Origin of the sequence: Winogradskyella marina (assembly GCF_015645385.1) — a bacterium.
GTDB classification, from domain to species: domain Bacteria; phylum Bacteroidota; class Bacteroidia; order Flavobacteriales; family Flavobacteriaceae; genus Winogradskyella; species Winogradskyella marina.
The window spans coordinates 173,015-230,685 of sequence record NZ_JADOET010000006.1 but is presented as its reverse complement, the minus strand read 5'-3'; the positions used below and the strand labels follow the sequence as shown (position 1 = coordinate 230,685).

Annotated in this window: 51 protein-coding genes (2 of these 51 running past the window's edge); 25 read left to right on the top strand and 26 right to left on the bottom strand. The window is 32.5% G+C overall.

All coding sequences use genetic code 11. The annotated features are described in order from the left end of the window. On the bottom strand, positions 1 to 367 hold part of the coding region annotated (locus ITJ86_RS09350; protein ID WP_195871371.1) for an ATP-binding cassette domain-containing protein (this coding region is incomplete at its 3' end). Its footprint begins 650 nt before the window's first position; 367 of 1,017 annotated nt are visible. 402 nt (positions 368 to 769) lie between these two features. On the opposite strand from ITJ86_RS09350, the gene ITJ86_RS09345 reads away from it, so the two are divergent. Then, the gene (locus tag ITJ86_RS09345; RefSeq protein ID WP_195871370.1) at positions 770 to 1,456 is read left to right on the top strand and encodes a hypothetical protein; all 687 of its coding nucleotides are present in this window, start codon (positions 770 to 772) and stop codon (positions 1,454 to 1,456) included. A gap of 368 nt (positions 1,457 to 1,824) precedes the next feature. Here ITJ86_RS09345 and ITJ86_RS09340 read toward each other — a convergent pair whose 3' ends face one another. From ITJ86_RS09340 to ITJ86_RS09315, 6 genes are all read right to left on the bottom strand, one after another. Further along, a complete protein-coding gene (locus ITJ86_RS09340) occupies positions 1,825 to 2,613 on the bottom strand; it encodes an HNH endonuclease (protein ID WP_195871369.1) in 789 nt (262 codons plus the stop codon). A gap of 6 nt (positions 2,614 to 2,619) precedes the next feature. Beyond that, the gene (locus ITJ86_RS09335) at positions 2,620 to 3,330 is read right to left on the bottom strand and encodes a hypothetical protein (protein WP_195871368.1); all 711 of its coding nucleotides are present in this window, start codon (positions 3,328 to 3,330) and stop codon (positions 2,620 to 2,622) included. A gap of 1,302 nt (positions 3,331 to 4,632) precedes the next feature. Beyond that, entirely contained in the window at positions 4,633 to 5,319 is a 687-nt protein-coding gene (locus tag ITJ86_RS09330; RefSeq protein WP_195871367.1) for an SLATT domain-containing protein, read from the bottom strand. 456 nt (positions 5,320 to 5,775) lie between these two features. Beyond that, positions 5,776 to 7,086, bottom strand: coding sequence for a hypothetical protein (locus ITJ86_RS09325; RefSeq protein WP_195871366.1), 1,311 nt, complete (start codon positions 7,084 to 7,086; stop codon positions 5,776 to 5,778). Positions 7,087 to 7,543: 457 nt separating this feature from the next. Beyond that, the gene (locus tag ITJ86_RS09320; protein WP_195871365.1) at positions 7,544 to 8,188 is read right to left on the bottom strand and encodes a hypothetical protein; all 645 of its coding nucleotides are present in this window, start codon (positions 8,186 to 8,188) and stop codon (positions 7,544 to 7,546) included. 453 nt (positions 8,189 to 8,641) lie between these two features. Continuing rightward, complete coding sequence (locus ITJ86_RS09315; RefSeq protein ID WP_195871364.1) at positions 8,642 to 9,412, bottom strand: hypothetical protein; 771 nt, start codon at positions 9,410 to 9,412, stop codon at positions 8,642 to 8,644. 557 nt (positions 9,413 to 9,969) lie between these two features. Between ITJ86_RS09315 and ITJ86_RS09310 the strand changes: the two genes are divergently transcribed. From ITJ86_RS09310 to ITJ86_RS09300, 3 genes are all read left to right on the top strand, one after another. Beyond that, positions 9,970 to 10,446, top strand: coding sequence for an Hsp20/alpha crystallin family protein (locus ITJ86_RS09310; RefSeq protein WP_195871363.1), 477 nt, complete (start codon positions 9,970 to 9,972; stop codon positions 10,444 to 10,446). Positions 10,447 to 10,545: 99 nt separating this feature from the next. Beyond that, entirely contained in the window at positions 10,546 to 10,806 is a 261-nt protein-coding gene (locus ITJ86_RS09305; protein ID WP_195871362.1) for a hypothetical protein, read from the top strand. 11 nt (positions 10,807 to 10,817) lie between these two features. After that, entirely contained in the window at positions 10,818 to 11,306 is a 489-nt protein-coding gene (locus ITJ86_RS09300) for a hypothetical protein (protein ID WP_195871361.1), read from the top strand. Between the two features lie 188 nt (positions 11,307 to 11,494). On the opposite strand, the gene ITJ86_RS09295 is transcribed toward ITJ86_RS09300, so the two are convergent. After that, positions 11,495 to 12,361, bottom strand: a complete 867-nt coding sequence (locus ITJ86_RS09295) for a LysR family transcriptional regulator (RefSeq protein WP_195871360.1) — start codon at positions 12,359 to 12,361, stop codon at positions 11,495 to 11,497. A 108-nt stretch (positions 12,362 to 12,469) separates the two neighbouring features. Here ITJ86_RS09295 and ITJ86_RS09290 point away from each other — a divergent pair, with 108 nt between their 5' ends. Beyond that, a complete protein-coding gene (locus tag ITJ86_RS09290) occupies positions 12,470 to 13,096 on the top strand; it encodes a LysE family translocator (protein ID WP_195871359.1) in 627 nt (208 codons plus the stop codon). Between the two features lie 521 nt (positions 13,097 to 13,617). Here ITJ86_RS09290 and ITJ86_RS09285 read toward each other — a convergent pair. Next, positions 13,618 to 14,448 (bottom strand): DUF5694 domain-containing protein, encoded by an 831-nt coding sequence (locus tag ITJ86_RS09285; protein ID WP_195871358.1) that lies wholly within the window; start codon positions 14,446 to 14,448, stop codon positions 13,618 to 13,620. Positions 14,449 to 14,615: 167 nt separating this feature from the next. Beyond that, entirely contained in the window at positions 14,616 to 15,494 is an 879-nt protein-coding gene (locus tag ITJ86_RS09280; protein ID WP_195871357.1) for an AraC family transcriptional regulator, read from the bottom strand. 198 nt (positions 15,495 to 15,692) lie between these two features. Between ITJ86_RS09280 and ITJ86_RS09275 the strand changes: the two genes are divergently transcribed. Beyond that, positions 15,693 to 15,941 carry a DUF983 domain-containing protein gene (locus ITJ86_RS09275; RefSeq protein ID WP_230080262.1) on the top strand — a complete coding sequence of 83 codons (249 nt, stop codon included), beginning with the start codon at positions 15,693 to 15,695 and terminating at the stop codon, positions 15,939 to 15,941. 208 nt (positions 15,942 to 16,149) lie between these two features. Here the strand turns inward: ITJ86_RS09275 and ITJ86_RS09270 are convergent, their stop codons facing one another. The 4 genes from ITJ86_RS09270 to ITJ86_RS09255 form a co-directional block, all read right to left on the bottom strand. Beyond that, positions 16,150 to 16,524, bottom strand: coding sequence for a nuclear transport factor 2 family protein (locus ITJ86_RS09270; RefSeq protein WP_195871355.1), 375 nt, complete (start codon positions 16,522 to 16,524; stop codon positions 16,150 to 16,152). A gap of 161 nt (positions 16,525 to 16,685) precedes the next feature. Continuing rightward, the gene (locus ITJ86_RS09265) at positions 16,686 to 17,120 is read right to left on the bottom strand and encodes a hypothetical protein (protein WP_195871354.1); all 435 of its coding nucleotides are present in this window, start codon (positions 17,118 to 17,120) and stop codon (positions 16,686 to 16,688) included. Beyond that, positions 17,117 to 18,802 carry a hypothetical protein gene (locus ITJ86_RS09260; RefSeq protein ID WP_195871353.1) on the bottom strand — a complete coding sequence of 562 codons (1,686 nt, stop codon included), beginning with the start codon at positions 18,800 to 18,802 and terminating at the stop codon, positions 17,117 to 17,119. Before ITJ86_RS09260 ends, ITJ86_RS09265 begins: the two co-directional genes overlap by 4 nt. 153 nt (positions 18,803 to 18,955) lie before the next feature. Next, entirely contained in the window at positions 18,956 to 19,510 is a 555-nt protein-coding gene (locus ITJ86_RS09255) for a thioredoxin family protein (RefSeq protein WP_195871352.1), read from the bottom strand. A 76-nt stretch (positions 19,511 to 19,586) separates the two neighbouring features. Between ITJ86_RS09255 and ITJ86_RS09250 the strand changes: the two genes are divergently transcribed. Further along, entirely contained in the window at positions 19,587 to 19,922 is a 336-nt protein-coding gene (locus tag ITJ86_RS09250) for a tRNA-binding protein (protein ID WP_195871351.1), read from the top strand. Between the two features lie 77 nt (positions 19,923 to 19,999). Here ITJ86_RS09250 and ITJ86_RS09245 read toward each other — a convergent pair whose 3' ends face one another. The 3 genes from ITJ86_RS09245 to ITJ86_RS09235 all read right to left on the bottom strand — a co-directional run bounded on the left by ITJ86_RS09245 (position 20,000) and on the right by ITJ86_RS09235 (position 24,807). Next, complete coding sequence (locus tag ITJ86_RS09245; RefSeq protein WP_195871350.1) at positions 20,000 to 22,507, bottom strand: M14 family zinc carboxypeptidase; 2,508 nt, start codon at positions 22,505 to 22,507, stop codon at positions 20,000 to 20,002. An 89-nt stretch (positions 22,508 to 22,596) separates the two neighbouring features. Beyond that, positions 22,597 to 22,986, bottom strand: coding sequence for a PUR family DNA/RNA-binding protein (locus ITJ86_RS09240; protein ID WP_195871349.1), 390 nt, complete (start codon positions 22,984 to 22,986; stop codon positions 22,597 to 22,599). A gap of 66 nt (positions 22,987 to 23,052) precedes the next feature. Then, entirely contained in the window at positions 23,053 to 24,807 is a 1,755-nt protein-coding gene (locus ITJ86_RS09235) for an ABC transporter ATP-binding protein (protein WP_195871348.1), read from the bottom strand. 132 nt (positions 24,808 to 24,939) lie between these two features. Between ITJ86_RS09235 and ITJ86_RS09230 the strand changes: the two genes are divergently transcribed. The 4 genes from ITJ86_RS09230 to yajC all read left to right on the top strand — a co-directional run bounded on the left by ITJ86_RS09230 (position 24,940) and on the right by yajC (position 28,203). Then, positions 24,940 to 26,043 carry a Glu/Leu/Phe/Val family dehydrogenase gene (locus ITJ86_RS09230; RefSeq protein WP_195871347.1) on the top strand — a complete coding sequence of 368 codons (1,104 nt, stop codon included), beginning with the start codon at positions 24,940 to 24,942 and terminating at the stop codon, positions 26,041 to 26,043. A gap of 109 nt (positions 26,044 to 26,152) precedes the next feature. Then, positions 26,153 to 27,097 carry a transcription antitermination factor NusB gene (gene nusB / locus ITJ86_RS09225; protein WP_230080261.1) on the top strand — a complete coding sequence of 315 codons (945 nt, stop codon included), beginning with the start codon at positions 26,153 to 26,155 and terminating at the stop codon, positions 27,095 to 27,097. Positions 27,098 to 27,327: 230 nt separating this feature from the next. Further along, positions 27,328 to 27,891 (top strand): DUF1573 domain-containing protein, encoded by a 564-nt coding sequence (locus ITJ86_RS09220; protein ID WP_195871346.1) that lies wholly within the window; start codon positions 27,328 to 27,330, stop codon positions 27,889 to 27,891. 21 nt (positions 27,892 to 27,912) lie between these two features. After that, positions 27,913 to 28,203, top strand: coding sequence for a preprotein translocase subunit YajC (yajC, locus tag ITJ86_RS09215; protein ID WP_195871345.1), 291 nt, complete (start codon positions 27,913 to 27,915; stop codon positions 28,201 to 28,203). Positions 28,204 to 28,284: 81 nt separating this feature from the next. Here yajC and ITJ86_RS09210 read toward each other — a convergent pair whose 3' ends face one another. From ITJ86_RS09210 to ITJ86_RS09200, 3 genes are all read right to left on the bottom strand, one after another. Then, a complete protein-coding gene (locus tag ITJ86_RS09210) occupies positions 28,285 to 28,653 on the bottom strand; it encodes a DUF2200 domain-containing protein (protein WP_195871344.1) in 369 nt (122 codons plus the stop codon). Between the two features lie 112 nt (positions 28,654 to 28,765). Further along, positions 28,766 to 29,995, bottom strand: coding sequence for a peptidase T (pepT, locus tag ITJ86_RS09205; RefSeq protein WP_195871343.1), 1,230 nt, complete (start codon positions 29,993 to 29,995; stop codon positions 28,766 to 28,768). A gap of 21 nt (positions 29,996 to 30,016) precedes the next feature. Beyond that, a complete protein-coding gene (locus ITJ86_RS09200; protein WP_195871342.1) occupies positions 30,017 to 30,847 on the bottom strand; it encodes a universal stress protein in 831 nt (276 codons plus the stop codon). 136 nt (positions 30,848 to 30,983) lie between these two features. On the opposite strand from ITJ86_RS09200, the gene ITJ86_RS09195 reads away from it, so the two are divergent. From ITJ86_RS09195 to ITJ86_RS09180, 4 genes are all read left to right on the top strand, one after another. Beyond that, the gene (locus ITJ86_RS09195; protein ID WP_195871341.1) at positions 30,984 to 32,012 is read left to right on the top strand and encodes a quinone-dependent dihydroorotate dehydrogenase; all 1,029 of its coding nucleotides are present in this window, start codon (positions 30,984 to 30,986) and stop codon (positions 32,010 to 32,012) included. Positions 32,013 to 32,316: 304 nt separating this feature from the next. Next, positions 32,317 to 32,934 carry a LysE family translocator gene (locus tag ITJ86_RS09190; RefSeq protein WP_195871340.1) on the top strand — a complete coding sequence of 206 codons (618 nt, stop codon included), beginning with the start codon at positions 32,317 to 32,319 and terminating at the stop codon, positions 32,932 to 32,934. Between the two features lie 4 nt (positions 32,935 to 32,938). Further along, entirely contained in the window at positions 32,939 to 33,703 is a 765-nt protein-coding gene (locus tag ITJ86_RS09185) for a hypothetical protein (RefSeq protein ID WP_195871339.1), read from the top strand. A gap of 264 nt (positions 33,704 to 33,967) precedes the next feature. Beyond that, positions 33,968 to 34,831: a hydroxymethylglutaryl-CoA lyase gene (locus tag ITJ86_RS09180; protein WP_195871338.1), complete on the top strand. Its 864-nt coding sequence runs from the start codon at positions 33,968 to 33,970 to the stop codon at positions 34,829 to 34,831. 4 nt (positions 34,832 to 34,835) lie between these two features. On the opposite strand, the gene ITJ86_RS09175 is transcribed toward ITJ86_RS09180, so the two are convergent. Next, positions 34,836 to 36,017 carry an HmuY family protein gene (locus tag ITJ86_RS09175; RefSeq protein ID WP_195871337.1) on the bottom strand — a complete coding sequence of 394 codons (1,182 nt, stop codon included), beginning with the start codon at positions 36,015 to 36,017 and terminating at the stop codon, positions 34,836 to 34,838. Positions 36,018 to 36,022: 5 nt separating this feature from the next. After that, positions 36,023 to 38,173: a TonB-dependent receptor plug domain-containing protein gene (locus tag ITJ86_RS09170; RefSeq protein WP_195871336.1), complete on the bottom strand. Its 2,151-nt coding sequence runs from the start codon at positions 38,171 to 38,173 to the stop codon at positions 36,023 to 36,025. A gap of 89 nt (positions 38,174 to 38,262) precedes the next feature. Between ITJ86_RS09170 and ITJ86_RS09165 the strand changes: the two genes are divergently transcribed. The 9 genes from ITJ86_RS09165 to guaB all read left to right on the top strand — a co-directional run bounded on the left by ITJ86_RS09165 (position 38,263) and on the right by guaB (position 51,321). Beyond that, positions 38,263 to 39,165 (top strand): DUF6607 family protein, encoded by a 903-nt coding sequence (locus ITJ86_RS09165; protein WP_195871335.1) that lies wholly within the window; start codon positions 38,263 to 38,265, stop codon positions 39,163 to 39,165. 5 nt (positions 39,166 to 39,170) lie between these two features. Further along, positions 39,171 to 40,649, top strand: a complete 1,479-nt coding sequence (locus tag ITJ86_RS09160) for an ankyrin repeat domain-containing protein (RefSeq protein WP_195871334.1) — start codon at positions 39,171 to 39,173, stop codon at positions 40,647 to 40,649. A gap of 12 nt (positions 40,650 to 40,661) precedes the next feature. Next, positions 40,662 to 41,150 carry a DUF2271 domain-containing protein gene (locus ITJ86_RS09155; RefSeq protein ID WP_195871333.1) on the top strand — a complete coding sequence of 163 codons (489 nt, stop codon included), beginning with the start codon at positions 40,662 to 40,664 and terminating at the stop codon, positions 41,148 to 41,150. 9 nt (positions 41,151 to 41,159) lie between these two features. Then, a complete protein-coding gene (locus tag ITJ86_RS09150; protein ID WP_195871332.1) occupies positions 41,160 to 43,358 on the top strand; it encodes a PepSY domain-containing protein in 2,199 nt (732 codons plus the stop codon). Positions 43,359 to 43,559: 201 nt separating this feature from the next. After that, the gene (locus tag ITJ86_RS09145) at positions 43,560 to 44,762 is read left to right on the top strand and encodes a DUF4856 domain-containing protein (protein WP_195871331.1); all 1,203 of its coding nucleotides are present in this window, start codon (positions 43,560 to 43,562) and stop codon (positions 44,760 to 44,762) included. A gap of 87 nt (positions 44,763 to 44,849) precedes the next feature. After that, complete coding sequence (locus ITJ86_RS09140; protein WP_195871330.1) at positions 44,850 to 45,962, top strand: imelysin family protein; 1,113 nt, start codon at positions 44,850 to 44,852, stop codon at positions 45,960 to 45,962. A gap of 58 nt (positions 45,963 to 46,020) precedes the next feature. Continuing rightward, positions 46,021 to 47,385 (top strand): HTTM domain-containing protein, encoded by a 1,365-nt coding sequence (locus ITJ86_RS09135; protein WP_195871329.1) that lies wholly within the window; start codon positions 46,021 to 46,023, stop codon positions 47,383 to 47,385. After that, a complete protein-coding gene (locus ITJ86_RS09130; protein WP_195871377.1) occupies positions 47,366 to 49,792 on the top strand; it encodes a TonB-dependent receptor domain-containing protein in 2,427 nt (808 codons plus the stop codon). Before ITJ86_RS09135 ends, ITJ86_RS09130 begins: the two co-directional genes overlap by 20 nt. A 56-nt stretch (positions 49,793 to 49,848) precedes the next feature. Further along, positions 49,849 to 51,321: an IMP dehydrogenase gene (gene guaB / locus ITJ86_RS09125; RefSeq protein ID WP_195871328.1), complete on the top strand. Its 1,473-nt coding sequence runs from the start codon at positions 49,849 to 49,851 to the stop codon at positions 51,319 to 51,321. 113 nt (positions 51,322 to 51,434) lie between these two features. Here guaB and ITJ86_RS09120 read toward each other — a convergent pair whose 3' ends face one another. From ITJ86_RS09120 to thrA, 4 genes are all read right to left on the bottom strand, one after another. Beyond that, positions 51,435 to 51,785, bottom strand: a complete 351-nt coding sequence (locus ITJ86_RS09120; protein WP_195871327.1) for a ribose-5-phosphate isomerase — start codon at positions 51,783 to 51,785, stop codon at positions 51,435 to 51,437. A 34-nt stretch (positions 51,786 to 51,819) separates the two neighbouring features. After that, entirely contained in the window at positions 51,820 to 53,109 is a 1,290-nt protein-coding gene (gene thrC / locus ITJ86_RS09115; protein ID WP_195871326.1) for a threonine synthase, read from the bottom strand. A 111-nt stretch (positions 53,110 to 53,220) separates the two neighbouring features. After that, positions 53,221 to 54,141 (bottom strand): homoserine kinase, encoded by a 921-nt coding sequence (locus ITJ86_RS09110; protein WP_195871325.1) that lies wholly within the window; start codon positions 54,139 to 54,141, stop codon positions 53,221 to 53,223. 73 nt (positions 54,142 to 54,214) lie between these two features. Continuing rightward, positions 54,215 to 56,689 carry a bifunctional aspartate kinase/homoserine dehydrogenase I gene (gene thrA / locus ITJ86_RS09105; RefSeq protein ID WP_195871324.1) on the bottom strand — a complete coding sequence of 825 codons (2,475 nt, stop codon included), beginning with the start codon at positions 56,687 to 56,689 and terminating at the stop codon, positions 54,215 to 54,217. A gap of 385 nt (positions 56,690 to 57,074) precedes the next feature. On the opposite strand from thrA, the gene ITJ86_RS09100 reads away from it, so the two are divergent. Then, positions 57,075 to 57,671, top strand: partial view of an NAD(P)H-hydrate dehydratase gene (locus ITJ86_RS09100; protein ID WP_195871323.1) — the 5' portion only. It continues 972 nt past the right edge of the window; the window shows 597 of its 1,569 coding nt (coding positions 1-597); it begins with the start codon at positions 57,075 to 57,077; its stop codon lies off the right edge, out of view.

The following is a 57,671-nucleotide window of genomic DNA, read 5'->3' as shown; positions in this document are numbered from 1 at the left end:
TGGCATTAGACAACTCTAATAACTGCTTTTTTAGTGCAGAAACAGCCGCTTTGTCTAAGGTTTCATACGGATTATTTAAGACGATGAAATCAGGCTTTTGTTGTAGTAGATACGCCAACAATGCTTTTTTTTGCTCACCCGTGGATAAGGTTCTAAGACTTCTGTTGCGTCCTGCGGTGAGCTCAAAATTATCGTGTTTGTCTTCCTCTTTAATGTATTGATTTAAAACGGAATTTGAAAATAAGACTCCTGTTTTGCCTTCTAATCCCGGTAATTTATAGGCACCACTTAGTAAGGGTGTTAACCAATGTCGTTGCGGTGAATGCGACGTTTCTTCAATGGCATAATGGTGTGGTGCGCGTGTCATGTGGTTTCGGGTTGGAGACGTATGGCCGTTTTATTATTTGAGGTTAACGTATGTTTTATTTCATGTTTAGAGCACTAATTTAGTAAATAGAAGTCAGAAAAGACACCTGCTTAGGGGTTTTGTAAGTAGGCAAGAACGACCCCTTTGATTATACCATTCTTATGCTTCTAAGCTAGCGTCACCAACCTTATTATTAGTGATACTGCTTACTTACTTTGGTTTATAATGCTATAAACTTGTTTTAAGCTACTTATAAGTATGGTATAACCACGCTATAACCTGTATTGATAAATTTTGTATATTGCTGTATTGTAGGTGTTTAACTTAAATTATGGTGTTATGGCAAAACAGACGGGAATTATCCCTTTAGTAGGGACGTTGAATGGTATTAATTTTTATTATTTGAATGGTCAGCCAATTGCACGAAAAGCGGGTGGTGGCTTTACGAGAAAAGCGATAAAAACGAAGGCTAGCATGAAACGTGTACGTGAAAATGCCAGTGAGTTTGGGCATTGTTCTGCGGTGAATAAGGCGTTTAGATCTGCGTTGGCGCCGTTTTATAAAGGGTATAGGTTTACGCATTTTCATAGTCGATTGATGAGCTTGTTTACACGTATAAAAGCCTTAGATACGACCCATAAACGTGGGGAACGCACTGTTGCTGATGGGATAGGGCAGGCGGAAGGTCTCCAATTATTAGAACAATTTAGTTATACACCAGCCTGTGCTGTACGGCAGGTTTTGCCTTTTGAGTTTGGTGTGTCTGACATTGATTTTACGTTGACCATTAGTGATTTTAATATTGAGCAGGTGGGTTTTGCGGAAGGTGCTACCCATATGGCACTGACTTATGGTGTTTTGGATTTTGATTTTGAGCACTTGAATTATGCCTTGCATTTGGCTCCTTCTATGGTTTTAGATCGTGATCATGCTAGTTCTACTTTAGTTTTAGAACCTGCTACGTTGCCTGGTGGTCTTGGTACTGCGCTTTGTGTGCTTGGTGTGCGGTTTTACCAAGAAGTGGATGGGGCTTTGTTTGTTTTGAATGCTAAAGGTAGTGTTGGTATTACGGTTTTGAAATGTTTGTAAAGGGATTGGGGTAGTGGAGGTGGTTTAGTTTGTTGTGACGCTCAGTGTTTTGTTGTAGTAGGTTTTTATTCCTTGTAATTGATAAGGGCTTTTCCGATACATTAAACCTCTTTTTCCGTTTTAGTTATTTGTTTCTATAATCTTCACGAATTGATTTTAAATTAGCTAAAGTTGGAAGTCTCGACTCTATTAATTAGTTTATTTCTTAAATGTACTAGATCGTGATTGTGTATGATTAGTTGCGTGGTTAAGCACTAAAACGAGGCCATAAAATTAACTGTAAAACCTGATAGGAATTTTGTAAGTAGGCTCTAACTAGCCATTAATTATTCACGGTGTTGTGAACTGGTGTTATGCGCAATGATATTCTACAACGTTCCCCATTTAGAATAACCACCTGCGTGGTCATTAAATTTATGAACTACTTCATCTACGAGATTCATAACTCCTTTTTTTTCATTATGATGCCAAGTAAAACCAAAAACTTTTGACTTTCTATTTAGTTTAGGGTTGGTTATATCTGCTAATTGTCGTTTAAGAATTTGATTTTCGTCTAAAAATTGAATTGGCTTACCTTTAGGTGTTAACTTAAAAGTGATTTTATTAGCAATATTTCTTAGTTCTGATAAAAGTTCTTTCTCTTTTATCAAATTATTATTTTTCGAAGCTGTAATCATTTTTTGTTCAATTGCTCTTATCTGCTTTTTGTTGGCTTCAAAAAATTCTTTATCTCTTTTCATTATTATTGCATTTCGTTTTTTTAAGACCTCAATAAATTCATCTTTATTCTTAGAAAAGCTTTTTTGTAAACCTTTAAGAGCATTTTCATAATGTAATTCACGAGTTGCAACTAATAAATCTTTAGAAAGGGTCGTACTAAAAATTGAGTGTTGACTAAAATCAGCCACCTTAATTGTTTTTTTAATTCCGTTTTTAATATACGTATGCGTTGAGTTTTTTACTTTAAGTGATTTTTCCACTAATTCTTTAACAGAGGTAGCAACCACAGAAACAGCCTTATCAGCTTTTTTCGATTGTTTTATAACTTGTGTTAGAACTTCATCACTTTGCTTTATTACTTTAGTGTCTATACTTTTCCACACAGGATATGCGCCAAGTGCTACAATAACACCTAATATTCCTAATATTTTTTTCATTCTTATTTACGAATTTATTTTATTGTCAATTTGTGTAACTATATCATTTTTAATGTCTTGTTTTATTTTATCCTTAAGTGCGTTATCTGAAAAATCTCCAGTCGCAAAGCCAACAATTAAAAATATTACAAATACTATTGGAGGAATTATTTTAGCAATTTTAAGCCATAAAATATCTAACATTTCATCTCTTTTTTTGCTCATCCTAATCCATATTCCAAATGAGAACTTATAGAATACATAAATCCAAATTACTAAAGCTGGAATCCAAAAGCCTAAAAATAGAACAAGTAGCCACTCAAAAAAACCTTCCCCTATTAGAACTAAGGTAGAAATCCCAACTTTATGAACATATTGTTCTATATGATTATCTGTACTCTTTAAATTAATCAAAATTGGTTTTTTACTTTCTAAGTCTTTATTAATCAATTCTTCCAATTCATCTTCGCTGTAAATACTATTCCAAGTAGAAATAGTTCTTTGTTCAAAATCCTTTCTACCTAAACTGAAATAATCTCTTATATTTTTGTAACCTAAAAATCCTTTTTTACTGTCCATTGAATCTTGGAAGGTATTTAGTTTAGAATCTAAATAATTATCAATGACAATTTCGATTTCTTCTTTATTGTAATTTGAAGCAACCACTTCTTCTTTTGGTTCAGAACAGCTTAGGATTGTTAACGTCGCTCCTAAAATCAAGAATAATTTTTTAATCAATTTAGTTATTTTTTTGGTTAGTTAATTTTGCGCAATATTGTTTTTACACTTGTTCACAACTAGTTTTATCATAACTTTCATTACGCATATCCCGTAAATTGAATAGGTGATCACAAAAGTTTCATAACCTAAAGTCGTGCACCACGAAGTTAATTCTATTTCTGTTAAAATCAATACGTAAAGTTACGTATAGGTCTTGTTGTCAACAGCTAAGTTAAAGGCTTCTTGTTAAAAGTACTTACGGTAAACCGTAATGCTTAAAATTCAAATACCAAAAAACCACAAAACCACCAAGCTTTCGCTAAGTGGTTTTTAATTTTATATTTAGATAATGTTATAAAAAAAGAGCTTTTATTTTTGCAATGACATTAGTATATGCAAACCGCATAAATAAACCAAAGGAACTTTTGTAAGTAGGCTAAGACTAGTAATAAATTATATACGGTGTAGGCAATTGACTTTTTATAATTTTATTCGGATAGTGATATAGTCCATATTAAAATAATATTTCCAATGATAGTGAATGAAACTCCAAAAAAAAATTAAAAAATAATGAAAATTGCAATTATTTCTTTAACATTTTTTTGACCATGTCTCTAACAATTAATAATGCTAACAAGATAAAACAACTACAAATAAAATATATTTCCGTTATAGTATTTTGATAGTTAATGTATAAATAAACTAAACCCGATATTGGCAGAATATATAATAAACTTGTTATAGGTTTTTTTTTGGTTGGAAGTTCTGGCTCTATATACTTTAGCCAACTACTTTTAATAAAAAGTGTAACTAAAATTAATAGCAGACTTTGAGGGAAATCATCCATTTCTTTATTATTTAGATTAATAAACTAACATCTAATCCAAATATAATGAGCGATTTATATTTGTACGTTTAAAAGTCTAGTTATTCGATGAAACAAAATTTTACGTAAGAAAAAACTTGTTTTTTATGATTAGTCATAGCATTTTAGTATAAAAACCACCATGAGCGTCAACTTTTATTAAAAAATCAGCAAACAATTAAAATCAGTAATAAAAACTTATAAATTATTACTCATAATCGATAATGTATGTAAATTCCTGAAATTTAGTATCTTAATTATTAACTGAATTAAAGCTTTCTTATCAATCAAAATAGACAATTAGTTCTGAGTGGTTTTTTAGCTTGTTGCCTGACGGTTTCGTATAACCGTCAGTTACGAGTTAATATGCGTTAATTTTCGGTTTGACACAGACGTTAGCAATTCCGAGTGGATTCGGACGTAGTCGAATCCGTCGTCATTGCGGTTATACATTGTTAAGGCACGATATTTATGTATTTTGCAATTAAAACAATTCCAGTAATTAAAATTGGAGGTGCAATTATCATAATTGAATACCATCCATAAACTTCCCAATTATATCTACGTTTAACTTTCTTTATATTGTCAGGTGTAACTTTTTTCGGTGCTACTTTTTCAAAATAGTCTATATTATTAATTTGGAACATATCATAGTCGATTGGCGAGTGATTTTGATAATTTCTCAATACATTTTGATATTTTTCAGATAGATTTTTCCCAAATAGATATATTTCATATTCCGATGGCTTTTTCTTTAAGGTTTTAAATACTCGTAAGTCATTATAAAGAATTGATAATTCAAGTCCACAATCGTGAAATATTCTTGCATTCAATTTATAATCTTGAGCATTCTCAAATTGGCTAACAACCAAAACTAAAATAGATAAAGCTGTAATTACGTAATTAATTATGTCTTCATTATTTCCAGTATTTATATTATAGACAGATATTAAACTTGCAATTATTAAATATGCAGAAAGAAATGCCAAACTAATATTCGATAATTTGGCTTTAACTTTTAGTCTTTTATCAGCATTAAATCGTGATGCTTTAGTCGACCAAATTTTGTAGTTCAATTCTTCCAGAAAACTTTTTTCTAAATATTTTTTCGGTCCGGTGAATTGGTTTGTCTTTTCTGTCATTCAATTTGTTTTGTCTAATGTGCCCGAACTAGTTATATAATAACCTTCATCACTCATATCCCTCAAATTTATCAGGTGATCACAAAAGTTTCATATCCTAAAGTCGTGCACCACGAAGTTAATTCTATTTCTTTTAAAATCTATACGTAACGTTACGTATAGGTCTTGTTAGCAACTGGCAAGTTAAAGGCTTCTTGTTAAAAGTACTTAGGGTAAACCGTAATGCTTAAAATTCAAAGCTCAAAAATCTAATATCCAATATCCATAAAACGCAAAAACCACTAAGCTTTCGTTAAGTGGTTTTTAAATTTATATTTAGAAAATGTTATAAAAGACGAGAACTTTTTTTGCTATTACATTGGTACATGCAAACCGAATAGAAAATCCGCGAGGATTTTCGTAAGTAGGCAAGAAGCCAGCAATAAATTATATACGGTGTTATGTGCAGGTATTTTTTTATCGTTTAAATAAGTTGTTATTAAATTCATTATATATTTCATTCACTAAAGAAATCAAATTGGTCAAATCTGATTGATTTTGGTCTAATTCTTTGAGTTTTTGGAAAGGGATTTCAATGTAAACTTCATAACCAAATGACATATCAAATTGATTCTTTCCAGATTTGAGCATTGAGTTTTTCCAGTCACATTTTTCTTTCCAGTTAAAGTTCAGACTTTTATCAAGAAGTTGTTCTATATCTGTCCAATCTTTTCCTCGTTTTTTTCTTCCAGTATATTTATGAAAATTCTCTTTGGTATAAAGAGTCTTTGTTAATTGGCTTTCCTTAAACCATAGACCTTGAAAAAACTTTTGAAAACTTGTAAATTTAATATGATAACTATAATTAATAGGGTATTCATCTCCTAAAATACTTAAACTATCATTAAATTCAGGGTCATTTGCGAACAAGCTATAGCCTTGACCTTTTGTATTTCCTGGATATATGCTAACACCAAGATTACCATTATCCTTAATCCAAAATATAATTTCTTTTGCCCAATCTTTATAAACTTCAAATCCTAATCTATCATTATAATTCAGTTTGTTAATCCTTGTACCTTTTGTAACTTCTTCAATTGTTGACTCTAACCTTCTTGTAATTGAACGTGTGTTTGTAGCTTGTAAAGCTGAAATTGATGGTTCGGGAAGCCATCTGAAATTATGTTGTTTTACTAATGCAATAAAATCGGATAGAAATCGATTTTGACTGTTCATAGTTTTTTCGAAACTTGATACTTTTACAGCAATCGCCATAAGTCTGGACCAATTAAAATCGAAAGCAGTTATATTTTCTCCGTAATTTTCTTGTGTAAATTCCTGTGGTTGATTTTGCTTATTTGTTATGTTAAGTATTTGATTGTAAAGTTGAGCAGTACAATTTACATTATCTCTTTTGGCTTCAAATACAAGTACAATGTTATTTATTTGAATTATTAAATCACAAATTGGGTCGTAATTCCTTTGGTGATTTTGTTCCCAAAAATCGGATATTTCCGCTTCGCTTAGTGATATTGCAAAGATATGCTCAAAATCAGTAATCTGACTTGCTTTTTTTTGAATATCAATATTTACGTTGCTTTCGCTTTCTAAGGACTCAAATAATTGATTGTAAAAGTTGGTACCTTTTAGAATCTCTTTGAATACTTCGTGAAAAAAAAGAGCATCTTCTTGTAATGAGATAGCCAAAGCTCTGGTCAAATCGTTTTCTAATTGATACGTTCTATTTTTATTGGTATAAGACTTAAAAATGTTTAAATGGCTGTTCATTGGTCTGTTTTATAGCTTGTTATATGTGAATATTTATCATTCATATCCCATAAATAAAACCTATTATAATAGTTTATTTATCTTTCTGAGGTAACATTAACAAATCTAATTCTTTAACCTCTAAATATGAATACGTAACGTTACTTATAGGTTTCGTTACCAACAGCCAAGTTAAACGCTTTTAGTCAAAAGTACTTACGGTAAACCGTAATGCTTAAAAATCTAATACACAATAACCAATAACCAATAACCAATAGCCAATAACCAAATTTCAAAAAACCACAAAACCACCAAGCTTTCGCTAAGTGGTTTTTAATTTTATATTTAGATAATGTTATAAAAAAAGAGCTTTTATTTTTGCTGTTACATTAGTATATACAAGCTGCAGGCATAATTCGTGAGGATTTTTGTAAGTAGGCTATAACTAGCGATAAATTATATATGGTGTTGTGTGTAGTTATTTTTTATCGGCTGAAATTATATGTTGTCTAAAAAATTGTTCCGGTTTTTCCACTTTACGAGATACATTAGGAATAATATCTGTATAATATTCTGTTCCTTGAATTCTTATTGTTTCCCAATCAAACTGTTTTAGTATTTCCAAATTATCTGCTAGTAAATCTTTGAAATTTGGGTCTTTAGTTTGTTTTTTATTAATGGGAATAAATCTTGCAGTCGGATAATCACCACAATCAGTATCACTTATTTGAGAAAATTCAATTATTTCTCCGTTAGTAAGTTTTACTTTTATTGTTGAATTATATTCTGATAGACAACCTAAATCTCCAGTATATGAGATTGTAAATACAGTTAAGTCGTCAACTCTTATTAGATTTCCACTAATTGTTCTACCAAGTTTGTTTTTTCCAAATTTCGACCAACTTTCAGTTCTGGTTTTTTTAGACTTACTAAATTCATCAATTTCTACAGTTGCTTCTACAGTACTTTCAATTTCTGTTATTGTTTTTACTTTATTTATTTTTTCCCAAGTACCGTTTTCGTAAACATTAATAGTGTCTCCTTTCATCGTGACTGCTTTTTCTTGTGCAGATATTGTCATTGAAAGTAATAAAATCGTAAAAATTGTAATTGTGTTTTTCATATTGTTTTTCTTTTTGTGTGCTTATACACAGCTATTATTATTATTATTATTATAATCACCTTCATCACTCATATTCCGTAAATTGAACAGGTGATCACAAAAGTTTCATATCTTAATTCTATTTCTGTTAAAATCTATACGTAAAGTTAGGTATAGGTTTCGTTATCAACAGCCAAGTTAATGGCTTCTTGTTAAAAGTACTTACGGTAAACCGTAAAACTCAAAATCAAAAGCTCAAAAAACCAAATTCCAATATCCAATCTCCAAAACCCTGTAAAACGCAAAAACCACCAAGCTTTCGCTAAGTGGTTCTCAACTTTATATTTAGAAAAAATTAGCTCTTATCGTTGCAATTAATTTAGCACAGCCAAACCGAGTGCGAGCATGTTCTGAAAGACTATACCAGATTAGCTACTGCCTTGCGATACATTGTAAACGGTGTTGTAATTTTTTTTAATCTGCGTATTGATATATTGCAGAATAGGTACTTTGTTCTGAATCTTGAATCGATACAGCAGTTACAGTAGCTGATGTTGGATAATTTTCATTGTCATAAGAATAATTAATATTGATTGTATGCATTAATTCTCCTTCTTCATTTTTGTAAATAAGTTGAGATGGATTATTTACAGGGAAAAGTAATCTTGCTTGAACAATTTCGGGAATTTGAGGATTCATACTGAAGTTTAATTGAACACCATCTAATACTTCAATAATACCACCTGCTTCTAAAGTATAAAAATAGGGGTTGTGTGTGTTATCATATGAAATTTCTGCTGTATAGATTTTTGTAAAATATGAGTTTGTGTTGTAGTCATATTCTTCTTCATAAAACTCTATTTTTTTTGGGTTTCCATTATCATCATATTGAATAACTTCGCCAGTTTCAAATGCATCATAAGGTGATTCATATAAGTCTTCAATATTTAGATTGTCGTTTCCTGCACCAGTAATGTTAGATAGGTTGTCATTATTATCATAAACAAAAATGCTGGTTTCTATATCATTTGATATAGTATTTAATAATCCATCCGATGTATACGATATCGAAATATTTTTATTTTCTTGAGAATCTTGGGCTGAAATAATAGAAATAGATTCTATTAATTTTTCTTGAACATTTCCATTTGCATTATCAAATTCATCTGAAACAGAATCTTCACTACAACTCAATGTAAAAAAGGATAAACTTAAAAGAATGATTAATGATTTTTGATTTTTCATAATTATGTTGGTTTAAATTGTTTACTTCGTACTATATAACAATGTTTATTACTGGTATCCTGTAAATAAAATAGATTGTCCTAGGTTACATAGCTATCAGCCACGAAGTAAATTTTATTTATATATATCTATACGTAACGTTACGTATAGGTTTCGTTATCAACTGGCAAGTTAAAGGCTTCTTGTTAAAAGTACTTACGGTAAACCGTAATGCTCAAAAATTCAATAACGAAATTCCAAATTCCAAATTCCAATATTCAAACTCTAAAACATGTAAAACGCAAAAATCACTAAGCTTTCGCCAAGTGGTTTTCAACTTTATATTTAGAAAGTGTTATAAAAAAAGAGCTTTTATTTTTGTTTAAAATAGGTTCAAAATGTAGATATGTCATTTTATTGTGAATAAAACTGACAATTTTTCAGGGTTTTGGTAAGTTTATATATGATAATTGTTGTAAACAGCATTAAAATCGATTTTGGTATTTAATTTGTTTAAAGATTAGTGAAGTCGTAAAGATTTCAAATTTGAAATAATGTTTAATTTAAATTTTTTAATTATGAGCAATTTAGCAACTGTTCCTAAAAATGGAAGTTTAGCGAACAACAATTCAAATCACAACTTTCCAACTTTGTCAGATTGGTTAGATGACATCTTTAATAGAGACTTACCATCGGTATTTACTTCAAATTTTAATACAGGGATTACTTTGCCTAAAGTAAATATTAAAGAAACTGCCGATGCTTTTATGGTTGAAATGGCAGTGCCAGGTTTAAAGAAATCAGATTTCCAAATTGACCTTGATAATGAAGTATTATCTATTTCTGCGGAATCTAAGGAAGAAAGTGAACATAAGGACGGAAATTATACGCGTAGGGAGTTTGGTTATTCCTCGTTTAAAAGAACCTTTAATTTACCGGAAAGTGTAAACGATGAAAAAATTAAGGCAAATTATGATAATGGTATTTTAAATATTCTTTTACCAAAAAAAGAAGAGGCTAAACAAAAGCCTGCCAGAAGCATTAAGATTTCATAATTAGTTCAGAAAATTTTAGAATAAAGATTAAAAAGGGTGCTGATTTTTTTTTCAGCATCCTTATTAATAATAAGTTTAATTCTTTAAAATTATATTGTTATGCCAAGAAAGTTTAAATCTGGGGAATGGGTAACAGTTAAAGGACAACTTATCTCCCCAACAATGCAAGTTATCAAATATGTTCCAAAAAAAGATTCAATATTTGGTTTTGTTGATAATGACAGTTATTTGGAATGTGTATGGTATAAAAATGGTGAAAGAAATTTAAAAGTATTCCACCAAAACAGATTGATTAAAAAGATAGGCACTGGTCGTTTGTTCAAACCATTTAAAACAAACCCCAAATTAAGTTTAACATAACATCTAAAGTGATGAAAACGTATATTTTATTATTTTTCGTTAGCTTGTTTAGTGTTAGTTGTAGTTCACAAGGCAATGAAACTAAAAAAGTTGAAAAAGAAGATACTAAAACTGACATCGTTGATGCTCCTAAAGGGTCTTGGACAGTTGATAAAGAATTTGATGAAAACGGCAACTTAATTAGATATGACAGTATTTATTCTTGGTCTTCTAACGATAAGTACGATCATCTCTCATTGTCTGATAAAGATAGTTTGATAGCATCTTTTAAGTCGAGATTTTTTACAAATTATTCAGGATTTGAGAACCAAGGCTTTTCTGATGTTTTTTCTCAAGATTCACTTTTTAGTAAACAATTCTTTAATGATGATTTTTTTGGAAGTGATTTTGGTAATGACTTTATGGACATTGATAAGCTAAGGCAACAAATGATTGCAAGGCAGAAGCGGTTTTTAGAAAAGTATCAATCTAAATTTATTGCACCTGAAGACGAAAACTAAATAGTTTTCGTCTTTTTTTTGTCTTGAGAGTTTGGATTTTTATCGCGTTGCAAACAAGGTGGTTGTGTGTGGTTAGTTGTGTGTTTAAGCACTAAAGTTAGCAAATAAATTACAGATAGAGAGTCCGCTAAGTCCTTAGTAAGTAGGCTAGAACTAGCAATAAATTATATATGGTGTTAGCACCAATTTTATTTTTTCGCAACATTTTTCGCAAGTTCAATCACTTTTTTAATTGTGTTGTTCAGTTCCTTTTTTCGCCAGTTTATGTATAAATCTATTTTTTCTTCTAACTCTATAAACTCAACATTTTCTGCTTGAGCCGATTTAAACGACAATGGCAAAATAGAGATTCCAAGTCCTTTGGAAACGAGATTCATTATCATTCCTCCAAAATCCGATTCAATTATGGTTTTGGGTTCAATTCCATTTTTTGAAAACCACGACCTTAATAACGAAGCAAAAAAAGTGGTTTGGTGCAAACCCGAAATAATAAACTTTTCGTTCTCTAATCTAGTCAAATTCTTTTTGTTTAACCTATGGTTTTTAGGGACAACCAAACAAATTGGTTCAGAATAAAGTTTTTGAGAGTCGATATTTGCATTTTTAATTTTATCTCTGCTAAATGCTATGTCGGTTTGAAAGTTTAATAAAAGCTTTTCGTGATTTTCGTCTATCGGTTCAGTTAATTCTATTTTTAAATCAGGTAGATTATTGCTTAAAACCTCCAAGAATTTTGGTAAAAATTCATAAGCGATAGAACCCGGATACGTTATAGAAATAGTTCCCGTTTTTCCTTCGTCAATTTTTTTTGCCTGTCTTATTATTTGGTCAAACTCTTTAATTTCCTCTCTCCATTGTTCTTGAAGAAATTTACCCGCATTTGTAAGCTTGACATTTCTCTTGTCTCGTTCAAAAAGTTGTATTTGTAGTTCATCTTCCAAAGCTTGGATTTGTCTGCTTAATGAAGACTGTGATATAAAAACTTTCTCTGCCGTATTCCAGAAATGAAGTTCTTTGGCAAGAACTAAAAAATATTTTATTTGTTGAATTGTCATAATTAATGCTGTTTTTGCATTAGTTGGTCAAAAATATGTATTTTTTGAAGTATATTAAAACTGTTTCTTTGTTGAAAATATTTTATTAATTTTAAAAGATAGAACACAATGGGAATTGAAAATTTAATGACATTTATAGTGACGGCTTTGTTTTTTATTATGACGCCAGGAATTGACACAGTTTTCGTTTTAAATAAATCTATAGGTCAAGGAAGAAAGTCAGGTATTTATGCAACATTTGGCGTAAATACAGGTGTTTTGGTGCATACATTTTTTGCTGCATTAGGTTTGTCTGTTCTTATTGCAAAATCTACTATTGGATTTAGTTTAATCAAATTTCTCGGTGCAGGATATCTGCTTTATTTGGGTTTTTTAAAGTTGAAGAACAAAGAGGGATTTTTTCCAGCGGATAATAAAAAGTTTAGCAGAAATTCAAAAAATGATTTCTGGTCTGGATTTTTAACTAATACTTTAAATCCGAAAGTTGCATTATTCTTTCTGGCGTTTTTTCCTCAATTTATTAATGTAAATCAAATGGATAATCCTATTCCGTTTCTATTATTGGGAATAACTTATGCCTTAATTGGGATTGTATGGTTTTTGATTTTGACATTATTCGCTAGTGTTTTCAGTCAAAAGTTAAAAAGTAATCCTAAATCAGGACGTTGGTTAAATAAATTGAGTGGTTTGGTTTTTATAGTTATGGGAATAAAAATAGCATTAGCTAAAATTTAAGTTTTCGCCCGATTTCGTTATTCATCGGGCGTTTTTTTTTCAAATTGGTGCTAACTCGTTTTATCATAACTGTTATCACTCATATCCCGTAAATTAAACAGGTTATCTTAAAAGTTCATATCCTAAAGGCATACGCCATAAAGTTAATTTTATTTCTTTTAAAATCAATACGTAACGTTAGGTATAGGTTTCGTTATGAACTGCCAAGTTAAATGCTTCTCGTTAAAAGTACTTAGGGTATACTGTAATACTTAAAAACCAAAAACCAAAAACCAAAAAACCACTTTTATTATTGATACTTCGTTACATTTTTCCTTTTTTAATTTTTTTTGTCCTCTTTAGTTCTAGGAAATAATCGGATTCTGTTAAGAGGAATTACTACTAAGGTCTGTTAAAAGCATAAATATAAACACGAGCTACACTTGGATTACTATTTGATAACCATTTAAAAGTACTTTATTGAAAAATTAACGGGTTTTTACTTGCTCTTTTTTCGCAGTACTTGTTGTGCTTAGTACTTTTTAGTACTCAGTGTATGTATTGGGATTTTCTAATTGAAATTTTGGGTTATTTTCCAGAAAAATATCGAAATAGGCGGTGTGAGTTGCTCCTAAAAGGATAAAAACCCTGTCATTTTCGGTCATTTCTATGTCGTTAAAATTACTATACATTTTTAAATTCCGTTGGTAGAACTTAGTAATTTCATCAACTCCTTCTTGATTCCCTGTGGTATGCTGTGTCGCCAAAACATTGTATAGGTTAAATGTTTCCATTTTATAATCTCTGGTGTTAATTGTCTTAAATTGTTCTTTAAACTTCAAAGCGTTCACCTTTTGGTAATTATCCATAACTTTTGAAATATAAAGACTGTCTGCGACGTTCTTATTGGCTATCTCTATTAAACTAGGGTAATTAAACCCTGTTTGGCTGTCTATTCCATAAATTCGATTTGTACCACTCAACCGCGCCACTTCGAGTCCGATTGAATTTAATTCGTCCGAGTAATTTAACCTTTTCGTTTGGTCTTTTACATATTCTGAAAAGGTCGAAGCTATATAGTCATTGTTTTTAGGTTCTAGCTCAAGACAAATAATAGTTGGTTTAAATTCAACGATTTTTTCAACTAGTTTTTTTAAATCAGCTTTTTCATTAGGGTCATTCAAGTTGATTTGAGAAGAATTTGCGTCTGACGTTTGGCTTAAATGAGCCGTTCCAAAGTTTAAAACCTTAATTTTTCCGTTTACTTCTGTTTTAAGGTTTGGTTGGTTCTTACTGTTTTCGTTGTCATTTTTGATTTCGGTATTGCAACTAAATAAGATTAAAGTTGCTAGTCCAATTAGTAGTTTGTTCATTGGTTTAATTGAGATTTTGTATTATGCACAGCCGTTTTGTGTTTGGTTTGTGGCGTGTTTTTAAGCAACTAATTTAGTAAATAATTACCGACCAAGAAAGTCTGCGAGAACTTTGGTCAGTAGGCAAGAATCTGGCAATTAATTTTATAGGTTGTTGTGCATTGTATTTAGTTCTCCCTATATTTTTTTCTGAAATTCATAGGTGTTGATCCAGTTTTCATTTTAAAAAACTTGGAAAAGTATGAATACTCGGAAAATTCTAAATTGTAAGAAATAGATGTTAAACTTTCATTAGAATGCACAATTAATCTTTTTGCTTCTAGAACTATTCTTTCTGAGATCAATTCAGAAGTGGTTTTATTTATAGTTTCTTTAATAACTCGATTAAGGTGTTTTGTAGTTATGTTCAATCGATTTGCATAGAATTTTGGTAATTTCTCATTTTTAAAATTTTCATTTATTAGAATAACAAGCTTCTCAAGGATATTTAAATAACTTGGAGAAAACAGTTTTGTAAGTTCAGTTTTATGCGTGTAATTTCTCGAAAATTCTATATAGATCAAATTTATTAAACTAACAATCTTTAATTTTTTTGAAGCTTTTAATCCTAAATATTCAGTGTATATTTCATCAAAAAGTTGGCTTATACTATCGGTGTTTTTTGCAGATAACTTTAATAATGGGGGATTTTGAAAGGAATAATAAAACGGAAATTCATTAAGCTTATGCTCTAAAAATTGTAGCTCATAAAATTCTTGGGAATGAAAAAAAATAAAGCCTTCTGGTTGGGTATCAAAATTCCAAAAATGTGTTTGACCAGGACTTAAAAAGAATGCACTACCAGGTTCTATTTTATAAGAATTAAAATCAATCTCGTGTATTCCTGTACCTTTTGTAAATAAAACACATAAATAGAAATTATGTTTATGAGGTCTTGAAATCAATTTTTTATTTAGATCCAAATGGTTCGAAAATGAATTGACATAGAAATCACTTAAGGGTATTGTTTCTACAAATTGATTGATATTTAATATTGGAGTTTTCATAGCTTATGTCCTAATATTACAAAAATACGCGATAATATTATAAAGTCACATCTTGCTTAAACTAATAGTTTTGTCGTCATGAAATTTAGTAGTGTTATGGGTAAAATCTTTAGTATTTTAAAATGTAAATGTCCGAATTGTGATACGGGAGACATGTTTAATCATAAGGGGAATATATTTCTATTCAAAATACCAGAAATGAATAAACGCTGTGAGCAATGTGATTTTAAATTTGAAAAAGAAACGGGGTTCTTTTTTGGTGCTATGTTTGTGAGTTACGCACTGGGAGCGGCAGAAATGATTGCAAGTCTTGTTTTATTTTGGAACATAGTAGATTTATCTCCGCTTATGGTATTTTCAATTATTGTGGTAATTGCGGTTTTGTTGAGTACATTTAATTTTAGGCTTTCAAGATCTATTTGGACGCATATATTTTACAAGAATTAATATGGATTTGGTGTGAGGTATTAGGTATTAGGTGTGAGGGATTAGGAATTAGGTATTAGGTGTGAGGTATTAGGTATTAGGTGTGAGGTATTAGGTATTAGGTGTGAGGGATTAGGTATTAGGTATTAGGTATTAGTTATGAGTTATATACTTTGTTGTGAGTAGGCTTTTCTGTTCTGCTTTTTAGCTTTTTTCTTGTTTTTCTAATCTAATACATTTTGTTCCTGTTGGCAGATTCTTTAGGTATTTGCTGAATAGCGTCCCAATGCTCAACAATTTTTTCATTATTATCAAATCTAAAAAAATCCATTGTAACATATTCATCATTATCAGGCCAAACTTGATGCGTATGCAAAGCCACTAAGTCATTTTCCGAAATCACGCGTACAAATTCTATTGATTTATTTGGATATTCAGTTTGCATTCGCTCAAAATATTCTATAAAACCTTCGATTCCGTTTTCCACGTCAGGATTGTGTTGAATATATTCGGCTCCAACATATAATTCCGTTGCTTTTCTCGGATTTCCTTCGTACGCCATTTTATAAAATTCAACAGCATATTTTTTCAGATTTTCTTTCATTCTGATTGGTTTATTAACTTGCTTATGACGGTCTTGTATATGAAAAGTAGCAGGTAAGATTGTTGTTAATTTTCAGATTATAATAAATATAGCAGAAAAGAACGAAACCTTTTGTTTAGCTCTTAACTGCTATTTTTTATATACATTGTTGTAGGCAGTATTTAATCATCTATCATAATAATTTCATCAATCCAAGTAACTTCATATTTGATTATTTTATCTTTCGATATTTTTTCGATGAGATAGACTTTATCAAAAACATGATGTTTAAATTCATTAGATGAATTATACTTATTAAGTAGATATTCAGAATTAACAATTTTTAGATTGTCCAATATTTTTATAGAAGAAGTATCTTTGAAACTTTTAGTTTTATGTGCTGTAAAAATTTCATTACAGATTTTAAAATATATGTATTTTCCTTGAAATTCTTTTCTGAATTTTTTTAGGTTTAGGGAATTACCTGAACCATCTTCAATGATACATTTTTCTTTACTTTGTCTATTAAACAATAGATAAACAGTTTCTTTTTCCTCTGTCTGTGAAAAAGAACAAATGGTTGAAAATATTAAAAATAGGGTTACTATATTTTTCATTCTGAACAATTTTCGTTTAAATTATCTTCTATATAAGTGGAAATAACACCTTCGATTCTTTCCTTCTCGTCTTCAGGTAAACTTGTCCAAGTATAAATAGCATTGTCTCCATTTTCATATATTAGTCCTTCCCATGATAAATCCATATATAATTGAGCTGGTTGTTGATTATCTGGCACAGCTAAACCTGTATCATACTCTTGCAATATTCTTGCCAAAGCTTCTCTATAATGAGTTGCCATTTGTTGATGTTGCCAATTCTTGTGACGCATAAAATAATCATACATGCCAGGAAAATTACCATCTAAGGCATCTAGTACATCTTGCCTAGTAACACCTGTTATATTACCACCATTATCCAATACAGATAATAACTTTCTAAACATTTCTGCATGTATGACTTCATGTGCTATGGTTTTCACTACCAGTAAATTCGGTCTTTTGGTTACGCCACTACTAGTATCATTATTATTTAATCTAACCGTGATAACAAAATCAGGTGAATTTGGTGTTGTTGGATTGCTATTAGGCGCAATGGTTCTGCCTTTTGATGCTCCAATATCTCCCATGTCAAATTTCAAATGAGCTACAGGAAACTCAGGTTCAAACTTTTTGATTGCATTTTTAAAACCAGTACTTGAAGACTTTAATTTGTTGTAAACACAAAGAGCTTTACCCTCTAAACCATTTATTATCTTCTCTTCAAAATCTACTTCGCCATCATCTATCATAACATTTACGGCTTCTTTTGCAAATTCAGAATTCTCTGCACTACAACCATAAGTATTAATAAAATTAGCTATATCAGTACGTTGTACATCATCCAATAGCTGCGCTCTAGTGTAGGCAAGGCTTCCATAACCAAAACATTCCCAAAGTATGCCATCTACATTCAAAGGTTCTAAATCAATGCTACCATCATCAGAGAGACCAGTTCCTTTTGGTTTTGTTGCTACACCGTCACAGCCTGTACAGCCACCTGTTCCATCATCAACTGAGCCATCGCCATCATCGCCACCAATACTTCCACCATTTCCATCATCTGTACAAACCTTTACCCAAGTGTTTACGTATTCAATGGTCGTATATTGTGGGTCCCAACAGCCATCAATCTCACAAGCGTGTTCGACTTCTATTATTGCCATTTCAAATCTGCAAGTAGTTCTAGCGTACATATTGACTTGGCTGTTGTCAATTTCCTGCATTGAGGAATTTTCCATTGAAGTATTGATTTCTATGCCATTGTTTAAGTCGTCCAATTCTTGTTGGGTCAGGTTGTAAGTTGTGAGATAAGCCTTGTAGCTTCCGTCATCCTGAAGTGATAAGACAATATTTTCAAGTGAAGCAGAGCCATTTGTGTTAGTGACTGTAAAAGTATAGGTGTGTTTGCCATTACCGTACTCTATATAGATGGCGTGATTGGTGTTTATATCATAGGTTGTTTCTGCTGAGTTATTTTTGTTGGCAACATTAGTTTGGTTTCCAATTGGATTTTTCAAAGTTGATATTTTGTCGACAAGTTTACTATTGGTCTGGAATTGAGAAAAAGCTACTTCCTTGATTGAGAAATTCTGGTTTGATTCTTGTTGGATTGATTCGTCTTTCTGACAGCCAAGAAAGAAGAGTGAGACGCAGATAATCAGCATTCCGATTACAGATGATTGATTTAGTTTTTTCTTCATAATTTCCGTTGTTTAAATTTAACGATTAATTTTCAAAGTGGTGGGCGAATATTGCCTACAACGTCTATTATCAACCTAAATATAAACATTATCCCCAATTTTTAATGGGATAAGATAAGTTCTTGAGGTATCATATTTAGCTACTATAGCAGCCTAAATCCATTTAATATTACAACCCATACTTGGTTTTTGGTTTGGATTTACAGGTTCTTTATTAATTAGAGCGTTCATAGCCTCTCTGATATCTTTCCCTGTTACAGGTATGTCGTTTCCTGGTCTAGAATCATCTAACTGACCTGTATACACTAATTTTAAATCGGTGTCAAACAAGAAGAAATCTGGTGTGCAAGCTGCATCGTAAGCTTTGGCTACATCTTGAGTTTGGTCGTACAAATACGGAAATATATAATCGTTTTCTATAGCATTTTTTGCCATAAATTCTGGACCATCTTGTGGATAGTTTTCAGCATCGTTACTAGATATTGCAATACAATTAATGCCTTTAGAAATATAGTCTTTAGCTAATTGCGATAATTCTGAACTCACATGAATTACAAAAGGGCAGTGGTTACATATAAACATCACTAATGTACCTGTTGTTCCTTTGAGTTCGCTGAGTGATTTTTGAGTCTGATCTACGGTATCTATGAGATTAAATTGAGGTGCTGTAGTGCCAAGAGGTAACATATTTGATTCTGTTTGCGCCATATTTTATATATCTTTACGGTTAAAATGTGATTCTTACGTTAGTGAGTCATAGATACTGAATCAAATTCAGCATAAAATGGAAAAGATAATAACATTTGAAGACTTTACAAAGGTAGATTTACGAATTGGAACTATTACAGCAGTAAATGATTTTCCAAATGCACACCGACCTGCTTATCAATTAGTCATAGATTTTGGTGACTTGGGAATAAAAAAGTCGTCAGCACAAATTACAACGCAATATAAAAAAGAGGAATTAGTGAACCGACAGATTGTAGCTGTGGTTAACTTCCCTAAAAAACAGATAGCCAATTTTATGAGTGCATGTTTAGTGGTAGGTGCAGTAAAAGCAAATGATGTGTTTTTACTGCACCCTGAGACTAAGGTTAAAAATGGTTCTCAGGTCTCTTAAAGTATAAAAGCTTTAAGGTTGCCAAGTTACAGAGCTCTAAGGTTTTAATTTTATTACTAACAACCAACAACTGTAACCTACATTTCTTCTCTAAAGAAAATAGCATTCATTAATAACTTATTGGTACCATACCAAAACGCTCTAAAATTGGTGTTGTCGGTAAATCCAATAATGTTTCCTCTACCAACTTTCCCGATTTTAAATGGGACAGTTTTACTAATGCTGTCTAAGTTTCTATCTGAAATGTACCCACTCAATAATGGGTTTTTAGTGTATTGAATTGGGTTGTTATAACTGTTTTTATCTTCGTTTATAAATAATGTTGAATTTCTAAAAAGTGCTAATTTATCATTCTTATAACCAAAATTAATAGGATGCGAACGGTCTAAGTCGGCTTCAAAAATAGCACCTCCAATGCCTTGTGCTCCTCTAAAATCTCTTCGCTCTTCGAAGCTTACATTTTTGGCTATAAGTTTACTTTTCTTAAAATCAATTTCCATTATTTTTTTGGAATTCAACCATTTTAAAGCATTTTTATAAGCAACCAATGTTCCACCATCTGCAAGCCATGATTTTAATTTTTTGGTATTACTCTCATTTAATCCACCGTATGAATTCACCATTATAATAGTATTGTAACGACTTAAATCTGCTCTTCTAAAGCTTTTTGTATCTAGTTTGGTTGCCACAATATCGTAACGTGTGTCAAATAAATGCCAAATTTCACCAGCATCGTAGGAGGTCATTCCGTCACCAACTAATAGTGCAACTTTTGGTAATTCTAGATTGCTGAAATTACGACTACCTAAATCCATACCTTCGTTTAATCCCGTTGAAACGGATGTGATTGTGATATGGCTTTCTTGAGCTAACTTATTAAGGAAGGTATACATCTCAGACGTATTTAAATCCTGGTTTTTTGCAGGAATCATAATCGTACCATAATCGTAAGAGGTGCCATTTGCTTTAAAACGTTTCATAGCAACTTTTGCTCTTATGCCTTTCTTTAAAATAGCGTTCAATAATTTTGGTGAATAGTACTCGTGCCATTCAAATAAATAAGCGTATTCACTTTGAGATGTTACTCCACCTTTATGTTGTGTTAAATTAGTGACCTCATTTCCGGCATTAGCTGTTGTCGTTTCTGTATAATCTAAATTGAAAGCTAATGGGAACGTCCAAGCCGAAATGTCATAAAATAAACTGTCTTGAAATGTTGTTCGTTTCTCGAACATAGCATCTATTAATCGTGTGTTCTTTTGATTTTTTGGTACCACATAACTATAGCCTTTTTTATACGTTTTTCCGTCTTTAGAAAAATCAGATTTTAAGTCGTGAAAGGTAATTTGATGACGTTTCAATATTTCGGCTAAATGATAGGTTTTAGCAGCATCTTTTTCATCACCGAATACAATGGCATTTTTTCCTTGTTTAGAGGCTTCTTTTCGTGCATTTTTAAAGAAATTATGTTGGTACTCTAAAATGTCTTTTCGCATCGCATTTGCAGCTTCGAGCGTAGAAAAAGCCGCAGTGTATTGATTTTTTATGGTAAACGGAAAAGTTAATAATCCATTTTCACTTTCTTGAACATGGCCTCGAGAACTCGCTTGTTCAAATAAAATACCAATACCACCATTAATATCTGGGAAGGTAGATCCTTTTCCGTAGTAGAAGTCATCAAAACTTTCTTCAGAATAATACAACGAACCAATTTTATCTAATGCTTTGGCGTGATAGGTTGCAATACCTTTAGTTAAATCTTGATTTAATTGCGGTGTTAAAGGATGTGTACGTGATGGAATTCCTGGTTGAAAAAAGAAACTCGCATTGGTTCCCATTTCATGATGATCTGTTAAGATATTTGGTAACCATTTGTGGTACGTTTCTATACGTGCTCTAGATTCTGGTAATTGCACAGGCAGCCAATCTCTATTCATATCAAACCAATAGTGGTTGGTACGTGCACCAGGCCAAACCTCACTATATTCTCTATCGTTAGGATCTGGATTTAGATTGATGTTTTTATTTGTATTTGCCCAATAGGCGAAGCGTTGTAAGCCATCTGGATTTAATGCAGGATCGAACAAAATCACTGTGTTTTTTAATAGATCTTTAATTTCAGCACCTTCTGCAGCCGCTAAATAATAAGCAGCTAAAAGAGCTGCATTAGAGCCACTTGGCTCATTACCGTGGATAGAGAACCCTTGGTAAACTACAATTGGACGGTTTTCTACATTTACAGAATTTGATTCGGTCGCCTTAATATGAGCAGCTTGAATGGCATCTAAATCGCTATGATTTTCAGGAGATGTAATAGTTAATAAAAGCAGTGGTCTGCCTTCAAAAGTTTGACCTCTATCTTCTAAAGTAATTCTATCTGAAGCATTTGCTAAGGCTTTCATGTATTCCACTAACTTATCGTGTGTAATATGCCATTCACCAACGTTGTGTCCAATAACACTGCTAGGTGTTGGTATGCTTGGATTTAGCTGTGCATTTTGTGGCAAATAATACGATAATTCTGTTTGTGACTGTGAGTAAAGCGTTGTGGTTGCTAGAATAAGCAATAGAAGGATACGTTGCATAGAATTAAGTTAGTTGGTTAAAATTTAAAAATAAAAAAACCCTGACAATAAATTGCCAAGGTTTGATATAATTTAACAGAAATTAAGTTTTAAATATCGTCGAAACTGATATCTGTAAAACTATCTGCTTTTTTAGTGTCTTCAGGTGTTTTTGCTTCTTGAGTTACAAAATCAGCTTCACGTTTAAAGTCTTTTTGGTGACGTTCGCTAATAACTTCCTGACCTTTTTCGTTTATAATATAATCGGTCATTTCTACTAAAATTTCTCTAAACTCAGAAAAATCTTCTTTATAAAGGTAAATTTTATGTTTTTTATAATGAAAGGAACCATCGTCATTAGTGAATTTTTTACTTTCTGTAATCGTTAAATAATAATCACCAGCTTTAGTTGCTCTTACGTCAAAGAAATAGGTTCTTCTCCCTGCACGTAATACTTTGGAATATATTTCTTCCTTATCCCTCGTTTCATAATCACTCATAACTCAATTTGTGTTTTTAAATTTCAATCCAAAAATCTAAAAAAAAACTTACCTAAGCAACAAAAACTACATTTCTTTTTCAGAGCGTTGTTTGTTGTATAATTCGTTGTAGTAACTGTCTGTGTTTATTAGACTTTCGTGATTTCCAGACTCTACAATTTTTCCATCATCTAAAACAATAATATGATCTGCGTTTTTTGCTGAAGACACACGATGACTCACAATTATAGTGGTTTTATCTTTGGTAAGCTTAACGAGGTTTTTAAGTATTTTTTCTTCAGTTTCTGTATCTACAGCAGATAAACAGTCGTCAAACAATAAAATATCTGGTTTCTTAATTATGGCTCTGGCAATAGATACACGTTGTTTCTGACCACCAGATAAGGTAATACCACGTTCGCCTAAAACCGTGTCGTAGCCTTTACTAAATCCAATAATATTTTTATGAACCTTAGCATTTTGTGCTGCTTCTATGACGTCGTCATCTGTGGCATCTTCTTTTCCAAATTTTATATTGTTTTTAATACTATCTGAAAATAAGAACGCATCCTGTGGCACATAACCAACACTCTCTCTAAGACTATAAAGGTTTAGCTTAGAAATCTCAGTATTATCAATTAAAATGGAACCGTTATCAATATCATATAAACGACCAATTAAATCTAAAACGGTCGATTTTCCCGATCCTGTTTTTCCGAGAATAACTAAGGTTTCTCCTGATTTTAATGTAAAACTTACATCTTTTAAAGCTTCAATATTGGTGTCAGGATAGACAAAGGATACGTTTTTAAATTCTATATCTCCTTTAATAGGTGTTAATTCGGTAGCTGTATTTTTTATGTCTGGTTCCGTGTTTAAAAACTCATTTATTCGCTCCTGTGATGCTTCGGCTTGTTGTATTAATGACGTTACCCAACCTACAGTAGCCACTGGCCATGTTAACATGTTGACGTAAATAATAAACTCTGCAATGGTTCCTATATTTTCAATTTCACCATTCATATATTGCATACCACCAACGTAGATGACAATAAGATTACTGACTCCAATTAATAAAATCATCATCGGAAAAAATAAAGCCTGTACTTTAGTTAGGTTAATTTGCTTTTGACGGTTTTCTGCAGACAGTTTTTCGAATTCTACATTCGTTCTTGGTTCAATACCATAAGATTTTATCACAGAAATTCCACTAAAGGTTTCTTGTGAATACGTAGAAAGCGTTGAAAGCGATTGTTGTACAATAGTACTTCGTTTGTTAATTAAACGACTCAATTTATATATAGCAACCGATAAAAACGGCAAAGGGAGTAAGGTGTATAATGTTAATGATGGAGATCTGTCTATCATATATATTATAGCCACGGCAAATAATGTAATGGTATTAATGGTGTACATTATGGCAGGACCAACGTACATTCTTACTTTACCGACATCTTCACTAATACGGTTCATTAAATCACCAGTTCTGTTAGATTTGTAAAACTTTAAAGACAGAACTTGGTAATGGTGATAAATTTCATTTTTAAGGTCAAATTCAATATATCGCGATACATTAATAATGGTTTGACGCATTAAAAATGTAAAGATTCCTGCAACAACAGCTGCACCAATAAGGTAGAGGATGTTAATTGTTAATTCACTTTTAAAAATTTCTTGAGAGATATTTCCATCTATTCGGTCTGAAACAACGTTTATAGATGCACCAACCAAACGCGGTGTAAAGAGTGCGAAAATCTTAGAAATAATGGTAATGACGATACCAATTATTATACGATATCTATATTTGTAAAAATATTTATTGAGATGTTTTAGTGCCTTCATTTTGTATTTAGTAGGTCAAAATTATTACGACAATCGTATTTAATAGTTAATATTTTGCTAAACCTTTAATTATAATTTACTTTTGCACGTTGTTTTAAGAATATCCTTAAACACCTTAAAAATTTATTGAACATGACTTCAGAAATTATATCATCGAAAGAATTAAAAAAAATGGATCCAGTTTTTGGACAGTATTCTTTTGACGATCATGAGCAAATCGTTTTTTGCAACGACAAAGATACTGGTTTAAAAGCTATAATTGGTATACATAACACAGTTTTAGGACCAGCTTTAGGTGGCACAAGAATGTGGAATTATGCTAACGAGTGGGAAGCCCTTAACGATGTGTTACGTTTATCGCGTGGCATGACATTTAAATCTGCCGTAACTGGTTTAAACCTTGGTGGAGGTAAAGCGGTTATTATAGGAGATGCCAAAACACAAAAAACACCAGAATTAATGAAACGATTTGGTGAGTTTGTACATTCATTAAGTGGAAAATATATTACAGCTGAAGATGTTGGTATGACTACTGAAGATATGGATACTGTAAGAGAAGTAACTCCTTATGTTACCGGAATATCAGAAAGTAAAGGCGGAGCAGGTAATCCGTCTCCAATTACAGCTTATGGTGTTTTTATGGGAATGAAAGCTGCAGCTAAGTTTCAGTTTGGTTCCGATGTTTTAGAAGATAAAAATGTGTTTGTTCAAGGCATAGGAAATGTTGGTGAAGCCCTTGTAGAACATTTAGTTAATGAAGGGGCTAATGTTACTATTTCAGATATTAGTCAAGATCGCCTAGAAGAAGTTCGTTCTAAATATGGTGCTACAGTTTATGGTGGAGATGATATTTATAGTGAAGACATGGACATTTACGCGCCATGTGCATTAGGTGCAACTATAAACGATGATACAATTTATAAGTTGAAGGCAAAGATCGTTGCCGGAGCTGCGAATAATCAATTAGCCGATGAGAAAAGTCATGGTTTAATTTTACAAGAACGCGGTATTGTTTACGCACCAGATTTTTTAATTAATGCAGGTGGTATAATCAATGTGTATGCGGAGTTAGAAAACTACGACAGACAAGAAATAATGCGTAAAACTGAAAATATTTACAATACCACTTTAGAAATTTTAGATAATGCGAAGGTGAATAATCTTACAACGCACAATGCCGCTTTAAATGTTGCTAGAGAACGTATTGAAACGCGTAAAAGAGAAAACTTAAAATAGTCTCAATTATTTTCGGTTATAAAAATTAAATAATAGTATTTTTGCAAGGTGAATCTTTAATAGGTTCACCTTTTTTAATAATCAAATACTAAAAGTTAAGTTCTTAAACATGCTAAACAGAAGACACATCAGAATTAAAGCCATGCAGTCTATGTATGCTTTTAAAGGTACCGAAAGTGATGATCTAATAAAGGAACAAAAGTTTTTGTTACACAGTTTAGATAGCATGTATGATTTATATTTATCACTTTTAGCTTTACTCACCGAACTGCACAAAAAGAGTAAGGATTACAACGATAAACTGCAAAACAAAATTGTAAGATCTGATGCGGATAAAAATCCGGATTTAAAATTTCAAGAAAACCAGCTTTTACATCTTATTAGTAGTAATAAAATGCTGCAAGATGCTATTGCAAATAAGAAGTTGAATTATTGGGATTTAGATTTTGAATATGTTGATATCATTTTTAAAGCCATTTTAAAAAGTGATATTTATGCCAAATATACAGAAGATGCTGAGTCTAGTTTTAAAAAGGATAAAACCTTTATAATCGATGTGTTTACTGAGATTATTGCACCAAATGATAAGCTTTACGATTTCTTTGAAGATAAAAAATTAACTTGGGTAGATGATTTGCCAGTAGTAAATACGGCCTTGTTAAAAATACTACGAAAGTTAAAATTAACGTCTCCAGAAAGCACCTTGTTACCCGATTTGTATAAGGATGAGGACGACAAAGAATTTGCTATAGAACTGTTTAAAAAGACCTTTTTAAATAGCTCAAAGTTTGCTGAAGAAATCAGTAAAAAAACGACTAATTGGGACTCTGAGCGCTTAGCCAGTTTAGACGGTGTATTATTGAAAATGGCACTATGCGAATTTCAAAAATTTCCATCAATTCCTCATAAAGTGACTATTAACGAATATCTCGAAATTGCCAAAGAATACTCTACACCAAAAAGTAGCTTATTTATTAATGGGATACTAGATAAAATCGTAAAAGAATACCAGTCTGAAAATATTCACTTAAAATCCGGAAGAGGATTAATGTAGTTGTTTGCATTTTTATAGAATAAAGAACGCTCTAATACCTGTTGTAAATAGGTGAATTGGCTTGGTATATGTTGAAATTTTGCGGTTTTTTTAGATAATTGATTCAGCTATCGTTCTTTTGAAAGTTGTTTCTTACAAAATTCTGTTAAGAAAGACGTAAAAATTTTAATTCGAAGAAATAATTATTAACTTCGCAAATCGAAACGAACTTTAACAAAAAAAATAAAGTAATGAAAAAAGTAATTTTAGGACTTAGTGCATTATGTATGGTAGCTTTTACGTCTTGTAAAGATAATGCTGCGAGTAAAATTAAATCTGAAAATATAGCAGCAGCAGCAGATAGAGATGCTAATGCTGGTGATTTTGCAGTTTTAAGTTTAGATAAAACAGATCACGATTTTGGTACAATTGCAAATGGAACACCAGTAGAAACTGTATTTAACTATACAAACACAGGAAATTCTATGTTAGTAGTTAGCGATATTAAAAGTACTTGTGGGTGTACAGTTCCAACAAACTATACAAAAGAAGTTCAACCAGGTGAAACAGGTCAGTTTACAGTAAAGTTTAATGGTAAAGGTAACGGTAAAACGACTAAGTCTTTAACTATGGTAACAAATACTGAAAAAGGACAAATACCAGTAAAAATTACGGCTTTTATTGAAAAAGATCCTAATGCACCTGCAAAAGCAGCTGGAACTGCAAAGATTAATCCTTTAGCTACAGACAATGGAGCTGCTGCGCCAAGAAAATATTCTACGCAACCAGGTCACGAAGGACATAACCACGATTAATTAATTACTGATACTTACTAAATGGAATCATTAACATCGTTTTTACCGTTTATAGCCATTTTTGCTGTGATGTATTTCTTTATGATTGCACCACAAATGAAACGTTCTAAACAGGAAAAAAAGTTTGCCAGCGAGTTAACACGTGGTACTCGTGTCATCACTAAAAGTGGTATGCACGGAAAAGTAGTAGAAATAAATGATAAAGATAACAGTTGTGTTATTGAAACATTAGCAGGCAAAATTAAATTTGATCGTTCTGCAATTTCTATGGAAATGAGTAATAAATTAAATGCACCAGCTGTTGTAAAATAAGTAGGTTCATATTATAAATTAAAAAAGACTGTTCATTGATTTGAGCAGTCTTTTTTTGTTTAATTTTAATTCATCTCCAATTTAATCACCACGCAAAATCTTTTCCATCTTACGACCTCTAGCTAGTTCATCTACTAACTTGTCTAAATACCTCGCTTCTCGTGTTAATTGAGTTTCAATATCTTCAATTCTATAACCACAAATAACCCCTTTAATTAAGTGAGCTTTTGGATTCAAATTTGCTTTTTCAAAGAAGGTTTTAAAAGAGGCTTTTTCATCGATAAGTTCTTGTAGTTTTGCGTCATCAAAACCAGTTAACCATTCAATCACTTGGTGTAATTCTGCTTTGGTTCTACCTTTCTTTTCAACTTTTGTAATATAGTGTGGATAGACAGATGCAAAGGTTAGTTGCGCAACACGTGCATCATGTTCTGGTGTTGTTGTACTCATAGCTTTTAATTTAATTAGTAAAATTTGAATCCTTAATTTAATCAAAAAAAAATAAGCAGTAAACTATAATATCTAATTTACTGCTTATTAATACTACTAATTGTAATTATGGCTATTTCTCTTTAGCTGTTAACTCTGCAATTTTACAAATGACGTCTACTGCTTTTTGCATACTTTCCACTGGTACGTACTCATAACGACCATGGAAATTATGACCACCTGCAAATATATTCGGACAAGGTAACCCCATATAAGAGAGTTGTGATCCATCAGTCCCTCCACGTATCGCTTTAATTAACGGAGTCACACCAACAGCTTTCATAGCTTCTTCTGCAATATCTACAATATGCATTACAGGTTCAACTTTTTCTTTCATGTTGAAATACTGATCTTTTATTTCAATCTGGAAGATTTCACTTTCGTATTTGGTGTTTAAGTCGAAAACAATTTTTTCTAATAGTGCTTTTCGAGCTTCAAACTTATCCATGTCGTGATCTCTAATAATGTATTGAAGTGTGGTTTCTTCAACATCACCTTCTATATCATGCAAATGGAAAAACCCTTCGTATCCTTCGGTACATTCAGGTGTTTCTAATCGTGGTAATGCATTTATAAATTCCGATGCATAATACATAGAGTTTATCATTTTTCCTTTTGCGTATCCAGGATGTACAATTTTTCCTTTTACTTTAATTTTTGCGCCTGCAGCATTAAAATTCTCATATTCTAATTCTCCAACTTGGCTACCATCCATGGTGTAAGCCCAATCTGCACCAAATTTTTCAACATCAAATTTATGTGCTCCTCTTCCGATTTCTTCATCTGGAGTAAACCCAATTCTTATTTTTCCATGTTTAATTTCAGGGTGATTAATAAGGTATTCCATTGCGGTTACAATTTCGGTGATACCTGCTTTATCATCGGCTCCCAAAAGTGTTGTACCATCAGTAGTTATAATCGTCTGACCTTTATAAAGTAATAAGTCTTCAAAATAATCTGGAGACAAAACGATATTCTCTTCAGCATTTAGGACGATGTCTTTTCCATCATAATCGTTTATAATTTGAGGTTTTACATTCGCACCTGTAAAATCTGGAGACGTATCAAAATGCGACACAAATCCTATAACTGGTACGTTGTGCTCTACATTACTTGGCAAGGTTGCCATAATGTACGCGTTCTCATCTATAGTAACATCACTTAACCCAATTGCTTTTAGTTCTTCAACTAATTTATTAGCCAAATCCCATTGTTTTTCGGTGCTTGGTGTAGTATTAGATTCAGGATCTGATTCCGTATCAATTGTGATATAACTAATAAAACGATTTATAATTTGTTGCATAAAATTGAAGGTTTTTAAATGTTAGAGTTTAAATGTTATTACTGGAAGAAATGAATGATTAACCACATCTTCAGAAATACTGCCAGAAAAGTAATGGTTTAATCCTTTTCTACCATGCGTCACCATAGATAAAGCATCTACTTTTTCTCTAACGGCATAATTTAAAAGACCATCTTCTACAGTATGATCTGAAATGCGATCAATATTAACATCTGACTCTTTTAGTTTCGCAAGACTTAAGAATTCTGAAATTCGTTCATCTAATTCATCTGTACTTAAAAAGTTTAAATTAGGGCAGTTAATATGTAATAACGTTGTTTTTTTACCTAATTCTGCTAATAAGACAATAGCTTTTTTAATGGCTGATACACTTTTGTCCGAAAAATCAGTTGCTAATACAATGTGTTCAAATGTAGTAGATTCTGGTTTAGATTTCATTACTAAAACAGGAGTATTGCTATAACGAACGACTTTCTCTGTGTTAGAACCAGTAAACACACCATCGTGGTCGCTGTGTCCTCTAGAACCCATAACAATTAAGTCGGCACCTATATTCTCTGCAACTTCCGCAACTTCTTTTAGGACTTTATGGTATTTAACCATTGGAGTAACTTCAACACCTTCAAGATAGGGTTGGTCTAAAAATGTTTCGAATTCTTTATTAGCCGACATTAGCATAAAAGCATTTTCCTCACCTCTTTCAGAGCTAGATGACGAAAAAATAGACTCAGACATTTCTAACATATGCATTACAATTAACTCTGCGTTTTGTTGTTTTGCTATTGCAGCTGCAGCTTCTAAGGCATATTCTGAATGTTTCGAAAAATCGACGGGAACAATAATTTTTTTCATGATAAAATAAGTTTTATAGTGTATTTCAAAGTTAATGAAATTAGAAGGCTTTAAATATGATATTCGACAGTTTATGATAAAATTAATCTAAAATTTAGGGAATAGATGCTTATTTTTGCATCGTAAAATTGTTTTCATGTACAAAGTATTAATCAGACCCATTTTATTTAATTTCGATCCAGAGAAAGTTCATTATTTTACCTTTTCATTAATCCGAAATATATCTAAAATACCTGGAATTAAAACGCTTTTTAAATCTTTGTATGTCGTTGAAGATAAACGCTTAGAGCGAAATTTATTTGGTCTTACATTTAAGAATCCAGTAGGTTTAGCAGCAGGTTTCGATAAAAATGCCGTGTTGTATAATGAATTGGCAAACTTCGGGTTTGGTTTTATTGAAATAGGAACTGTAACACCAAAAGCACAAGAAGGCAATCCTAAAAAACGCTTATTCAGATTAAAAGACGATAGCGGAATTATTAACCGTATGGGTTTTAATAACGAAGGGTTAGACGCTGCCATTTTGCAACTAAAGAAAAATAAAGGACAGCTTATTATCGGAGGAAATATTGGTAAAAACACCCAAACACTTCCTGAAGATTATACTAAAGATTATTTGGAATGTTTTAATGCATTACATCCTTATGTCGATTATTTTGTGCTTAATGTGAGTTGTCCAAATGTAGGAAGCCATGCCAAACTAAACGATAAGGATTATTTGTTGGAGCTGATTTCTAGTGTTCAAAAAGCAAACGCAACGTTTGAAAAACAAAAACCAATTTTATTAAAAATAGCACCAGACCTAAACGATATACAATTAGATGAAATCATAGAACTCATTGCTGAAACAAAACTCGATGGAGTGATTGCCAGCAACACGTCTGTTGACAGAACCGGTTTAAAAACTAGTGATGCTAGATTAACTGAAATTGGAAATGGAGGTTTAAGTGGACAACCAATAAAAGAAAAATCAACGAAAGTCATTCAATATTTAGCAGAGAAAAGTAATAAAGCTTTTCCAATTATTGGAGTAGGAGGTGTGCATTCTGCAGAAGATGCTTTAGAAAAAATAGACGCAGGAGCTGACTTGGTTCAAATCTATACAGGTTTTATTTATGAAGGACCAAGTTTGATAAAACGAATTAATAAGGCTTTGTTGAAATAGTATTTGTACGGTGTATTAAAAGTATTTACGTCCTTTAAAATTCATTTTGAATGTGATAAGCTCAAACTGACATTGAAAAAAGTACATTTTCATATAACCACAGCGTGGCTAAATATTCATAATTGTATAACAGAATGATTTCAATAGAGCACTGGCAGTGCGACACATCAATCCAATTATGCTTTTGTAAATTTGAGCAGATATGTCACTCCTCTGGAGTTCACTAACGCCATACATTATTTGTTATTATTAATGTAAAACTCCTCTGGAGTTTTAATAATTAGAAACAAGATTTTTATATCGTTTGAATTACGACATCCTAATATCATTCGCACTAGCAACATCTGCTTTGGCAATTTCGCCAGGACCAGATAATATCTATGTTTTGGTTCAGAGTATAGCAAATGGTAAGTCTTACGGAATGGCAACGGTATGTGGCTTAATAACAGGCTGTATTGTGCATACGACCTTGTTAGCTTTTGGTGTTTCTGCTGTAATTAAAGCGAATGAAAATTTATTCTTTGGTATTAAACTTTTAGGAGCTTGTTACCTGTTGTTTCTTGCTTATAACGTTTTTAAATCTGATGCCACAATTACTTTAAACTCAGAAAATGTACCGCAGAAAAATCTAAAACAACTCTTTGTACAAGGGTTTTTTATGAATGTGCTTAACCCAAAAGTCACTATTTTCTTTCTAGCTTTTTTTCCAGGGTTTTTGTTTAGTGATTCTATGAGTACTGTGATTCAGTTTTATGTTTTAGGTAGTATTTTTATGTTGGTGTCGTTTATTATTTTTTCTACCATTGCGTTGTTAGCAGGACAAATTAAAACCTATACCTTAAACCATAAAAACTCAGGTTTGGTTTTAAAATGGCTTCAAATTGTGGTATTTATTGCTATTGCGATTTTTATTTTAATTTAGAGACATGATTAGATTTATCTATCTTCCAAAATTTTCAATAGTTATTATTTTCTCATTTATTCTAGTTACCGTTATTGGTACAATTTCCCACGAGTTTGGACATATTGTAGTTGCAAAATATTTTGGTTACGACACAACGTTGGATTATGGAAGTATGAATTATTATCCGAGAGGTTACCTTGAAGACAGCGATTTAAAAAAAATAAATAGCCTAGTTGAAAAATATAACTATAATAATTATGAGGCTTGGCCAAATGAAATAAAATTAACAGTTGAAGAATTAAGTGAATCCTTGGATAAAAAGTACCCATCAATTAGTTTAAATCATACGTTTTGGATTATTATGGGTGGTCCAGCTCAAACGTTGCTTACAAGTTGTTTGGGATTGTTTATCTTGTTTATGAGAAGAAAGAAATGGAGTTATGGATTTAAGAGTGTAGATTGGATAGCCGTTTTTATGGCATTATTTGCTTTACGTGAAGTGTTTAATTTCGTTACAGCTTCTTATAGTTCAATATTTAATTCTAAATCACATTTTCACGCAGATGAATTCAGGATTTCAACGTATTTGGGATTTAATGAATGGGTAATTCCAATTTTAACATTGATTTTAGGATTGTTAATGTCCTGCTATGTCATTTTTAAAATCCTACCGATTAAATATCGTTTTACATTTATCCTTTCAGGATTGGTAGGAGGAATAACAGGTTATGCTCTTTGGTTTGGTGTTTTGGTAGCCGCTCTTTTCAATTCAACTGGTTGTTTTTAATCTTGTAACTAATCAGTTCATGCTTGAGGTTATATTTTAGATATAATAATAAAAGCATAACGTACATTCATTCCATTTTTTTGATTTTTATTACACGAATAATCTGAAAAAAACTCGGTCTGCCGACAGGCAGGCGTGTAATCTGTGTTAAAATAAGCATCATTATCACCAATCTTTTTATCGCAATTGTTTCCAACATCAATTCAAAAAATCAACTTCGAGTTCAGTTTCAATTTCAACTTCAATTAATGTATATTTGAACCAATGAACAAAGGTGTTAAAATAATAGAATGTCCGAGAGATGCTATGCAAGGCATCAAGGATTTTATACCTACTGCTAAGAAAGTACAGTACATACAATCGTTGCTTCGTGTTGGTTTTGATACCATTGACTTTGGTAGTTTTGTGTCGCCAAAAGCAATTCCGCAAATGGTAGATACAGCGGAAGTTTTAGCGCAACTCGACTTAAGTAAAACCGAAAGTCAACTATTAGCCATTATTGCCAACACAAGAGGCGCAAACGATGCATCACAACATCCTGAAATTGATTATTTAGGTTTTCCGTTTTCAATTTCCGAAAACTTCCAAATGCGAAACACGCACAAAACTATTGCACAATCCGTTGTTACCTTATCCGAAATTTTAGAAATAGCTGACAAAAGCCATAAGAAAGTCGTTGTTTATATTTCTATGGGTTTTGGAAATCCGTATGGTGATCCTTGGAATGTCGATATCGTAGGCGAGTGGACCGAACGTTTATCTAACATGGGAGTTGGAATTTTATCCTTAAGTGATACCATTGGAAGTTCTGATGCCGAGAATATTGACTATTTATTTTCAAATTTAATTCCAGCCTATTCAAATATAGAATTTGGAGCACACCTTCATACCACACCAACCACTTGGTTCGAAAAAATTGATGCAGCATACAAAGCAGGTTGCCGTCGTTTTGATGGTGCTATTCAAGGTTTTGGTGGTTGCCCAATGGCAAAAGACGACTTAACAGGTAATATGCCAACGGAAAAAATGTTGTCTTACTTCACACAAAAAAAAGCCCATGACTTAAATGCCATGAGCTTTGAGAGTTCTTATAATGAAGCTACTAAGATATTTTCAGCTTATCATTAGATTATTAATCTTCTAATAATTCATACTGAAATTGTGGGTAACCTCGTTCTCCTGTTTCATTTTCAACAGCAGTAAATCTTAATTTATAGTAATTGTTATCGCTATCTTTTATAACGTAATAACGACCTTCTGTTACTGACGTTTCACCTGTCATATAGTCTACACTTCTCCAACTACTTCCAATAATAGAACGATCATTGTATACAAAACTAGCTTCATCAATATTAGCAATTGCGAAATCCGTATAACTTGGAGTCGTTTCATCTTCAACAGTAATTTGATATAAACCAACACCACCAAGCGTATTATGTAATGTGTAATCTGAATACGTTAATCCAGCAGCTAAATTACCTTGTAAACCGTAATAAGAAAATACACCGCCAAAATCAATATCCCAATTTGCAGTTTCTGGTTCTACGCTAACCACTTGTCCATCTGTTAAGCTAATAGAAGTGAGGTTATAACTGTTATCTTTACTGACGCTAATTTCAGAAAAATCAGTAGTGTTAGTCAATGGTGCATATTGAATCGTGTAACCGTTACCATCTGCTAAAACTCTCACTTTCATGAAACCTCTTGGTTCTCCCGTAGTATTTAGTGTACCAGTATTAGTTGTCGGGATTTCGTTTCCTAAATTTACGATGTAAACATTGTTTTCGCTATCTGTAGTAGATATTTCATCAAAAGCAGTACCAGCTAATTCTCCTACTTTACTGTCCGTAAAAGAAATGCCAGCATCTAAATCTCCGTATTGGAAATAACCAACAGGTAACCCTTGCATTAGCTCTGCAACAGTATTAACTGTCACAGTAGTAGGTGTAAAGTTCTGGTCTAACGCGTTTAACGTTAATGGTGATGTCAGTGCAGTTGTTTCAGTAACCGTTGTAATATCAGTGATACCTTCTAATTCTACAGCAGAAACTAATAAAGCATTATTGAGGAACACTCTATTTTGAGAACCGTTATATACTGCAATTTCCCATGAGTCGCGTCGCGAAGCAACTTGTTCACCTGAACTTAAATCTACATAGACCCGATTAGCCTGGTTAAATCCTCCTACTTCTGGGTCTATTATACCACCAGAAGATGGCGGAATTACAGGAGTTGTAACATCGTCATCGTTGCTACAGCTTGTGAAAAAAGCAGCAGCTATAAATAAGATAATTGTAAAACATTTGGTATTCATAATTGTTAGTGTTTAAAGTTTAAATTATATAAAAGTTTTAAAAAATAAGATCGGCCATTACCGATAAGTCGTGATGTTGTTGCTGAGCTATTATGAGCTCCAGACGACGCTGCTGAGTTGATGTTAACAACGTCAAAAATATTTCTTGCACCTAGTGTAGCGCTTAAATTGGAAGTAATATTTGTACGGATTGAAGCATTTAACCACGTGTAAGCGTCTGTTATTCCAACAAACTCGTCTCCGTTGGCATTATTGAATATACCTTCAGTTTCTCCCGTGTGTTTTAATTGAGCAGAGACTATAGAATTCCACTTTTTAATAGTATAAGCTAATGACGTTTGTAAGTTTAAACTCCATAAATAGTCATCATTATTAGTTTCAAAGGCTTGGATTTCGTTTTTAACTCCAAGATATGTTGCACCTAAACCAATGTTCCAGTTTTTGTATATAAAACTGTTATCTAGTGTAAACCCTAAACGGTCACTGTAATCTATATTGTCTTGCGTAAATAGAATACGTCCATCGCCATCTTCTGTTGTTATACTAGAAATGGCATCTTTTAAATAGATATGAAAAAAGTTGAAACTGGTATTCAGATACCCTTCTTTGGCAATTCTGAAGGTATCTTTTAAATTAACAAAAACCGAAATTCCGTCTTCTGGTTGTAAATCTGGATTTCCTTGCACATTGTGATTGGCGTCCACAAAATAAAAGAACAGTTCTTCAAAATTAGGTGCTCTATATGCTGAGCCTACAACAGCTTTTAGTTTTAGTTTATCTGAAAAATCATAATTAGAAGATAAGGACCAAATTAAATGATTATCAAATTGCGTACTATGCGTAAATCGTGCACCTGGATTTATAGATAGTTTTTTTGAAAGTTGAAACTCAGTAATTCCAAACAACTCATAGTTAGAAATGGTATTTTTTACTACTTCATTAGAGTAGGCTCCGGTAGCATTAGCATCAAAACCAGACTGATTGGTGAATTCATAACCTAACTGAAGATCAAAAAAATCAGATTGTGGAAATATCTTATTTACAAAAGCTTTGGAGTACCAGACTTCACTCGATTGACTTAGAGCATCAATTTCTACAGATTGTGTGCGTTGTTCAAAGATGTTATAAATAAATTCTTTGTAGTTCCGTTTTTGATTTTGGTACGACAATGAAAAATTATATTTAGTCGCTCCATTAAGAGGTCCAGACACATTGATGTTATTTACCCATCTATCGGTAATGTAATTTTTATCTAAAGCCGTTGGGTTAAGACTTCCGTTTTGGTATCTACCGTTTACAACCCGATTATAGATGTCTAAATCTTCATTAAAATACTGTAATTTATAAAAGACATTGTGTTGTCCTAAATCTAAATCCACATTGGCAGAAGCCGTAATTTGTTCTTTAGGGTTCCATTCGGTACCACGTAAACTATCATTTACAACTAAATTATCTTGAATATTTACGTAGTTTGGCCCCTTATAATCATTATAAAAGCCAGCAAAATCGTTTCGAGACACACCAAAAGCATAGGATAACTTTTCATTAACTTGATTCGTAGCTCTAAAGTTCTGAATATGTCTGCCTTTATCAAATAATTCAAATTCATTACCAACAGTCTCTTCCTGTAATGATACCTGTAATTCCCATCCATTGTCCTTTAAGCCTCTCTTTGTAATAATATTAATGACTCCTGCAACAGAATTATCACCATATAAAACACCCATTGAACCTTCTACAATTTCAACGCGCTCAACATCATCAATATTAATCTGTGTAATGTCTATATTATTCCCGACACCATTATCGCTAATTACCGGAATGCCATCGACTAAAATTTTTACATACTGACCATCTAAACCAAATAAACTAACGGTAGAACGGCCAGAAGATGCATCTGGATTTACAGAGATGTTTAAGTTGTTAAATAGAATGTCTGCTAAATTGTTTCCGGCTAAATTATCTATGTCTTTCCGTTTAATAGTGCTAACCGTAAACAGTTTTTTACTCACAGACATAACGTTGCTTTCGCCTACAACCACAACTTCACTTAGTTTTTCAATTTTTGTGCTGTCGCTTTCTATTTCTTGAGCATTGAGATTACAACTTAAAAAAATCAAAAAATAAAGTAGAAAATTATTTTTAATTAGACTCATTCTATATAAATTTGTCGCAAATATATAATCTTATTTTAATTCATTCTAAATAAGAATAACTATTTTTAATTACTAGCAAATAATATAAAATGAGAAGAAAAGCAGTTTTAGCAATTATTTTAGCATTTACTTTATACAGCCATGCACAAGATAAAAAAGCACAAGATCAGGAAGCCATTAAAGATATGTGTGGTTGCTTTGAGGTAACTTTTAATTTTAGTGAGACGTTTAATCACAGTAACGATTCGCTTTACAGACCTTCTGAAACCAAAGTTGATAAAGGTTTAGAATATGCAGTTGCGATTGTAGACGAAGATGATAAAATTTCTATTCAGCATTTATTACAAGTAGGAAGACCAGATAGTCCACATATTGTAAAGCATTGGAGACAAGATTGGTTATTTGAAAATACAGACTTCTATATGTACAATGGTGATAACGAATGGGTTTTTGAAACTAAAACTAAAGATGACGTAGAAGGGCAGTGGACGCAAAAAGTATATCAAGTTGATGATAGTCCACGTTATGAAGGCTCTGGTACTTGGGTTCATGTAGATGGAAAAACCTATTGGGAAAATACAACAACAGCTCCTTTACCACGAAGAGAATATACCAAGCGTAGTGATTACAATGTAACTTTAAGAGGCAACCGTCAAGAAATTACTAATTACGGTTGGGTACATGACCAAGACAATGCCAAAATTATAAGAGAAAAAGGAAAAGAAGATGTGGTCTTAGCTAATGAGAAAGGCTATAATACATATGTAAAGGTTGATGATAGTAGATGCCAAGCAACTATTGATTGGTGGAAAGAAAACCAAGATAAATGGGCTGTAGTGAGAGCAAAATGGGATGACGTTTACAGCAGAGATAAAGATTTAGTTTTAGAAACTAAAGTAGATAACAAACCACTTTACAAAATTTTATTTGACGATAAAGTTGTAAAAGAAGAAGAAATAAATACCACAATTGAATCGTTTGTAAAAAAGTAAAACACATGAAGAATTTAAAACTAAGTTTCGTTGCTATACTATTAGCTTTATCATTTCAAGGATTTGCTCAAGATAATGTGTTTTTAGATCGCGCATTTTGGGATACAAAACCAACAGTAGCAGCTTTAGAAAGTAAAATAAAAGAAGGTAATAATCCTGCTGAGGCCAATAGTAATAATTTTGATGGAGTCGTTTACGCTACCTTGCAAGATGCCCCTTTAAAGTCAATTATTTATCTAATTTCTCAGAAAGGCAATGATGTTAACAAACTTACTCACGATGGGAGAACATATATCTTCTGGGCAGCTTACAAAGGAAATGACGCATTGGTTGATTACCTATTAAAGAATGATGCAAAAACTAATATAACAGACGATAAGGGAAATACCATTATTAATTTTGCGGCTGGTTCTGGTCAGGCAAATACTAAAGTCTATGATCGTCTTATTAAACACAATGCCGATTTAATAAACAAAATCAATCCTGATGGAGCAAATGCATTGTTGTTAGCAGCTCCAAGTGATAAAGACTTTAAACTTATTAAATATTTTCAATCTAAAGGTTTAGATATCAACTCTGTTGATAACAGTGGAAATGGTATTTTTAATTATGTAGCTAAATCTGGAAATACCGAAATACTCAATAGCTTATTAAAACAAGGTATAAAAGGAACACATGAAGCATTTATTTTTGCAGCTCATGGTATGCGAAGACAACCCAACGATATAGGTATTTATAAATACTTAGAACGTGTTGGTTTGCAACCTAATGTAACCAATTCAAAAGGAGAAACACCATTACACATTTTAGCATATAATAGTGACAATACAGAGGTCTTAAACTATTTATTAGACAAGGGACTCGATGTAAATCAAGCAGACCATAACGGAAATACACCGTTTATAAATGCAGCATCTCGTAACAAATTAGAGGTAGTTAAAAGGTTTGCAAAAAATGTAAAAGATATTAATGCTACAAATAAAAAAGGGGAATCGGCATTGGCTTTAGCGGTAAAAGGCAACGCTACAAATACTGTTGCGTACTTACTTGAAGAAGGAGCAAAATCAAATAGTATAGATTCAGATGGCAATAACTTAGTCTATTATGTAATAAACTCGTATTCAGAAAAAAATAAGGAGGAGTTTACAAAAAAATTAGACCTACTTAAATCTCATGGTTTAGATCTCACAGCAGTTCAAAAAAATGGAAATAATTGGTTTCATTTAACGGTTGAAAAAAATAGTATTTCACTACTAAAATTAGCCTTAGAATTTAATCAAGATATTAATGCAAAAAATAAAGATGGCAATACTCCTTTACATCTTGCGGCATTAAAGGCTACTGATGATGTAGTGCTTAAATTTCTTGTAAAAAATGGTGCAAAAAAAGAAATTGTTACAGATTTTGAAGAGTCTGCCTACGATTTAGCCATTGAAAATGAGTTGCTTAAAAAGAATAATATTTCAGTCGAATTTTTAAAGTAATACTACGATCATATGAAAAATATACGATTAATAACCTTACTAAGTGTTGTCGTTTTTAGTTTAGTTTCATTTACTACACCAACAGAATCTACAAAGTATAAATGTATGATTCAAATGACAAATTATACAGGTGAAGGAGCTTACATAGTTATTTCTTTATTAAATCCTGAAGGCGAATACGAAGAAACCTTAAACGTTATTGGAGACGATGACGAGTGGTATAATACGGTTGAGTCTTGGTGGCAATTTTACGGAAAAAGACGAACAGATATCGATGCCATTACAGGAGCAACTGTGAGTGGAGGAGAGCGTACAATTAATGTCATAGAAATTGATAATGACAAATTAGATAAAGGTTATAAACTTCGGTTTGAGACCGCTGTAGAAGATCAAGAATATTACGAAAAAGATATTGAAATTGCGTTAACTTCTGAAAACGTAAAGTCTAAAGTAGAAGGTCAAGGTTTTATCCGTTACATAAGAATGATGCCTCAAAAATAAATCGATACTATGACCATTTCCATTTGGAGATACAGTCACTTGGTATTGGCTGTGGTTTCTTCTTTATTCATCTTAATAGCATCGGTAACTGGTGCTATTTTGGCGTTTGAACCTATTTCAAATCAGTTGAAATCGTATGCAGTTTCTGATGCAAATGAGGTTTCACTTGCAGAAACGCTAAGTGTATTAGATACCGAATACGAAGAAGTTTTTACAATCGAAGTTGATAGAAACGACTTTGTTAGTGCAGATGTCATTACCAAAGAAGGTAACAGCGAAACGTTTTATATTAATCCATTTACTGGTGAAAAAATAGGTGACATCATTAAAAAAGCACCCATTTTTGAATTCGCGACCAACTTACATCGTTCCTTGTTTTTAAAAACAACAGGTCGGATTTTAATTGGAGTGGTTTCCTTTTTATTATTTCTAATTTCGGTTACAGGTATTAAGTTAATCTTGAAGCGACAAGGTGGATTTAAACGATTTTTCTCAAAGGTGGTCAAGGAAAATTTTGATCAATATTACCATGTGGTTATTGGTAGATATGCATTGATACCTATAATAATTGTAACGTTAACAGGAGTTTTTCTATCCTTAGAACGGTTCGATATGTTTCCTGTAGAAAAAATTTCTCACCAATATCCAGAGCAAGTAGAACCCGAAGAAAAATTAGCAATAAAAGACTTAAAAACGTTTCAAGATATTTCCCTTGGAGATGTAAAACATGTAGAATTTCCATTTTCCGATGATATTGAAGATTACTTTATTGTAAAACTGAACGACAAAGAACTACTTGTTAATCAGTATACAGGTTCAATTGTTAGCCATCAAAATACATCGTTTGGTGCATTAGTATCTAACTGGAGTTTAATTCTGCATACTGGCGAAGGCACTATAATTTGGTCAATAATTTTGTTTTTGGCTAGTTTGGCGACCTTATTTTTTATCTATTCAGGTTTTGCCATGACTTTAAAGCGCAGAAAAGAATCGTCAAAACTTAAAAACAAGTTTAAAAAGGATACAGCAGAGTATATCATCTTAGTCGGTTCAGAAACAGGAAATACTTTTAACACAGCTAAATTATTTTACGAGGCTTTATTAGCCGCAGGACATTCGGTTTTTGTGTCCACTCTAAATGACTATTCGGCATATAAAAAAGCGAAACACATTATTGTTTTTGCGTCAACTTATGGTGAAGGCGAAGCTCCAACAAGTGCTTCAAATTTTGAACAGTTATTTCAGAACGTAAATCAGGCTCAGACACTTCAGTATTCGGTCATTGGCTTTGGGTCATTAATGTATCCCGATTACTGCAAATACGCTATTGATGTGAATTCGATGCTTCAAAAGCAGGATGGCTTCGTAGAACATTTACCACTCTTTAAAATTAATAATCAGTCGTTTGAATCATTTAAAAGTTGGATAATTCAATGGAATAATCAAACAGCTCAAGATTTAAAAATTCAACTTCAAAAACCTCAGGTCAATTTAAAAAAATTAAAGGAATTTAAAGTCATCAATAAAACGGAACCTAATAATGACGATTCATTTTTGATACAGTTGCGACCTAATAAAAAGGTAAAATTTATATCAGGTGACTTATTATCAATGTTTCCTGATGCCGATTTTATTGAAAGACAATATTCAATAGGTAAGATTGAAAACGATATTGTATTAAGTATTAAAAGGCATGAGTTAGGTGTCTGCTCTAATTATTTTAACAACTTAAAAGTCAACGAGATTGTTAAAGCTAAAGTAAGGCGTAATTACGATTTTCACTTTCCAATCGATACAAAAGAGGTCGTTTTGATTGCCAACGGAACAGGTATTGCTCCTTTTTTAGGTATGATTAACGATAATTCAAAGCGAATAAAAACACATCTATTCTGGGGCGGACGAACAAAACAATCTCTAAAACTGTATGAAAGTATTATAGATTCCGCGTTGGTAAAACATAAGTTAACGAGTTTTAATGTGGCCTATTCGCAAGAACAAAAAACTAAAGTTTACGTTCAGGATTTAATTTTAGAACATCAAGAGTTGTTTTCTAAAGTATTACATAATAACGGAGTTATAATGATATGTGGTTCAATTGCTATGCAGAATAGGGTTTTAGACGTCCTAAATTCCATAACCAAAACCCACTTAAGTCAACCTTTAAGTGATTTTGAAACCAATGGACAGCTTAAAATGGATTGTTATTAACCTCGTATTTAATTCAAAATCTTAAAACACTTTCTAAGGCTATAATTGCGGTATGATAGTGTTGTTAATACGATGTATAAGAGGTCTTTCATTTTTTTATTTAAATTTAGTCTAAATAAAGTGCGTCAAATTAAATTTTGTCTTATTTTTGCGTGAATTATTTATATCAAGTCTTAATAAGAATAATATAGTATTAAAAAAATGAAAAAAATTGCCTTAAGTTTATTTACAATAGCAGCAGTATTAATGTCATGTTCCAGTGATGATGATAATGGGGCTTCGGGACCACAAGTCAATACCCCTGTAACTTATGAATTTTCAAGAGACGGAAATTCTTCGGTAAGTTTTAGCGGTCAAACCACTAGGATTGCAATGGGTGAGGAATTTGTAACAGCACTTAAAGATAATGCCTATTCAGAAGCTCAATTAGATGCTATGTTTGCGCACGTTGAAGGAGCCGATGATTTTTTAGATGCAGATTTAAATGCTTCAGATAAAAGTCTTAGAAGTAAAGTGGCAGCTTCTCAAGATTATTTCTCGGCAAACACGACCGATGCGAATGCTATAAAAACACAATTTGACGCTTGGATTTCAGATCAAGCAACAAATGTATTTTCAAATTGGGATGATACAGCAAGTGCAGGAAATGCAGGACAATTACAACAAGCTGGTGGTGGAACGGTAAGATATATTAACGCTAAAGGTTTTGAACTTAATCAATTTGTTGCAAAAGGTTTAATAGGAAGTTTAATGACAGACCAAATTCTTAATAATTATTTAAGTCCTGCGGTGTTAGATGAAGCTTCTAATATTTCTAATAATGATAATGATATCGTTGAAGAAGGAAAATCTTATACCACTATGGAGCATAAATGGGATGAAGCATTTGGCTATTTATATGGTGCGGAAGATGATGCGACTATGCCAACTTTAGATGCAGATTCATTTTTAAGCGAATATATGGATAGAGTAGAGGCTGATGAAGATTTTGCTGGGATTGCTCAAACGGTTTATGATGCTTTTAAATTGGGTAGAGCTGCAATTGTGGCTAAAAATTATACCGTAAGAGATGCACAAGCTGAAATCATAAAAGAAAATATTTCTAAAATTTTAGCCGTTAGAGGTGTTTATTATTTACAAAGAGGAAAAGAAGTCTTAGCAGAAGGCGATATGGCAAGCGCATTCCACCAATTATCTGAAGGTTTTGGATTTGTATACAGTCTTCAATTTACACGTCAACCTGGTACAAATAGTCCTTATTTTAGTAAGTCAGAGGTTGATGCATTTATGGCTCAGATCTCTGAAGGTAACGGATTTTGGGACATAACTCCAGAGACTCTAGATGCTATTTCTACTGCAATTGCTGATCGTTTCGACTTTACCGTTGCGCAAACTATTAACTAAGAAATACGCCAAAAACCTCAAAGTATAAACCGTCTTTCATTAGGACGTTTATACTTCGTTGTTTTTACAATTTAAAAAATAATAACTATGTTAAAGAAAGCTTTTTTAATCTTAACAATCACTGCACTAGCCGTGGCATGTAGCTCTTCCGATGAGAGTTCAGGAGGTGTAACCGATAATTTTGACAGAACTGCGATGTTAACCAATTGGGCGGATAATATTATTGTTCCGGTTTATGAAGATTTAAATATCGCAGTGACCAATATGGTAACTGAAAAAGATAGTTTTGTAAATGCACCTACTCAAGCCAATCTAGATTCATTCAGGACGGCTTGGTTTAATGCCTATAAAATATGGCAATCTGCTGAAATGTTTAATATCGGTAGAGCCGAAGAGATTAATTTTGGGTACCAGATGAATATCTATCCCACAAATATTACAGATATTCAAAATAATATTCAATCTCAGAATTATGATTTAGCTAATGTTAATAATAATGACGCGGTTGGTTTTCCTGCTTTAGACTATATGTTATATGGCTTGGCGGATAACGATATGGATATATTAAGCTATTATACATCAAATGCAGATGCGGCTAAATATTTGGCTTATGTTTCAGATTTAGTAAATCAAATGGAATCGCTAACGCAAGATGTCACGCAAAGTTGGGCAACCTACAGTCAGACGTTTATCGATAATGCCAATAATACGGCTACAGGATCTATTAATAAACTGATTAACGATTTTATGTTTTATTACGAAAAAGGATTAAGAGCCAATAAAATTGGGATTCCTGCCGGTAATTTCTCTACAACGCCGTTGCCAGATAAAGTAGAAGCTTATTATAGAAGTGATATTTCAAAAACGCTAGCAACAGAAGCATTAACCGCTGTGAAAGATTTTTTTAATGGAAAACATTATAACAGCACTACCACAGGAGAAAGTTTGTCCTCTTATTTAGACTACCTAAATACCATAAAAAATGGGGAAGATTTAAGTGTACTTATAAATAATCAGTTTGATACCGCACAATCTAAAATTAATACCTTAGATGATAGTTTTGCGGACCAGATTGCCATGGATAACACTAAAATGACCGAAGCTTATGATGCTTTGCAAATGGCTGTGGTTTTACTAAAGGTTGATATGTTACAAGCCTTAAATGTTAGTGTCGATTATGTTGATGCTGATGGTGACTAGAATTAAAAAATTAAATTCAAAAAGGATTCTTATTCAATAAGAATCCTTTTTTTGCATTATGCTAATTAAACTTACATCATATTTCAATAAACAAACCCATCCTGCGCCGTTGGCTGTGTTCAGAATAGGTTTTGGTCTCATGATGTTAGCAAGCATTATTAGGTTTTGGTCTTATGGTTGGATTGAAAAACTGTACTTAGAACCTCAATTTCACTTTTCGTATTATGGTTTTGAATGGGTAAAACCTATCGGTAATTATACATATCTTCTATTTGTAATATGCGGTTTATCTGCAGTCTTTGTGGCCTTAGGATTAAAATATCGCATCGCCATTATCACGTTCTTTATAAGTTTTACCTATATCGAATTTATGGATAAAACTACATACCTCAATCATTACTATTTTATAAGTATATTGAGTTTTTTAATGTGTTTTTTACCCGCCAATGCGTACTTCTCTTTAGACGCTATAATTAGAAAAAAGGAATACCGTCAAATTCCGAAATGGACTATTAATAGCATAAAACTGTTATTAGGAATCGTTTATGTCTATGCCGGTTTGGCCAAAATAAATAGTGATTGGTTATGTAAAACCATGCCTTTAAAAATATGGTTGCCTTCCAAATATGATTTACCTTTTATTGGCGAAAATGTGATGCAACAAGAATGGTTTCATATGGCCATGAGTTGGTCTGGAATGTTATATGATCTAAGCATTCCTTTTTTTATGCTTTATAAGCGCACACGGGGTTTTGCTTTTGCATTAATTGTGTTTTTCCATGTCTTTACAAGAGTGTTGTTTCCTATTGGAATGTTTCCTTATGTCATGATTGTAGCAACTCTAATTTTTTTCGATGCCGATGTACATGAGCGTATTTTAAATGGATTTCGAAAATTATTCAGCGTTTTAAAGCTAAAAGTCGCTACTATTGAAATTTCGAATTATAAATTTCAAAATCAAAAGATAATTTTGCCAATCTTAGGTTTATTTTTTACGATTCAATTACTTTTGCCGTTTCGTTATTTGTTGTATCCTAACGAATTATTTTGGACCGAAGAAGGCTATCGTTTTTCTTGGCGTGTCATGTTAATGGAAAAAGCAGGTTATACAGAATTTAAAGTGGTTGATCCCGTATCTGGACATTCATTTTCTGTAGATAATTCAGATTTTTTAACACCGTTTCAAGAGAAACAAATGAGCACACAGCCCGATTTTATTCTAGAGTATGCCAAATATTTAGAACAGCATTTTGCATCACAAGGGCATAAAAATATTGAAATTTACGTCGATAGTTTTGTGGCTCTAAACGGTCGCTCTAGTGAACGCTACATTGACCCCAAAGTGGATTTGCTAAAACAAACAGAATCATTTGAACCCAAAAATTGGATTTTACCATTTAAAGATGACATTAAAGGACTTTAGTACATTTATAATAATTGTTTTGTTTGCATTTGCACTCCATGCACAACAAAAGGTATCTGGTATTATTACCAATCGGGAAACCCAAGAACCGGTGAAAAATGTGGAGGTTTATGATAAAGTTTCTGGTTTATTGGCCAAGTCCGATGCCAATGGCTATTATGAATTTACAACCCAAAAGCAAACCTTGAATTTGGTGTATTTTTCTTATGAATTTAAAATACTAGAAATTACAATCACCGTTGAAAATGATGTTGTTTTAAACCAGCAATTAGAGACCATTGGCGAAGCCTTAACGGTCGTTGAAATTACAGCGCGAAGATCTAAGGTTTTTAATTTAAGTAGATTAAAGGATGTTGAAGAAACTGCAATTTATGCCGGAAAGAAAACAGAGGTGGTTTTAGTCGAAGAATCTATGGCCAATTTGGCCACAAATAATGCGAGGCAACTTTACAGCCAAGTCGCAGGTTTAAATATTTATCAGAATGATGATGCCGGACTACAACTCAATATCGGTGGTAGAGGTTTAGACCCTAATAGAACCGCAAATTTTAATACGAGGCAAAATGGTTACGATATTAGCGCAGACGTCCTAGGATATCCTGAAAGTTATTATTCCCCAGCTTCAGAAGGATTAAAACAAATACAAGTTATCCGTGGAGCGGCATCTTTACAATATGGAACGCAGTTTGGAGGACTCATTAATTTTGTAATGAAAGAACCAAATCCTAACAAACCATTAGAAGTCATTACTAGGAATACTTTAGGAAGTTTTGGCTTGTACACTAATTTTACCAGCCTTAGTGGGACGAGCAATAAATGGAGTTATTATACCTTTTTCAATTATAAAAAAGGCGATGGTTTTAGGCCGAATTCAGAGTTCGAATCTAAAAACATATACGCTCATATTGGTTATCAATTTAATAAAAATACGTCTGTTACTGCCGAACTTACATATTTAGATTATTTAGCACAACAAGCCGGTGGTTTAACCGATACCATGTTTAATGAAGATCCTTACCAAAGTAATAGAGCTCGAAATTGGTTTGAAGTAGATTGGTTACTCTACAATTTTAAATTAGCCCATCAATTTTCAGAAGCTACTAATTTTACATTTAATTTTTTCGGGTTGAATGCTTCAAGAAATGCATTAGGCTTTAGAACCAATCGTGTCGATCAGGTAGATCCTAATACAGAGCGCGATTTAATAAAAGGTGATTTCAATAATTATGGTTTTGAAGCACGATTATTAAGCAAGTATCACATATTTAATAAAGAGGCCACCTTTTTAATCGGTTCTAAATTTTACAAGGCTAATAACAGTCAACAACAAGGGCCAGGTTCCGATGGAATAGGTCCCGATTTTAATATCAGAACCGACGAATTTCCGAACTATTCAGATCAATCCGATTTTGATTTTCCAAATCTAAATGTTGCAGTCTTTGGTGAAAATATCTTCTATCTGAATGATAAATTTTCTGTGACGCCAGGGTTTAGATTCGAGTATATAAAAACACAAAGTGAAGGGGCGTATAAACGCATAAATACAGATGCGGCAGGTAATGTTATTTTTGAAGACACTGTAGAAGATAATCGTGATTTTGAACGCAATTTTGTGTTATTAGGCTTAGGTTTAAGTTATAAACCTACCACAAATTTAGAAGCTTACGCTAATATTTCACAAAACTATCGTTCTGTAACCTTTTCAGATATAAATATTGTAAACCCTGCTTTTGCCATTAATCCTGACATTACGGATGAAGATGGGTTTACGTTAGATTTTGGTTTAAGGGGAAATTATAATAATATCGTATCCTATGATGTTGGTGCCTTCGCCTTATTATACAATAATCGAATAGGTTTTGTTCAAAAAGAACAGGAGGACGGAAGTGTTGTTAGTGAACGTGGTAATATTGGTGACGCGGTGATGTATGGTGTAGAATCTTTATTTGATTTTAACTTGAAGAAAATCTTAAAACTGAATACCGATTTCAGTTTTAATTATTATATTAATACCTCTTTTATTTCTTCAGAATATACCAACTCTGAACAACCCGGAATTAAAAGTAACAAGGTAGAATTTGTGCCAGATTTAAATTTAAAAACAGGCTTAAAATTCGGCTATAAAAATCTTATGGCGAATATGCAATACACGTATTTAGGAAGACAATTTACGGACGCTACTAATTCTGTTGCATCCAATTTAAGTGGCGTCATTGGTGAAATTCCTGAATATGACATTTTAGACCTCTCAATATCTTATCGCTATAAAAGGTTTAAATTAGAAACGGGTGTCAATAATGTATTAGATAATGCTTACTTTACACGACGTGCTACAGGTTATCCTGGACCTGGTATCATACCATCTGCTCCTCGTAATTGGTTTACAACATTAGAAGTTACGTTTTAGTAACACTAGATTGTAAATATTAGCTTATCTTTGCACGCAATTAAATCTTAATTGCCATGACAGCACACGAAACTAAAATTGTTGGAGAAGGTCTCACTTATGATGACGTACTCTTAGTTCCAGCATTTTCTGAAATTCTTCCTCGCGAAGTTAATATTCAAACCAAATTTACACGAAACATTACGATTAACATTCCTGTGATTTCTGCAGCAATGGATACGGTTACCGAAAGTAAAATGGCAATTGCTATGGCACAAGAAGGTGGTATTGGTGTATTGCATAAAAACATGACCATAGAGCAACAAGCCGATAAGGTGAGACGTGTAAAACGTGCTGAAAGCGGCATGATTATCGATCCGGTAACCTTACCCTTAACTGCTACGGTTTTTGATGCAAAATCAAATATGGCAGAACACAGTATTGGTGGTATTCCTATTGTTGGTGATAATGGAACCTTAAAAGGCATTGTAACCAATAGAGATTTACGTTTTGAACACGATGGTAAAAAACCTATTGTGGATGTAATGACCAAGGAGCGTTTAGTGACTGCTGCTGTAGGAACCTCATTAAAAGATGCCGAACAAATTCTTCAACAGAATAAAATTGAAAAATTATTAATTGTAGATGATAATTACATCCTAAAAGGACTGATTACATTTAGAGATATTACAAAAGTAACACAGAAACCAAATGCTAATAAAGATACCTATGGAAGATTGCGTGTCGCTGCGGCCATTGGTGTTACAGGTGATGCCGTAGAACGTGCTTCGGCATTAGTAAATGCAGGTGTTGATGCCGTAATAATTGATACAGCTCACGGGCACACAAAAGGTGTTGTTGCTGTTTTAAAAGAAATTAAAAAACTGTTTCCTCAACTTGAAGTTATCGTTGGAAACATTGCGACAGGTGAAGCAGCAAAATATTTAGTAGAAGCCGGAGCAGATGCCGTAAAAGTGGGTATTGGACCAGGTTCAATTTGTACAACTAGAGTAGTGGCAGGTGTAGGTTTTCCTCAGTTTTCTGCAGTTCTAGAAGTTTCAGCAGCGATTAAAGGCACAGGTGTGCCAGTGATTGCAGATGGTGGCATTAGATATACAGGAGATATTCCTAAAGCTATTGCTGCTGGTGCAGATACAGTAATGTTAGGATCGCTTTTAGCAGGAACAAAAGAAAGTCCAGGTGAAACGATTATTTACGAAGGTCGAAAGTTTAAATCTTATCGCGGCATGGGATCGGTTGAAGCCATGAAAAAAGGTAGTAAAGATCGTTATTTCCAAGATGTTGAAGACGATATTAAAAAATTAGTACCAGAAGGTATTGTTGGTCGTGTGCCATATAAAGGTGAATTGGTAGAAAGTATTCATCAATTTATTGGTGGCCTTAGAGCAGGAATGGGCTATTGTGGTGCAAAAGATATTGAAGCCTTAAAAGAAAACGGACGCTTTGTGAAAATTACAAGTTCTGGTATCAATGAAAGTCATCCTCATGATGTCACTATTACTAAGGAAGCGCCTAATTATTCTAGATAATAAGTTCGCTTTATTTTATAAATAGAAGATTCAGTTTAGGTGTTTTCTATAAAATTTTAAAAAACAGTATCTAATTATAGGTACTGTTTTTTTGTGATTACTTTTAAATTAGTTCAATTAAACCAAACCGCATAACCTTCGCGACGTAATTCTAACGCAATTTGTTCTTCGGCTTTTATGGCTTCAGCTCTAGTAAAAAAGGGATCGATATGGTTGTATAAACTCGGTCGCAAATACGTGCCATATTTCTCAACAATATTTGAAGATAGTTTGTGTCCTTTTTTATTCCGATAGCCTGTTTTATGCTGAAGAAAGCGTTCTTTGGGTGTTTTGCTCGTCATGCCAACGTACAAACATTCTAAAACGCCATTAAACTGAGGATTTGCATTTCTGAACTTTGTGTTTTCCGTATACACACGTTTAGAAAGTTCTATGACATATATGGTGTATAGGGTTTTAGGCATATTTTTTACATAAGCATTTCTAAAGAAAGAATAATTATGCCAATAAAAAGCTTTTTAATTCTTCATACGTACCAATTTCAATAGACTCACCTTCCTTATCCATTACAGCTTCAATTTGAGCTGGTAAATCAATGTTTTCTCTAATAACGTCCTCAACAATGTCTAAGAATTTTGTTGGATGTGCAGTTTCTAAAAACACTACATGTGCATCGTTAGATTTTAAATAGTCTTTTGCACCCAAATATCCAACCGCTCCATGTGGATCTGCTACATAATTAAAATCGTTATGTAACTCTAACAATGCTGATCTTGTATCATCGTCTGAATAGCTGTACGTAGATAAATTAGATTTTAAAGCATCAAAATCATTATCGTGTAACTCTTGTATTCTAATAAAATTACTAGGATTACCAACATCCATGGCATTACTAATGGTTTGTACAGATGGTTTTGGTGAATATGTTTGAGATAGCATATAATTTACAACCGTATCATTAGCATTATTAGCAGCAATAAAATGTTTAACAGGTAAACCTAATTTTTGCGCAACCATTCCAGCACAGATATTTCCAAAATTACCACTTGGTACTGAAAATGCGATATCTTTATGTTTGGATTTTAATTGCTTATACGTAAACATAAAATAAAAAAGCTGTGGTAACCAACGCGCTATATTTATAGAGTTTGCAGAAGTCAATTGCATTTTGTCTGTTAACTCTCTATCTGTAAATGCTTGTTTTACCATGTCTTGGCAATCATCAAAAACACCATTAACTTCTAATGCTGTAATATTTTTACCGAGGGTTGTTAACTGCTTTTCTTGAATATCACTTACTTTACCACTTGGATAAAGAATTACGACATTAACACCTTTTACTCCTAAAAATCCATTAGCAACAGCACCTCCAGTATCTCCAGATGTGGCAACTAAAACAGTAACATCATTAGTGTTGGTTTGGTTAAAATACCCTAAACATCGCGCCATAAAACGCGCGCCAACATCTTTAAACGCCATTGTTGGTCCATGAAACAATTCTAATGTTGAAATGTTTTCGTTAATTTCTACAACAGGAAAATCGAAATTTAAAGTATCTTCAATAATTGATTTTAGAACATCCTCTGGAATCTCAGGAACTATGAACTGCTTAATGGCTTCAAACGCAATTTCTGTGTTTGATTTATGCTCAATGTTTTCTAAAAACGAATCTTCTAAAGGCGTAATTGATTCAGGAAAATATAAACCTTTATCTGGTGCTAATCCTCTAACAACAGCATCTTCAAAGGTTGTATTTGGTGCTTTTTTGTTTAAACTATAGTAATTCATTTTTAAATGTGTTCTAAATTAGTATGCGCTTCAATTAAGTTAACTATTTAAAGAAAACTCTCGGTGAAGCTTCGTTTTATAACTTTTAGTTCGACGTATTCTGAATGTCTTTTATAACGCTCGAATGCCTTCAACATTAATCTTAGAAACATAAGTTTCAAATACGATATCTGTGTTTGAATATATTTTTCTAATGGCTTTTTCAACATTCCGAGCTGTATCTTCACTTTTACTCAACATAAAAATTGAAGGTCCAGATCCTGAAATCGCACAACCTAAGGCTCCAGCTTTTAATGCCGCATTTTTTACGTCATCAAAATGTGGAATCAATTGCTTGCGATAGGGTTCTATAACAACATCATGCAACGCTTCTTTAATTAAATTGTAATCTGAAGTATGTAAAGCATGAACCAAACTACCAACATTAGCCCATTGCGCAATGGCATTACTCAGTGGAATCTCTTTGGGTAAAATCGCTCTAGATTCTGATGTTTTAATTTCAATTTGTGGATGAATTAAGGTCACAAATAGATCTGATGGAGTAGGTAGCTCTAAAATCTGTAATGGACTCGCGCTTTTAACCAATGTAAACCCTCCAAAAATTGCAGGAGCTAAATTATCGGCATGTTCGCACTGACTTGCCAACGCTTCGCCTTTCATGGCAAAGTACGTGAGCTTGGTTTTATCTAATGGTCTTCCCAAAAGCTCGTTCATTCCATAGACGCTTCCTGCAGCACTTGCAGAACTACTTCCTATACCACTTCCTGGTTTTATCTTTTTGTAGATTTCAATTTCAAATCCACAATTGGGTTGTAAATCATTATACATGGCTAAAGCAGAAACTCCAGCAACATTTTTCTCAGCTTCAAAGGGTAAATCGTAACCTTCTATTTTAGTGATTTTAATACCTTTTTCTTCTGTTTTTCTAATGACCATCTCATCACCAATAGTATCGATACAAAAGCCTAGAACATCAAACCCACATGCTACATTTGCCACAGTTGCAGGCGAAAATATTTTTATTTCATTCATGATAATGAGTTATTGAGTTATTATGTTATTGAGTTGTTCAGACAGCCTAAATAACTAAATAACTTTTTTCATTTTAATTATTAGCAATTCTAATGATATCTGCAAACAAACCAGAAGCTGTAACATCTGCACCAGCACCAGCACCTTTAATAATTAGAGGTTGCTCAGGATAACGTTGTGTGTAAAACATTACAATATTGTCTTTTCCTTTTAGATTATAAAACGGATGTCCTTCAGGAATTTCTTGAAGTCCAACTTTAGCTTTTCCATCATTAAATTCTGCTACAAATTTTAATTGACAGTTATTGTCTTGAGCCGATTTGAATAACCCTTGGTAATACGATTCGTCTTCTATTAATGTTTGGAAAAAATCATCAACCGTATCAGAGTTTGATGCCTTTTCAGTTAAGAAACTTTCGCTAGTTAAATCAGATAATTCGACGGCATGACCACTTTCTCTAGCTAAAATTAAGACTTTTCTAGCGACATCAATTCCACTTAAATCTATTCTAGGATCTGGTTCTGTATAACCTTCTTGTTGTGCTTGTTTTACAATATCGTGAAAGGTGGTTTCTGCATTAAAATTATTGAAAATAAAGTTAAGACTTCCAGATAAGACAGCTTGGATTGTATTTACTTTATCGCCCGAAGCTATTAAATGACCTAAAGTATCTAAGACAGGCAAACCTGCACCAACGTTAGTTTCAAATAAAAATGCCGCATTATATTGTCTTGATAAGGCTTTTAATTCGTTGTAGTATTCAATGTTACCTGAGCAGGCAATTTTGTTACAAGCCACAACAGAAATACTTTCTTTTAGATAATGGCTATACATATTAGAAACAGCTTCGTTTGCTGTTATATCTATAAAAACAGAGTTTCTTAAGTTTAGGTTTTTGGCATGCTCAAAGAAGCCATCTAAACGCGCTTTTTCACCATTTTCAAGTTCCTTTTTCCAGTTTTTTAAATTGACACCATCATCATTGACAACCATGGTTCTAGAATTTGATAATCCAGCAACTCTTAGGCTAATTTTGAAGTTTTCTTTTAAATAGGCTTTTTGTTGTTTTATTTGTTCAATAAGTCGTTCGCCAACATTACCAACTCCAGTAATAAATAAATTGATTTGTTTGGTTTTGATTTCAAAAAACTGTTCGTGTAAACTATTTAATGCTTTTTTTACATCATTTTTATGAATTACAGCCGAAATATTTCGTTCAGAAGCTCCTTGCGCAATAGCTCTAATATTCACATTGTTTTTACCAAGTGTGCTAAACATCTTTCCACTTATACCTTGGTGATTTTTCATTTTATCTCCAATTACAGCAATGATAGATAAGTTGGTTTCTAGTACAATAGGATCAATTTTATGAAGTGTAATTTCATATTCAAAAACGGCATCAACTGCTTCCTTAGCACGTTGTGCATCAAAATCTGATATTCCAATACAAATGGTATGTTCAGAAGAAGATTGCGTAATTAAAATGATATTAATTTTTTCTTGAGCTAATGTTTCAAATAAGCGTTTACTAAAACCAGGAACACCAACCATACCGTTACCTTGTAAAGTGAGTAAGGCGACGTTATCTATATTACTAATACCTTTTACTGGCGAATTTCCATTTGGTGTTACATTCTGCGTAATCGTTGTGCCTATAGCTTCAGGATCTAACGTGTTTTTAATCACAATCGGAATCTTCTTTTTAAGCACTGGCATTACTGTTGGTGGATATAAAACCTTGGCTCCAAAATGCGATAATTCCACAGCTTCTTTATACGATAATTCTACAATTGGTGCAGCTTGCTTTACTAGTTTTGGATTGGTGGTATACATACCACTAACGTCTGTCCAGATTTGTAATTCATCTACTTCCATTGCCGCAGCAATAATGGCAGCTGTATAATCTGATCCACCACGACCTAAGGTGGTAATGTCTCCATTTACAGATTTAGACACAAAACCTGGTAGTAAAACAATGGCTTTTGAGTTTGACTCAAAAAAGGATTGAATTTTAGGGTTCGTAATTTTAAAGTTTACGGTTGCATTATTAAAATTAGCATCTGTTGTAATAAGTTCTTGCGAATTTTTTAAGGTCGCATCTACGGATCTTGAATGTAAGGTGTGGTAAATAATTGTTGAAGACAAATCTTCGCCAAAACTCAATAATTTATCCTTAGTTTTTGGTGACAATTCATTGATGAGATAAATACCGTTTAACAGACTTTTTAAAGCATTTAGTTTTTCTGAAACTAACTCTTGTAATTCGTCTTGTTGTTTTTGAAGTGCCTTATCATTTTTGGTGTTTGAAAACAGTCCTTCAATGACAGAATTATGGATTGACCATATGGTATCGTATTTCTGTTTATAGTCTAGGTTTTTATCACAAGCTAAACTTGCAGCTTCTAATAGCTTATCAGTTATGCCACCAACGGCAGAAACCACAACAGCAATATTGGTTGTTTTAGATTGTTGATCTAAAATAGAGATGACTTTATTTATGTTTTCGGCTGAACCTACAGATGTTCCACCAAATTTGAGAACTTTCATATTAATTTATAGTTTAAGAGAATAAAATGTCTATATAGACAATAAGGAACGGAGAGCATATTATAAATTACCCCAAAGGGTAATTCGTGTTGAAATAATAAACATAGAAATACACATTGACTGTGCATTAGAAATTGCTGATATGTTTATTTTTTTATTCATTACATATCAAATGTATTATTTTTACAACAAAAAAAAAACAAATCGTACCTTTTTAGGGATTTATTAAAAAAGGATAGGTCTTTCTAATAATAATGAAATGGAATCAGCTATTTTTCAAGGCTTTTAAAACGATTGTGAGAAACAAACACAAAGAAATTTCCATCCCTAAATCAGATCATTATGTGGACGTTCCATATAAGTTAAAATAAACAGATATAAACACATGAAGTTATTTTCTAAAGAACAAATTTACGAAGGAGACAAACTAACTGCAGAACGCCAAAATATTACCTCTACAGACTTAATGGAGCGTGCAGGAACACAAATTTTTAATTGGATGCATGCGCGTATGCAAGGTGCACAAGTACCAATTCATGTGTTTTGTGGTATTGGAAATAATGGTGGCGATGGACTTGTTTTGGCGCGACATTTAATAACGCATGGTTACAATGTGGCTACTTATATTGTAAACTGTAGTGATAAGCGTTCTAAAGATTTTTTGGTTAATTATGATCGTATTAAAAATGTGACTAAAACATGGCCAACAATGTTGAGCTGCAAGGAAGAATTTGCAGACATTCAAATTGGAGCCGATGATATTATTGTCGATGCTATTTTTGGTATTGGGTTGAATAGACCACCAAATGATTGGGTAAAAGCCTTATTTCAAAAATTTAAAGCTTCTAAAGCCTTCACCTTGTCTATTGATATGCCTTCAGGTTTGTATTCAGATAAAGCAGTAGAAGATGATGATGCTGTTGTATTTGCAGGTTATACATTGAGTTTTCAGTCACCTAAGTTGGTATTCTTTTTACCTAAG

Excerpts from the sequence above, each read along its gene's own strand:
- ITJ86_RS09120 (WP_195871327.1), bottom strand. The coding sequence starts at position 51,785 with ATGCCTAAAACCCTATACACCATATATGTCATAGAACTTTCTAAACGT.
- ITJ86_RS09270 (WP_195871355.1), bottom strand. The coding sequence starts at position 16,524 with ATGAAAGAAAATCTGAAAAAATATGCTGTTGAATTTTATAAAATGGCG.
- ITJ86_RS09250 (WP_195871351.1), top strand. The coding sequence starts at position 19,587 with ATGGAAAAGATAATAACATTTGAAGACTTTACAAAGGTAGATTTACGA.
- ITJ86_RS09290 (WP_195871359.1), top strand. The coding sequence starts at position 12,470 with ATGGGAATTGAAAATTTAATGACATTTATAGTGACGGCTTTGTTTTTT.
- guaB (WP_195871328.1), top strand. The coding sequence starts at position 49,849 with ATGACAGCACACGAAACTAAAATTGTTGGAGAAGGTCTCACTTATGAT.
- ITJ86_RS09310 (WP_195871363.1), top strand. The coding sequence starts at position 9,970 with ATGAGCAATTTAGCAACTGTTCCTAAAAATGGAAGTTTAGCGAACAAC.
- ITJ86_RS09165 (WP_195871335.1), top strand. The coding sequence starts at position 38,263 with ATGAGAAGAAAAGCAGTTTTAGCAATTATTTTAGCATTTACTTTATAC.
- thrA (WP_195871324.1), bottom strand. The coding sequence starts at position 56,689 with ATGAAAGTTCTCAAATTTGGTGGAACATCTGTAGGTTCAGCCGAAAAC.
- ITJ86_RS09320 (WP_195871365.1), bottom strand. The coding sequence starts at position 8,188 with ATGAAAAACACAATTACAATTTTTACGATTTTATTACTTTCAATGACA.
- ITJ86_RS09145 (WP_195871331.1), top strand. The coding sequence starts at position 43,560 with ATGAAAAAAATTGCCTTAAGTTTATTTACAATAGCAGCAGTATTAATG.
- ITJ86_RS09160 (WP_195871334.1), top strand. The coding sequence starts at position 39,171 with ATGAAGAATTTAAAACTAAGTTTCGTTGCTATACTATTAGCTTTATCA.
- thrC (WP_195871326.1), bottom strand. The coding sequence starts at position 53,109 with ATGAATTACTATAGTTTAAACAAAAAAGCACCAAATACAACCTTTGAA.
- ITJ86_RS09295 (WP_195871360.1), bottom strand. The coding sequence starts at position 12,361 with ATGACAATTCAACAAATAAAATATTTTTTAGTTCTTGCCAAAGAACTT.
- ITJ86_RS09175 (WP_195871337.1), bottom strand. The coding sequence starts at position 36,017 with ATGAATACCAAATGTTTTACAATTATCTTATTTATAGCTGCTGCTTTT.
- ITJ86_RS09245 (WP_195871350.1), bottom strand. The coding sequence starts at position 22,507 with ATGCAACGTATCCTTCTATTGCTTATTCTAGCAACCACAACGCTTTAC.
- ITJ86_RS09275 (WP_230080262.1), top strand. The coding sequence starts at position 15,693 with ATGAATAAACGCTGTGAGCAATGTGATTTTAAATTTGAAAAAGAAACG.
- ITJ86_RS09260 (WP_195871353.1), bottom strand. The coding sequence starts at position 18,802 with ATGAAGAAAAAACTAAATCAATCATCTGTAATCGGAATGCTGATTATC.
- ITJ86_RS09130 (WP_195871377.1), top strand. The coding sequence starts at position 47,366 with ATGACATTAAAGGACTTTAGTACATTTATAATAATTGTTTTGTTTGCA.
- ITJ86_RS09330 (WP_195871367.1), bottom strand. The coding sequence starts at position 5,319 with ATGACAGAAAAGACAAACCAATTCACCGGACCGAAAAAATATTTAGAA.
- ITJ86_RS09140 (WP_195871330.1), top strand. The coding sequence starts at position 44,850 with ATGTTAAAGAAAGCTTTTTTAATCTTAACAATCACTGCACTAGCCGTG.
- ITJ86_RS09285 (WP_195871358.1), bottom strand. The coding sequence starts at position 14,448 with ATGAACAAACTACTAATTGGACTAGCAACTTTAATCTTATTTAGTTGC.
- ITJ86_RS09280 (WP_195871357.1), bottom strand. The coding sequence starts at position 15,494 with ATGAAAACTCCAATATTAAATATCAATCAATTTGTAGAAACAATACCC.
- ITJ86_RS09220 (WP_195871346.1), top strand. The coding sequence starts at position 27,328 with ATGAAAAAAGTAATTTTAGGACTTAGTGCATTATGTATGGTAGCTTTT.
- ITJ86_RS09230 (WP_195871347.1), top strand. The coding sequence starts at position 24,940 with ATGACTTCAGAAATTATATCATCGAAAGAATTAAAAAAAATGGATCCA.
- ITJ86_RS09235 (WP_195871348.1), bottom strand. The coding sequence starts at position 24,807 with ATGAAGGCACTAAAACATCTCAATAAATATTTTTACAAATATAGATAT.
- ITJ86_RS09110 (WP_195871325.1), bottom strand. The coding sequence starts at position 54,141 with ATGAATGAAATAAAAATATTTTCGCCTGCAACTGTGGCAAATGTAGCA.
- ITJ86_RS09265 (WP_195871354.1), bottom strand. The coding sequence starts at position 17,120 with ATGAAAAATATAGTAACCCTATTTTTAATATTTTCAACCATTTGTTCT.
- yajC (WP_195871345.1), top strand. The coding sequence starts at position 27,913 with ATGGAATCATTAACATCGTTTTTACCGTTTATAGCCATTTTTGCTGTG.
- ITJ86_RS09315 (WP_195871364.1), bottom strand. The coding sequence starts at position 9,412 with ATGAAAAATCAAAAATCATTAATCATTCTTTTAAGTTTATCCTTTTTT.
- ITJ86_RS09170 (WP_195871336.1), bottom strand. The coding sequence starts at position 38,173 with ATGAGTCTAATTAAAAATAATTTTCTACTTTATTTTTTGATTTTTTTA.
- nusB (WP_230080261.1), top strand. The coding sequence starts at position 26,153 with ATGCTAAACAGAAGACACATCAGAATTAAAGCCATGCAGTCTATGTAT.
- ITJ86_RS09185 (WP_195871339.1), top strand. The coding sequence starts at position 32,939 with ATGATTAGATTTATCTATCTTCCAAAATTTTCAATAGTTATTATTTTC.
- ITJ86_RS09305 (WP_195871362.1), top strand. The coding sequence starts at position 10,546 with ATGCCAAGAAAGTTTAAATCTGGGGAATGGGTAACAGTTAAAGGACAA.
- ITJ86_RS09180 (WP_195871338.1), top strand. The coding sequence starts at position 33,968 with ATGAACAAAGGTGTTAAAATAATAGAATGTCCGAGAGATGCTATGCAA.
- ITJ86_RS09340 (WP_195871369.1), bottom strand. The coding sequence starts at position 2,613 with ATGAAAAAAATATTAGGAATATTAGGTGTTATTGTAGCACTTGGCGCA.
- ITJ86_RS09255 (WP_195871352.1), bottom strand. The coding sequence starts at position 19,510 with ATGGCGCAAACAGAATCAAATATGTTACCTCTTGGCACTACAGCACCT.
- ITJ86_RS09210 (WP_195871344.1), bottom strand. The coding sequence starts at position 28,653 with ATGAGTACAACAACACCAGAACATGATGCACGTGTTGCGCAACTAACC.
- ITJ86_RS09300 (WP_195871361.1), top strand. The coding sequence starts at position 10,818 with ATGAAAACGTATATTTTATTATTTTTCGTTAGCTTGTTTAGTGTTAGT.
- ITJ86_RS09135 (WP_195871329.1), top strand. The coding sequence starts at position 46,021 with ATGCTAATTAAACTTACATCATATTTCAATAAACAAACCCATCCTGCG.
- ITJ86_RS09200 (WP_195871342.1), bottom strand. The coding sequence starts at position 30,847 with ATGAAAAAAATTATTGTTCCCGTCGATTTTTCGAAACATTCAGAATAT.
- ITJ86_RS09150 (WP_195871332.1), top strand. The coding sequence starts at position 41,160 with ATGACCATTTCCATTTGGAGATACAGTCACTTGGTATTGGCTGTGGTT.
- ITJ86_RS09155 (WP_195871333.1), top strand. The coding sequence starts at position 40,662 with ATGAAAAATATACGATTAATAACCTTACTAAGTGTTGTCGTTTTTAGT.
- ITJ86_RS09325 (WP_195871366.1), bottom strand. The coding sequence starts at position 7,086 with ATGAACAGCCATTTAAACATTTTTAAGTCTTATACCAATAAAAATAGA.
- ITJ86_RS09240 (WP_195871349.1), bottom strand. The coding sequence starts at position 22,986 with ATGAGTGATTATGAAACGAGGGATAAGGAAGAAATATATTCCAAAGTA.
- pepT (WP_195871343.1), bottom strand. The coding sequence starts at position 29,995 with ATGCAACAAATTATAAATCGTTTTATTAGTTATATCACAATTGATACG.
- ITJ86_RS09195 (WP_195871341.1), top strand. The coding sequence starts at position 30,984 with ATGTACAAAGTATTAATCAGACCCATTTTATTTAATTTCGATCCAGAG.